61 protein-coding genes and 1 pseudogene (1 of these 62 cut by a window edge) are annotated in these 55,795 nt (G+C 55.5%); 16 read left to right on the top strand and 46 right to left on the bottom strand.

Features of this window, described 5'->3' with window-relative positions:
* Nucleotides 1-362, top strand: the end of a protein-coding gene (locus tag V7665_RS01385) for an FAS1-like dehydratase domain-containing protein (protein ID WP_335662738.1). Its footprint begins 466 nt before the window's first position; 362 of the gene's 828 nt are visible here — the last part of the coding sequence; its start codon lies beyond the left edge, outside the window; it ends in the stop codon at nt 360-362.
* A gap of 752 nt (nt 363-1,114) precedes the next feature.
* On the opposite strand, the gene katG is transcribed toward V7665_RS01385, so the two are convergent.
* Together katG and V7665_RS01375 are read right to left on the bottom strand one after the other, a co-directional pair.
* Nucleotides 1,115-3,286 carry a catalase/peroxidase HPI gene (gene katG / locus V7665_RS01380; protein WP_442955151.1) on the bottom strand — a complete coding sequence of 724 codons (2,172 nt, stop codon included), beginning with the start codon at nt 3,284-3,286 and terminating at the stop codon, nt 1,115-1,117.
* A gap of 146 nt (nt 3,287-3,432) precedes the next feature.
* A complete protein-coding gene (locus V7665_RS01375) occupies nt 3,433-3,717 on the bottom strand; it encodes a hypothetical protein (protein ID WP_335662736.1) in 285 nt (94 codons plus the stop codon).
* Between the two features lie 984 nt (nt 3,718-4,701).
* Between V7665_RS01375 and V7665_RS01370 the strand changes: the two genes are divergently transcribed.
* A complete protein-coding gene (locus V7665_RS01370; protein ID WP_335662735.1) occupies nt 4,702-4,872 on the top strand; it encodes a hypothetical protein in 171 nt (56 codons plus the stop codon).
* Nucleotides 4,873-5,038: 166 nt separating this feature from the next.
* Here V7665_RS01370 and V7665_RS01365 read toward each other — a convergent pair whose 3' ends face one another.
* From V7665_RS01365 to V7665_RS01350, 4 genes are all read right to left on the bottom strand, one after another.
* Entirely contained in the window at nt 5,039-5,569 is a 531-nt protein-coding gene (locus V7665_RS01365) for a hypothetical protein (RefSeq protein WP_335662734.1), read from the bottom strand.
* A 70-nt stretch (nt 5,570-5,639) separates the two neighbouring features.
* Nucleotides 5,640-6,431, bottom strand: a complete 792-nt coding sequence (locus tag V7665_RS01360; RefSeq protein ID WP_335662733.1) for an SDR family oxidoreductase — start codon at nt 6,429-6,431, stop codon at nt 5,640-5,642.
* 12 nt (nt 6,432-6,443) lie between these two features.
* Entirely contained in the window at nt 6,444-7,580 is a 1,137-nt protein-coding gene (locus V7665_RS01355) for an acyl-CoA dehydrogenase family protein (RefSeq protein WP_335662732.1), read from the bottom strand.
* Nucleotides 7,581-7,663: 83 nt separating this feature from the next.
* Nucleotides 7,664-8,857, bottom strand: a complete 1,194-nt coding sequence (locus V7665_RS01350; RefSeq protein WP_335662731.1) for an acyl-CoA dehydrogenase family protein — start codon at nt 8,855-8,857, stop codon at nt 7,664-7,666.
* Between the two features lie 231 nt (nt 8,858-9,088).
* Between V7665_RS01350 and V7665_RS01345 the strand changes: the two genes are divergently transcribed.
* The 6 genes from V7665_RS01345 to V7665_RS01320 all read left to right on the top strand — a co-directional run bounded on the left by V7665_RS01345 (nt 9,089) and on the right by V7665_RS01320 (nt 15,697).
* Nucleotides 9,089-9,925, top strand: coding sequence for an SDR family NAD(P)-dependent oxidoreductase (locus tag V7665_RS01345; protein WP_335662730.1), 837 nt, complete (start codon nt 9,089-9,091; stop codon nt 9,923-9,925).
* Between the two features lie 2 nt (nt 9,926-9,927).
* A complete protein-coding gene (locus tag V7665_RS01340) occupies nt 9,928-11,343 on the top strand; it encodes an MFS transporter (RefSeq protein ID WP_335662764.1) in 1,416 nt (471 codons plus the stop codon).
* Between the two features lie 86 nt (nt 11,344-11,429).
* The gene (locus tag V7665_RS01335) at nt 11,430-12,731 is read left to right on the top strand and encodes an acyl-CoA dehydrogenase family protein (protein WP_335662729.1); all 1,302 of its coding nucleotides are present in this window, start codon (nt 11,430-11,432) and stop codon (nt 12,729-12,731) included.
* Between the two features lie 6 nt (nt 12,732-12,737).
* Nucleotides 12,738-13,826, top strand: a complete 1,089-nt coding sequence (locus tag V7665_RS01330; RefSeq protein ID WP_335662763.1) for a Zn-dependent alcohol dehydrogenase — start codon at nt 12,738-12,740, stop codon at nt 13,824-13,826.
* A 16-nt stretch (nt 13,827-13,842) separates the two neighbouring features.
* Nucleotides 13,843-14,904, top strand: coding sequence for a phosphotransferase family protein (locus V7665_RS01325; protein WP_335662728.1), 1,062 nt, complete (start codon nt 13,843-13,845; stop codon nt 14,902-14,904).
* A 1-nt stretch (nt 14,905) separates the two neighbouring features.
* Nucleotides 14,906-15,697, top strand: a complete 792-nt coding sequence (locus V7665_RS01320) for an SDR family NAD(P)-dependent oxidoreductase (RefSeq protein ID WP_335662727.1) — start codon at nt 14,906-14,908, stop codon at nt 15,695-15,697.
* Here V7665_RS01320 and V7665_RS01315 read toward each other — a convergent pair.
* The 7 genes from V7665_RS01315 to rpsM all read right to left on the bottom strand — a co-directional run bounded on the left by V7665_RS01315 (nt 15,694) and on the right by rpsM (nt 21,997).
* Nucleotides 15,694-16,314 carry a hypothetical protein gene (locus tag V7665_RS01315; RefSeq protein ID WP_335662726.1) on the bottom strand — a complete coding sequence of 207 codons (621 nt, stop codon included), beginning with the start codon at nt 16,312-16,314 and terminating at the stop codon, nt 15,694-15,696. The genes V7665_RS01320 and V7665_RS01315 overlap by 4 nt on opposite strands.
* Nucleotides 16,315-16,444: 130 nt before the next feature.
* Complete coding sequence (locus V7665_RS01310; RefSeq protein ID WP_335662725.1) at nt 16,445-17,002, bottom strand: hypothetical protein; 558 nt, start codon at nt 17,000-17,002, stop codon at nt 16,445-16,447.
* 250 nt (nt 17,003-17,252) lie between these two features.
* Complete coding sequence (locus tag V7665_RS01305) at nt 17,253-19,397, bottom strand: prolyl oligopeptidase family serine peptidase (RefSeq protein WP_335662724.1); 2,145 nt, start codon at nt 19,395-19,397, stop codon at nt 17,253-17,255.
* 86 nt (nt 19,398-19,483) lie between these two features.
* Nucleotides 19,484-19,906 carry a 50S ribosomal protein L17 gene (gene rplQ, locus V7665_RS01300; protein WP_335662723.1) on the bottom strand — a complete coding sequence of 141 codons (423 nt, stop codon included), beginning with the start codon at nt 19,904-19,906 and terminating at the stop codon, nt 19,484-19,486.
* A 118-nt stretch (nt 19,907-20,024) separates the two neighbouring features.
* Nucleotides 20,025-21,083, bottom strand: coding sequence for a DNA-directed RNA polymerase subunit alpha (locus V7665_RS01295; protein WP_335662722.1), 1,059 nt, complete (start codon nt 21,081-21,083; stop codon nt 20,025-20,027).
* A 105-nt stretch (nt 21,084-21,188) separates the two neighbouring features.
* Nucleotides 21,189-21,578 (bottom strand): 30S ribosomal protein S11, encoded by a 390-nt coding sequence (gene rpsK, locus V7665_RS01290; protein WP_335662721.1) that lies wholly within the window; start codon nt 21,576-21,578, stop codon nt 21,189-21,191.
* A gap of 50 nt (nt 21,579-21,628) precedes the next feature.
* Nucleotides 21,629-21,997 (bottom strand): 30S ribosomal protein S13, encoded by a 369-nt coding sequence (gene rpsM / locus V7665_RS01285; RefSeq protein ID WP_335662720.1) that lies wholly within the window; start codon nt 21,995-21,997, stop codon nt 21,629-21,631.
* A gap of 545 nt (nt 21,998-22,542) precedes the next feature.
* Between rpsM and V7665_RS01280 the strand changes: the two genes are divergently transcribed.
* Nucleotides 22,543-23,595, top strand: coding sequence for a succinylglutamate desuccinylase/aspartoacylase family protein (locus V7665_RS01280; RefSeq protein WP_335662719.1), 1,053 nt, complete (start codon nt 22,543-22,545; stop codon nt 23,593-23,595).
* Between the two features lie 85 nt (nt 23,596-23,680).
* Here V7665_RS01280 and rimK read toward each other — a convergent pair whose 3' ends face one another.
* The 31 genes and pseudogenes from rimK to rpsL all read right to left on the bottom strand — a co-directional run bounded on the left by rimK (nt 23,681) and on the right by rpsL (nt 44,241).
* Nucleotides 23,681-24,586: a 30S ribosomal protein S6--L-glutamate ligase gene (gene rimK / locus V7665_RS01275; RefSeq protein WP_335662718.1), complete on the bottom strand. Its 906-nt coding sequence runs from the start codon at nt 24,584-24,586 to the stop codon at nt 23,681-23,683.
* A 3-nt stretch (nt 24,587-24,589) separates the two neighbouring features.
* Complete coding sequence (locus tag V7665_RS01270; protein WP_335662717.1) at nt 24,590-25,069, bottom strand: ATP-dependent zinc protease family protein; 480 nt, start codon at nt 25,067-25,069, stop codon at nt 24,590-24,592.
* Nucleotides 25,070-25,118: 49 nt separating this feature from the next.
* Nucleotides 25,119-26,474, bottom strand: a complete 1,356-nt coding sequence (gene gdhA / locus V7665_RS01265) for an NADP-specific glutamate dehydrogenase (RefSeq protein ID WP_335662716.1) — start codon at nt 26,472-26,474, stop codon at nt 25,119-25,121.
* A gap of 132 nt (nt 26,475-26,606) precedes the next feature.
* Nucleotides 26,607-27,251 carry an SRPBCC family protein gene (locus V7665_RS01260; RefSeq protein WP_335662715.1) on the bottom strand — a complete coding sequence of 215 codons (645 nt, stop codon included), beginning with the start codon at nt 27,249-27,251 and terminating at the stop codon, nt 26,607-26,609.
* Nucleotides 27,252-27,275: 24 nt separating this feature from the next.
* On the bottom strand, nt 27,276-27,923 hold the full coding sequence (locus tag V7665_RS01255) for an adenylate kinase (protein ID WP_335662714.1): 648 nt from the start codon (nt 27,921-27,923) through the stop codon (nt 27,276-27,278).
* A 56-nt stretch (nt 27,924-27,979) separates the two neighbouring features.
* Entirely contained in the window at nt 27,980-29,353 is a 1,374-nt protein-coding gene (gene secY / locus V7665_RS01250) for a preprotein translocase subunit SecY (protein ID WP_335662713.1), read from the bottom strand.
* A 199-nt stretch (nt 29,354-29,552) separates the two neighbouring features.
* Nucleotides 29,553-30,107: a 50S ribosomal protein L15 gene (rplO, locus tag V7665_RS01245; protein WP_335662712.1), complete on the bottom strand. Its 555-nt coding sequence runs from the start codon at nt 30,105-30,107 to the stop codon at nt 29,553-29,555.
* 45 nt (nt 30,108-30,152) lie between these two features.
* Nucleotides 30,153-30,332, bottom strand: a complete 180-nt coding sequence (rpmD, locus tag V7665_RS01240; protein WP_335662711.1) for a 50S ribosomal protein L30 — start codon at nt 30,330-30,332, stop codon at nt 30,153-30,155.
* A 6-nt stretch (nt 30,333-30,338) separates the two neighbouring features.
* Nucleotides 30,339-31,109, bottom strand: a complete 771-nt coding sequence (rpsE, locus tag V7665_RS01235; protein ID WP_335662710.1) for a 30S ribosomal protein S5 — start codon at nt 31,107-31,109, stop codon at nt 30,339-30,341.
* A gap of 1 nt (nt 31,110) precedes the next feature.
* Entirely contained in the window at nt 31,111-31,464 is a 354-nt protein-coding gene (rplR, locus tag V7665_RS01230; protein WP_067198349.1) for a 50S ribosomal protein L18, read from the bottom strand.
* A gap of 3 nt (nt 31,465-31,467) precedes the next feature.
* On the bottom strand, nt 31,468-32,001 hold the full coding sequence (gene rplF, locus V7665_RS01225; RefSeq protein WP_335662709.1) for a 50S ribosomal protein L6: 534 nt from the start codon (nt 31,999-32,001) through the stop codon (nt 31,468-31,470).
* Nucleotides 32,002-32,003: 2 nt separating this feature from the next.
* Nucleotides 32,004-32,399 (bottom strand): 30S ribosomal protein S8, encoded by a 396-nt coding sequence (gene rpsH, locus V7665_RS01220; RefSeq protein WP_067198345.1) that lies wholly within the window; start codon nt 32,397-32,399, stop codon nt 32,004-32,006.
* Nucleotides 32,400-32,411: 12 nt separating this feature from the next.
* A complete protein-coding gene (gene rpsN / locus V7665_RS01215) occupies nt 32,412-32,717 on the bottom strand; it encodes a 30S ribosomal protein S14 (protein WP_176280104.1) in 306 nt (101 codons plus the stop codon).
* Nucleotides 32,718-32,754: 37 nt separating this feature from the next.
* On the bottom strand, nt 32,755-33,342 hold the full coding sequence (rplE, locus tag V7665_RS01210; protein WP_335662708.1) for a 50S ribosomal protein L5: 588 nt from the start codon (nt 33,340-33,342) through the stop codon (nt 32,755-32,757).
* The gene (gene rplX / locus V7665_RS01205) at nt 33,335-33,658 is read right to left on the bottom strand and encodes a 50S ribosomal protein L24 (RefSeq protein ID WP_335662707.1); all 324 of its coding nucleotides are present in this window, start codon (nt 33,656-33,658) and stop codon (nt 33,335-33,337) included. The genes rplE and rplX overlap by 8 nt, the downstream gene beginning before the upstream one ends.
* A gap of 2 nt (nt 33,659-33,660) precedes the next feature.
* Entirely contained in the window at nt 33,661-34,029 is a 369-nt protein-coding gene (gene rplN, locus V7665_RS01200) for a 50S ribosomal protein L14 (protein WP_067198338.1), read from the bottom strand.
* Between the two features lie 201 nt (nt 34,030-34,230).
* Nucleotides 34,231-34,473, bottom strand: a pseudogene (gene rpsQ / locus V7665_RS01195) (30S ribosomal protein S17); the annotation flags it as partial.
* 9 nt (nt 34,474-34,482) lie between these two features.
* Entirely contained in the window at nt 34,483-34,701 is a 219-nt protein-coding gene (gene rpmC / locus V7665_RS01190) for a 50S ribosomal protein L29 (protein WP_335662706.1), read from the bottom strand.
* A gap of 5 nt (nt 34,702-34,706) precedes the next feature.
* Nucleotides 34,707-35,138, bottom strand: a complete 432-nt coding sequence (rplP, locus tag V7665_RS01185; protein WP_067198333.1) for a 50S ribosomal protein L16 — start codon at nt 35,136-35,138, stop codon at nt 34,707-34,709.
* A gap of 24 nt (nt 35,139-35,162) precedes the next feature.
* The gene (rpsC, locus tag V7665_RS01180) at nt 35,163-35,864 is read right to left on the bottom strand and encodes a 30S ribosomal protein S3 (RefSeq protein ID WP_335662705.1); all 702 of its coding nucleotides are present in this window, start codon (nt 35,862-35,864) and stop codon (nt 35,163-35,165) included.
* 2 nt (nt 35,865-35,866) lie between these two features.
* The gene (gene rplV, locus V7665_RS01175) at nt 35,867-36,250 is read right to left on the bottom strand and encodes a 50S ribosomal protein L22 (RefSeq protein WP_100092384.1); all 384 of its coding nucleotides are present in this window, start codon (nt 36,248-36,250) and stop codon (nt 35,867-35,869) included.
* Entirely contained in the window at nt 36,250-36,525 is a 276-nt protein-coding gene (gene rpsS, locus V7665_RS01170; RefSeq protein WP_335662704.1) for a 30S ribosomal protein S19, read from the bottom strand. The genes rplV and rpsS overlap by 1 nt, the downstream gene beginning before the upstream one ends.
* Nucleotides 36,526-36,527: 2 nt before the next feature.
* On the bottom strand, nt 36,528-37,364 hold the full coding sequence (gene rplB, locus V7665_RS01165; protein ID WP_335662703.1) for a 50S ribosomal protein L2: 837 nt from the start codon (nt 37,362-37,364) through the stop codon (nt 36,528-36,530).
* A gap of 6 nt (nt 37,365-37,370) precedes the next feature.
* Nucleotides 37,371-37,679: a 50S ribosomal protein L23 gene (locus V7665_RS01160; RefSeq protein WP_067198324.1), complete on the bottom strand. Its 309-nt coding sequence runs from the start codon at nt 37,677-37,679 to the stop codon at nt 37,371-37,373.
* Nucleotides 37,672-38,298 (bottom strand): 50S ribosomal protein L4, encoded by a 627-nt coding sequence (rplD, locus tag V7665_RS01155; RefSeq protein WP_335662702.1) that lies wholly within the window; start codon nt 38,296-38,298, stop codon nt 37,672-37,674. The genes V7665_RS01160 and rplD overlap by 8 nt, the downstream gene beginning before the upstream one ends.
* Before the next feature lie 3 nt (nt 38,299-38,301).
* Nucleotides 38,302-39,150, bottom strand: coding sequence for a 50S ribosomal protein L3 (rplC, locus tag V7665_RS01150; RefSeq protein ID WP_335662762.1), 849 nt, complete (start codon nt 39,148-39,150; stop codon nt 38,302-38,304).
* Nucleotides 39,151-39,346: 196 nt separating this feature from the next.
* Entirely contained in the window at nt 39,347-39,658 is a 312-nt protein-coding gene (gene rpsJ / locus V7665_RS01145; RefSeq protein WP_066744965.1) for a 30S ribosomal protein S10, read from the bottom strand.
* Between the two features lie 121 nt (nt 39,659-39,779).
* The gene (gene tuf / locus V7665_RS01140) at nt 39,780-40,970 is read right to left on the bottom strand and encodes an elongation factor Tu (RefSeq protein ID WP_335662701.1); all 1,191 of its coding nucleotides are present in this window, start codon (nt 40,968-40,970) and stop codon (nt 39,780-39,782) included.
* A gap of 152 nt (nt 40,971-41,122) precedes the next feature.
* Nucleotides 41,123-43,216, bottom strand: coding sequence for an elongation factor G (fusA, locus tag V7665_RS01135; RefSeq protein ID WP_335662700.1), 2,094 nt, complete (start codon nt 43,214-43,216; stop codon nt 41,123-41,125).
* 159 nt (nt 43,217-43,375) lie between these two features.
* Nucleotides 43,376-43,846: a 30S ribosomal protein S7 gene (gene rpsG, locus V7665_RS01130; protein WP_335662699.1), complete on the bottom strand. Its 471-nt coding sequence runs from the start codon at nt 43,844-43,846 to the stop codon at nt 43,376-43,378.
* A gap of 23 nt (nt 43,847-43,869) precedes the next feature.
* Entirely contained in the window at nt 43,870-44,241 is a 372-nt protein-coding gene (gene rpsL / locus V7665_RS01125) for a 30S ribosomal protein S12 (protein WP_067198316.1), read from the bottom strand.
* A gap of 175 nt (nt 44,242-44,416) precedes the next feature.
* Here rpsL and V7665_RS01120 point away from each other — a divergent pair, with 175 nt between their 5' ends.
* Nucleotides 44,417-44,689, top strand: coding sequence for a hypothetical protein (locus V7665_RS01120; protein ID WP_335662698.1), 273 nt, complete (start codon nt 44,417-44,419; stop codon nt 44,687-44,689).
* Nucleotides 44,690-44,705: 16 nt separating this feature from the next.
* On the opposite strand, the gene V7665_RS01115 is transcribed toward V7665_RS01120, so the two are convergent.
* On the bottom strand, nt 44,706-45,068 hold the full coding sequence (locus V7665_RS01115) for a hypothetical protein (RefSeq protein WP_335662697.1): 363 nt from the start codon (nt 45,066-45,068) through the stop codon (nt 44,706-44,708).
* 292 nt (nt 45,069-45,360) lie between these two features.
* Between V7665_RS01115 and V7665_RS01110 the strand changes: the two genes are divergently transcribed.
* A complete protein-coding gene (locus V7665_RS01110) occupies nt 45,361-45,819 on the top strand; it encodes a hypothetical protein (RefSeq protein ID WP_335662696.1) in 459 nt (152 codons plus the stop codon).
* Between the two features lie 42 nt (nt 45,820-45,861).
* On the opposite strand, the gene V7665_RS01105 is transcribed toward V7665_RS01110, so the two are convergent.
* Nucleotides 45,862-46,389, bottom strand: a complete 528-nt coding sequence (locus V7665_RS01105) for a hypothetical protein (RefSeq protein ID WP_335662695.1) — start codon at nt 46,387-46,389, stop codon at nt 45,862-45,864.
* A gap of 526 nt (nt 46,390-46,915) precedes the next feature.
* On the opposite strand from V7665_RS01105, the gene V7665_RS01100 reads away from it, so the two are divergent.
* From V7665_RS01100 to V7665_RS01080, 5 genes are all read left to right on the top strand, one after another.
* Nucleotides 46,916-50,275 carry a CHAT domain-containing tetratricopeptide repeat protein gene (locus V7665_RS01100; RefSeq protein ID WP_335662694.1) on the top strand — a complete coding sequence of 1,120 codons (3,360 nt, stop codon included), beginning with the start codon at nt 46,916-46,918 and terminating at the stop codon, nt 50,273-50,275.
* A gap of 378 nt (nt 50,276-50,653) precedes the next feature.
* Entirely contained in the window at nt 50,654-52,981 is a 2,328-nt protein-coding gene (locus V7665_RS01095; protein ID WP_442955148.1) for a TonB-dependent receptor, read from the top strand.
* Nucleotides 52,982-53,235: 254 nt separating this feature from the next.
* Complete coding sequence (locus V7665_RS01090) at nt 53,236-53,880, top strand: SOUL family heme-binding protein (RefSeq protein WP_335662693.1); 645 nt, start codon at nt 53,236-53,238, stop codon at nt 53,878-53,880.
* Nucleotides 53,881-53,911: 31 nt separating this feature from the next.
* Nucleotides 53,912-54,610, top strand: coding sequence for a hypothetical protein (locus V7665_RS01085; RefSeq protein WP_335662692.1), 699 nt, complete (start codon nt 53,912-53,914; stop codon nt 54,608-54,610).
* A gap of 580 nt (nt 54,611-55,190) precedes the next feature.
* Nucleotides 55,191-55,795: amidohydrolase family protein (locus tag V7665_RS01080; protein WP_335662691.1), on the top strand; the 605-nt coding region annotated here is incomplete at its 3' end.

Genomic DNA, 55,795 nt, shown 5'->3' with positions numbered 1-55,795 from the left:
CTGCTGACATGAGCGGGTGGGACTGGCAGCAGCAGATCATTCCGTCCGAGCCGCTGCTGTTCCGCTACTCGGCGCTGACCTTCAACAGTCACCGCATCCATTATGACAAGCCCTATGCGGTGCAGGACGAAGGCTATCCCGGCCTGGTCGTGCAAGGCCCGCTGATGGCGACATTATTGCTCAATCTGGCGGCAAGCGAGCTGGGCGCAAACAAACTTTCCCGCTTTTCCTTCCGGGGACAATCTCCTGCCTTTGCCAATGCCGCGATATATCTGGTCGGGAAACAGGACGCCGAGAAAATCACGCTCGCCGTGCTGGGCAATGACGGCAAGGAAATTATGACCGCGCAGGCAGCGATCTAGGCACTGCCCGTGAGAACTTTACAGCAGCGCGTCTTTTTATTTTCTGTGACCTTTGGCCCAAAGCTCTGAATTTTCGCCGTTTTCTCGTCACCCGCCCGGTGGCGAGTGTGACCTTTCGACCGGCTGAAAAATCTGGTCCGGTTGTTGGAAGCTGAGCGATGCCGTTTCGATCATATCCAGAATGTCAAAGAGCCTGTCCCGAATCTGGCGCAGGACCGGTCACGAGGATAAGCGATCGGGCGGAGTGTAGGAAAGCGCTTTTGCAGCGCGGCTTTGGGGGGGGGCTGCGACGGGGTCATTCAGTGCATTGTCTCCGGAATTCATTTAAAATTCTCCGTTCGTGCTGAGCTTGTCGAAGCATGTTGGCGCGCACCCGTCCTTCGACAGGCTCAGGACGAACGGGGGAGCCGGACTGGCCGTTATTGTTTGGGGATATATCCGCCAAGCACCTTTTCCGTGAGAGCGCCGAGCGGTTGAAGATTCTCGCACGAAGACACAAAGGCACTAAGCGTGACGCGCATCTTTGTGTCTTCGTGCGCGTTTTTGGATTGGATTATCTTCGGCAGCCTAGTGGCTGAATTTCCAGTGCGGCAATCAGCAGCGTCAGTTGCCTGACGCCCGAGGTCCTGAGCCGTCAGGCCACCGGAGGTAAACGAGTTCAGGATGACGAGGACTTGCCAAGTACGCGCAAAAGAAAAGCCCGGCAGCTGCGGTTCACGCGGCCACCGGGCTTTTCATTTTTCAGACCTGACCTAGAAACGGTCGGCGTTCATCACCTTGGTCCAGGCTGCCGCGAAGTCGTCGACAAATTTCTGGCCCGCATCATCGGAGGCATAGACCTCGGCAACGGCGCGCAATTCCGAATTTGATCCAAAAATCAGATCAACCGGGGTCGCGGTCCACACCTTATTGCCCGTGTCGCGGTCGCGGCCTTCGTATAGCCCGACGTTCGTTGCTGACTTCGCCCACTCGGTCTTCATATCAAGCAGATTGACGAAAAAGTCATTGCTGAGCTGTCCGGGATTAGCGGTAAACACGCCATTTGACGACCCGCCCGCATTCGCGTTGAGAGCACGGAACCCGCCTACCAGCACGGTCATTTCCGGTACGGTCAGATTGAGCGCGTCGGCCTTGTCGACCAATGCTGCCGCTGGAGCCAGATCGGCACCGGAGGCATAATAGTTGCGGAAGCCGTCAGCCTTGGGTTCAAGATAGGCGAAGGATGCCGCATCGGTCTGCTCCTGGGTGGCATCGACACGTCCGGGCGTGAAAGGCAGACTGACCTTGTGGCCAGCCTTGTCTGCCGCCTGCTCGACCGCTGCATTGCCGCCAAGCACGATCAGGTCGGCGAGCGAGACTTTCTTGCCGCCGGTGGCGCTCTTGTTGAAATCCTTCTGGATTGCTTCCAGCTTGCCAAGCACCTTGGTCAGTTCAGCCTTGTCGTTGACCGACCAGTCGCGTTGCGGCGCCAGCCGCAGCCGCGCACCATTGGCACCGCCGCGCATATCAGTGCCACGGAAGGTCGAAGCCGAGGCCCATGCGGTCCGCACCAGTTCGGGCGTCGCCAGACCGGAAGCCAGGATTTTTGACTTGAGTTGCGCCACATCCGCATCGCCGATCATGGCATAATTGGCTGTCGGCAGAGGGTCCTGCCAGACAAAAGTCTGGCTCGGCGCGTCCGCTCCGACATAGCGGGCCGACGGGCCGAGGTCACGATGCGTCAGCTTGAACCAAGCGCGAGCGAAGGAGGCCGCGAATTCATCGGGGTTTTTATGCCAGCGTTCGGCAATCTTGCGAAATCCGGGATCTTCCTTGACCGCAATATCGGTGGTGAACATGATCGGCGCATGGGTCTTGCCAGGGATATGGGCGTCAGGGACCATATTGGCAGCGGCTGGATCGCTTGGAATCCATTGGGTAGCACCGGCTGGGCTCTTGGTCTTGACCCATTCGAAGCCGAACAAATTGTCGAGATACTGGTTTGTGAAAGCGATCGGATTGGCGGACCATGCTCCTTCGAGACCACTGGAAATCGTATCCTCGGCATTGCCCTTGCCGCATTTATTCTCCCAGCCCAGGCCCTGTTTTTCGATGCCGGCAGCGGACGGTTCCGGAGCCAGGCATTCTTCGGGCTTGTGCGCGCCATGCGCCTTGCCGAACGTGTGACCACCAGCGATCAGCGCCAGCGTTTCCTCGTCGTTCATCGCCATATTGCCAAAGGCACGACGGATATCGGCAGCAGCAGCCAGTGGATCATGATTGCCATTCGGGCCTTCCGGATTTACATAAATCAGGCCCATTTGGGTTGCCGCCAGCGGTCCCGTAAGGTTGCCCTTGCCGTCGCGGCGATTGTCAGCCAGCATTTTTGCTTCGGGACCCCAGAATACCAGATCAGGCTGAAAGGCATCGACCCGGCCGCCGGCGAAACCGATCGTCTTGAAACCCATGTCCTCGAGCGAAACATTGCCGGCGAGCACCATCAGGTCACCCCAGGACAATTTGCGACCATATTTTTGCTTGATCGGCCAGACCAGACGGCGCGCCTTGTCCAGGCTGACATTGTCGGGCCATGAATTGAGCGGTTCGAAACGCTGTTCCCCGCCATCGGAGCCGCCGCGGCCGTCGCCGACGCGATAGGTACCGGCGCTATGCCAGGCCATGCGGATGAAGAACGGACCATAATGACCATAATCGGCTGGCCACCAATCCTGCGACGTGGTCAAAACCTTGCGGATGTCCTCCTTGACCGCTGCGAGGTCGAGCGACGCGAATTCAGCGGCATAATCATAGTCAGGTCCATAGGGATTGGACTGCGCCTCATGCTGGCGAAGTGCCGCCAGATCAAGGCTTTGCGGCCACCAGTCCTTGTTGGACATCACGGATTCTTGTGCTTGGGCGGGGCTTGCCATGACCAACGGCGTCATCGATGCCGCGAGTAAAGCGAAAAGCGAAACTTGTGATTTGAACATCATTCTCTCCTACTGAATTTCGAAATTGTTAAGTCGATATTACCGCCATTTGAATAGATGACGAAACCAGTAAAATTCCTGAGTGTAATCGAACCGGTCGATCAACCTGGCCCCGGGAGATATTCGCAACCGGTTTTGCCGACTTCGACATTGCAATAGAGGAACAGCAAGTAGTTTTTAAGGCAGCGACGGGAATATTTTCGTCCCGACCAAAAGCGCCAGCCATGCAGATGGAACCGCTTATCCAAAAGGGCGCAGACTGGGGTGCCGAAGCCCGGTTTTGGCGACTCCATCGGACGCAACGAGAGAAGTCCGACGGTCGGGTCGCAATGGCCGTCGAACTTCTCCTGAATACCCAAAAGGGCTTGGTGCGGCACCGGGATCATATCGAGTGGAATGCTTCATCTGACCGATACCGCAGCCCTTGGTTAGCCGAGTCTTTTTGAGCGCACTGTGATGGCGATCACTGGTCATCGAAAAAGCGGAGGATGAATCATAAAATCCGGAGACCGGTTCATCGCAGCGGCCAAGCAGGACAAAAAAACGGGAGCTTACCCGAAGATAAGCTCCCGCTGCGCCTCTGTTGGGGCCACTATCCTCTTGCGATTCCAGTAGCCGCTTGTTCGGCGTCCGGTTTCCGGTCCAAATCCGTTAATGGTCAGTGGTTTTCCACGTGTCCGCTTGCGCTTCCTCGCTTCGGTTTCCAACCCGCACTTGGTCCAGTCACCTGATGATCTTAGTCCGTCTGATCCGATCGGGCTTGCGCCTTCCCTTTTCGGACTTTCTCCGATCATCGATCCAGAGATCAATTTCCTTTTCTTGCGAAAAACAAACCGGTCGTCTCAATCATCTTCCGGGTTCCGGGCTGTCCTGCGGGTCATTGCTGACTGGTCGCTGGTTCGTCCGTTTCCCTTCCGATGACTTATATATGACTCTGTATTCCGAGTCGCTCCTAGTTGAAAAACGAAAGTTATCCACAGGCAGGCCACTTAGCGGTGGAAAACTGCTGCTGATATGGTGGATAATTTCCAAATTTTGGATTTGATCGCGAATTATGGAATTTTGTCCGCTGGTCCGGCCCTGCTCTTGGGAGGGGATGGAGGAGGGACCGGACCTTTGGACCAATCCCGGCGCCGCAATCGGGAGGAGGATGCGGCAGCCGGGATTGTAACTTTTTGCCTTAGACCTGAACCGTCGTGAGCAGAATGATGCTGCTAACGGACAGGGCGGCGACTATATTGAAAAGCGTTCTCATGGATTTTCTCCTTATTTCAACGCCGATCAAACATCTCTTTTCCTGCGTAACTTACAAACTCCAGATGGTCGCACGAGAATTAGGTTTCAATTGAAAATGGAGAATAATATGTTGCATGTTTTGCAACTGGGAAGCCGGTATCGCCGCAAAGATGCTGGGCGATTATCCCCAGGTGAGCACCGCTAGCTATAACGGGCGGATCACCCTCTCTCGTGAGGGAGAAGGGAAAATCAAACCGTTGTTGGACAAGCTGTTCGACAAGCTCAGTACCGACGGATCGGGATAAGTGCATTAGTGAACCATCCAACTCTCGTCATCCTGAACTTGTTTCAGGACCTCGTGAGATTGTGCAGTGCCGATGGAGGTCCTGAAACAAGTTCAGGATGACCAAGGTGGTGTGATGACTGAGGACGAACGGCAGCTAACCAAATAGCCGCGCTGGATCACCGCGTCTATTTGCTTTCGGAAAACTCCAGCACACCTTTTGATTGCTTGGCTGATATTTCCGTCAACGCCAGCGAGAAGGGATCGCCTTCATCGGTTTTTCCGGACAGGTTGGTGCCGTCCCGTGCGACTTCGAAATCCTTGCCGGACAATTGCCCCGCATACCAGTCCGCCAGCTTGTCAGCACTTGCCGGTGCCTTGAAACTGATTTGAACCTTGCCACCCTCGCCTTTCGCATCTTCAATATCAAAGCTGGTTATCTGACTGCCCGGATAAAGATCGACATTGTTCATATCGAAATCATCGCTGTCGAGCGTGATCGACGGCAAATCGACTTCCATCGAGAAACCATCAGCCTTGATCGAGAATTTGCTGTCCTCCTCGCCGCCGCCAATTTTGATTTTTTCGGCGTCGGGCTTGCTGTCATCGCTAAAGTCGATCGACAGCCCCGAACCATCGGCGGAGTCATCTTTCACCTTGCTGCAAGCGGACAGGGCAAGCGGCAGCGCCGCCAGTAAAATCAGATATTTTGGGGCCATGCGAAAATCTCCAGACTGTATTGCTATATTAATACAGTCTGGAGATTACTCCGTCAAGCTGTAAGGCCAATCAGATCGCTGGGGTCGTTCCGGGATTGCCCGCATTGACGATGCCGCCATCGACAGGAATCGTCGAACCAACGACATAGTCACCAGCCGAGCTTGCAAGAAATACCGCCGCTGAGGCCATGTCTTCGGGCCGTCCAATGCGTTTCGCCGGGATGCCCTTTTCGACGGCACCTTCATGATCGCGCGCGGCTTTGTTCATCGTCGAGGCAAAGGCACCGGGGGCGATTCCGGTCATGATGATATCTTCCTGGACCAGTTTGGAAGCCATTTTGCGGGTCAGATGAATGACCGCCGCCTTGGAAGCCTGATAGCTGTAGGTTTCCCATGGATTGATCTGCAATCCGTCGACCGAGGCAATGTTGATGACCTTGGCCGGCCGCTCAAAGCTGGCAGCCGCTTTCAATTGCGGATGCAGGGCCTGGGTCAGGAAGAACAGGCCTTTGACATTGGTATCCATCACCTTGTCCCAGCCGGCTTCCGGGAACGAGAGATATTCCTCCCCCCATGCCACGCCGGCGTTGTTGACAAGAATGTCGAGCTTCTCTTCGCGGGAAGCGATTTCTGCGGCCAATGCCTGGCAGCCTTCATAGGTCGAAATATCGCCCTGAATATAGGTGCAATTCTCACCAAATTCGGCGGCGGCGGCTTCGCCCTGATCCGCCTTGCGGCCAGAGATATAGACTTTCGCACCCTGGGCCAAAAATCCTTCGGTGATCATCGCACCGATCCCGCGTTGACCGCCGGTTACCAAAGCGACACGGCCCTCGAGCGAGAAAAGCTTGTTAAAATCCATCAGTGTGTTCCTTTAATAGCCGTGCATTTCGGCAACGAGATTGGTGTGATAATTCACATCGCCCATGAATTCCTGCAACGCGCGGTCGCGCTTCATATAGAGGCCGATATCATATTCGTCGGTCATGCCAACGCCGCCGTGCATCTGGACGCCTTCCTTGACCGACAGCGCGGTTGCCTTGCCCGATTTGGCCTTGGCGACCGACACCATCAGCTCGGCCTTGGACGAGCCTTCATCCAGCATTTGCTGCGCTTTCAAAACGGTTGCCCGCGCGATTTCCATCTCGCTGTAGAGATGGGAAATGCGATGCTGCAGCGCCTGGAACGAACCGATCAAAGTGCCGAACTGGCTGCGGCCCTTGATATAGTCGACGGTGATATCCATCGCACCAGCGCCCACGCCCAGCGTTTCGGCAGCAGCGCCAGAACGGCCCGCGTTCAACATGCGCCGAAGCACCGTGTCGCCATCGTCGACCTCGCCGATCACCGCGTCGGCATCGACGATCACGCCATCAAACTGGAGATGCGCTGCCATCGCGCTGTCGACCAGCCGGGCACTGTTGCTGGAAAGGCCGTTGGCCTTGGCATCAACCGCAAACAGAGTCAGGCCCTTGGCATCGCCTGCTGCGCCACTTGTGCGCGCGGCAACGATCAGCATGTCAGCCGAGCCGCCCTGCACGACAAATTGCTTCTTGCCATCAAGCTTGAAGCCATTGCCTTCGCGGGTAGCGGCCATATTGATCTGATCCGGACGGTGTTTCGCGCCCTCGTCAACCGCCAGCGCCAGCACCGTGCCGCCTGCGATAATGCCGGGGAAATATTTGTCGCGCAAAGCCTTGCCGCCCGCATTGAGCGCTTCCACGCCAGCGACCGCCGTGGTCAGAAAGGGCGAAGGCGTCAGGTTGCGGCCGATTTCTTCGAGTACCACGCCGGCTTCGACATAGCCCAGGCCGAGGCCGCCTTCTTCTTCGCCAATCAATATCCCGGTAAAGCCCATTTCCGCGAACTGCTTCCACAGCGCGTGGGAGAAACCGTCCTTGCATTGCTTGTCGCGAAATTCGCGAAGATGCGAAACCGGGGCCTCGCCTTTCATAAACTCAGCGGCACTATCGTGAAGCATCTGCTGATCGTCGTTCAAATAAAGCGGCATGTTCTAGTCCTTATCTCATATTGTGCGCTGCGAGCGCGCTCACCAAGCCATTCTGTCGGAACAGCTGTTCGGAAGTGGCTCCGCTAGGCGCCGGGCAATCGCAAAATCTGTTTGGACACGACGTTCAGCATGACTTCGCTGGTGCCGCCTTCAATACTATTCGCCTTCGTGCGCAGCCAGCTGCGTGCGGTGAGCCCGCCGTTGGTCGCATCGCTTTCCCACTCCAGCACTTCGCTGCCACCGGCCGCCATGATCAGCTCGTGGCGACGCTTGTTAATCTCGGTGCCGGCATATTTCATCATATTGGGCTGGGCCGGATGGCAAAGACCAGCCTTGAACGTGTCGCCAAAACGCTCAGCCATGGCGCGGAATGCCAGCACATCAATGTCCATTTCGGCCATTTGCGCGCGCAGCATCGGATCGTCGAGACGGCCCATTGCATCGCGGCCATATTGATCGGCAAATTTGGCGCCAAGCGACGTCGCACCTTCCGAACCACCGCCGGAAATCATGCTGCGTTCGTGGCCCAGCAGATATTTGGCAACATCCCAGCCCTTGTTCACTTCATAGATGACCGAGGAAACGCCCTCACCATATTCCTTGGGCACTTTGACATCATCGAAAAATGTCTCGCAAAATGCCGACTGACCGGAAATCAGCACGATCGGCTTGGTCGTCACGCCTTCGCTGGCCATGTCGAACAGCATGAACGAAATGCCCTTGTGCTTTTCATTCTTGTCGGTCCGCGTCAGGCAGAAAATCCAGTCGGCCTTGTCAGCGTAGCTGGTCCAGATTTTCTGGCCGTTGACCAGGAAATGATCGCCTTGATCGACGGCACTGGTTTGCAGCGAGGCCAGATCGGATCCCGAACCGGGCTCGGAATAGCCCTGACACCAGCGAATTTCGCCGCGTGCGATCGGCGGCAGGAAATGCTTCTTCTGCGCTTCGGTACCGAAATGCAGCAGCGCGGGGCCAAGCATCCAGATGCCAAAGCTCGACAAGGGTGACCGGCATCTGAGCCGCGCCATTTCCTGGCCGAGAATTTTTGCTTCGGCCCGGGACAATCCGCCACCGCCATATTCTTTCGGCCAGTCGGGGACCGTCCAGCCTTTCGCCGCCATGATGTCCAGCCACTCTTTTTGTCCGGGCTTATATGTCGGATTGCGCCCGCCCCAAACGGCATCGCTTTCGTCAACCATCGGTTCGCGCATCTCTGGTGGACAATTGGCTTCGAGCCAGGCCGCCGTTTCCGCGCGGAAGGTTTCAAGATCGGACATCACGAATTTCCTTTTAATTGATCAATTAAAGTTGGACTATCATATTTGCGTGGATTGATTCAACGATTCCCTTGGCCAGAAGTCAAAAATAATCGGAGAATCTGACGCTGAATTTTACAACGACCAGCAAGTCTTTTGAATTCCGTAACGGAAACGAGACTGGCCAGCACAAGTGATTGACGCTGAAAAGCATCACCGCTTTAATGACAAAAAAAATGGGAGCGCAAGAGGATGCGATTTAAAGACAAAACCGCCGTGATAACCGGCGGCTCATCGGGCATTGGACGCGCTAGCGTTGACCTTTTCCTGCGCGAAGGCGCCACTGTTGTCATGGGCGATATCGATGAAGCGGAAGGCACCGCGATGATGTCGGCCTTGGGCGATAGCTTTCTGTTCAAAAAATGTGATGTCACCCAGGAAGCCGAGGTCAAGGCGCTGATGGACTATGCGGCCGAGCAGACCGGCGGCATCGATATCGTATTTAACAATGCCGGTGCGGGCGGCCCGCGGGCCCCGATCGACGAGATCAGCGGCGATGACTGGGACTTTGCCATGGCCTTGCTGCTCAAATCCGTGGCCATGGGTATCCGCCACGCCGCGCCGCATCTGAAAAAACGCGGCGGCGGGGCGATCGTCAATACCGCGTCCATCTGTTCTTTTCAGGCCGGCTATGGCCCGATTGCCTATTCGACCGCCAAGGCTGGCGTATTGCATCTGACCAAGGTCGCTGCAGCCGAGCTCGCCCGGTACAAGATCCGCGTGAATGCGATATGCCCCGGATTCATCCAGACCAATATTTTCGCGGCAACGGTCGGCGCCAACAAGGAAGAGGCCCGGGAGATCAATGCGGTTCTCGGCCAGGCCGCGGCCAGTGCGCAGCCCATTGGCCGTCCCGGTGTGCCCAATGATATTGCCGAAGCGGCAGCCTATCTCGCCTCCGATGCAGCCGGCTTTGTCACCGGCACGCATCTGCTGGTTGATGGTGGCATGCTCGTCGGTACCGAAGGCAGCTGGAATCCCGAAATACCCGGCATGCTCGATGCGATCTTGCCGGAGCATCTGCGTTGACGGTGACTTCGGACAAGCTGCCGCTCAAATCCAAGCTATTCTATGGTTCCGGGTCCATCGGTTACGGGATCAAGGATAACGGCTTCGCCACATTCCTGCTCTTCTACTATGAGCAGGTCATTGGGCTTGGTGCCGGATTGGTCGGGCTCGCCATTGCGCTGGCCTTGATCGCCGACGCTTTTATAGATCCGGCAGTGGGCCAATTCAGCGATCGTACCCGAACACCGATCGGCAGACGGCATCCCTGGCTATATGGTGCCGCGATCCCGATCATCATCGCTTGGTTGCTGCTTTGGCAACCGCCGGAATTGGGACAAACAGGTCTGTTCTTCTATCTTTTTGGCACCGCGTTACTCGTGAGAATGGCATTTTCTGCATATGAAGTGCCAGCGCTCGCCCTGCTGCCGGAACTGAGCACCGATTATCATGATCGGACCGCGATCATGCGCTACCGATTCCTGTTCGGCTGGGCCGGCGGCCTGTTTGTCATGTTTCTCGCCTATGCGATCTTCTTTGTCCCATCAGAAGAATATCCGATCGGATTGCTGAACCGCGACGGCTATGAAGGTTATGCAATTTTCGGGGGCTGCATAATGTTTGCAGCCGTTTTGATTTCCGCTTTGGGCACGCATAAACGCGTTGTCGCCACCTATCGAGAAGCCAAATCTTTTCCAAAAGCCGCAGAATCGCTTTCGCAGATTATCGCAACATTTAGATATCGGCCTTTCATGCTGTTGATGTTGGCAGGCGTTTTTGCATTCACCAATCAATGGCTTGTTTTCGCGCTTTCGCCTTATCTTTTCACGCATGTCTGGGAGTTCAGGCAGCCCGATTTTGCGGCTTATTCCATCATGTTATTTGGGGCAGCGACACTGGCATTCGTGATGGTGACACCTGTCTCGATCAAGCTTGGCAAGGCGCGGGCCGCATCAATTCTTACGCTTGTGGCACTTGCAGTGGGCACTGCGCCCTATTGGCTCCGCATCGCCAATATTTTCCCGGCACCGGGTGAGGACTTGATGATCCCAGTTCTTTTTGCATTGCTGCTGGTGGCGACAGCAAGCAGCATCGCGGCAATGATCCTGACGATGTCGATGATTGCCGATGTTACCGATCAATATGAACATGATACCGGCAAGCGCTCCGAAGGCCTTTTTTCATCCGGCATGTTCTTCATGCAAAAAGTTGTGAACGGGTTGGGTATTTTGCTGGCCAGTCAGATCATCGCGTTTGTCGGCATGCCTAGAGGAGCCGAGCCGGGTGCTGTCGATGGCAGTATCGTTGATAGCCTCGCCTTCATTTATTTGATCATAGCAACGATTTTGGCGCTGATTGGGGCCTGGGCCTATACAAAATTTCCTTTGGGAGAGGATGATCACCGAAAACGGATGATGGCGCGCGCAAGTGCTGCAGAATAATATGACCTGACTAGCGGTTTCAGGGTAGAAAGCCTAAGCCGCCTCTGATAAGTTAATCGCATAGTTAAAAAGAAAAGGATTTGGGAATGGATTTCGATCTCACCGAAAAGCAGGAATATTGGCGCAACCGGGTACGCGATCATATCGAGACTCACCTCCGGCCCCGCATGGCTGATTTTCACGAAGAAGAATCAACCGGCGAACGCTGGAAGGTCCTGCAAGTGGTTGAGCAAGAGAAGAAGAAAGCCAAGGAAGCCGGCATCTGGAACCTGTTCATGCCGCCAGCCAATCCCAATCTTACCCATATTGACGATGTCTTTGAATTTGAAGGCCCTGGCCTGACCAATCTGGAATATGCTTTGTGCGCAGAAGAAATGGGCCGCGTCGGCTTTTCTTCCGAAGTGTTCAACTGCTCCGCTCCCGATACCGGCAATATGGAAGTGTTCCATCGCTACGGCACGCTGGAACAGAAAGAACAATATCTGCGTCCCTTGATGAACGGTGAAATTCGTTCCGCCTTCCTGATGACCGAGCCAGCCGTTGCATCTTCCGATGCGACCAATATCGAAACCGCGATTGTCCGCGATGGCAATGAATATGTCATCAATGGCCGCAAATGGTGGTCATCCGGCCTCGGCGACCCGCGCTGCAAAATCGCAATTGTGATGGGCAAAACAACATTCGAGGGCAGCCGCTATACACAGCAGTCCCAGATTCTCATGCCAACCGACGCACCGGGCGTGAACATCATCCGTCACCTGCCCGTCTTCGGCTATGACGATGCACCGCACGGCCATATGGAAGTCGAAATGAAGGACGTTCGCGTTCCTGCGGCCAATATCATCCTCGGCGAAGGGCGCGGTTTTGAAATCGCTCAGGGTCGCCTCGGACCCGGTCGTATCCATCACTGCATGCGGACCATCGGTGTCGCCGAAGAAGCGCTCGAAAAAATGGTCAAACGCCTGCAATCGCGAGTCGCGTTCGGCAAACGCCTTTCCGAGCATAGCGTCTGGGATGAGCGCGTCGCTCGCGCCCGGATCGATATCGACATGAGCCGCCTGCTCTGCCTGAAAGCCGCAGACATGATGGACAAGGTCGGCAATAAATATGCCAAGGCCGAAATCGCGATGATCAAGGTGCAGGCTCCGAATATGGCGCTGAAAATCATTGATGATGCGATTCAGGCCCATGGCGGCGGCGGCGTTTCCAACGATTATGGCCTCGCCAGCGCTTATGCGCATCAACGGACCCTGCGGCTTGCCGATGGTCCGGACGAAGTCCACAATCGCACGGTCGCCAAGATGGAATATGGCAAATATGCCGAAACCGCCGATGGCAGCAAGATGAAGGAAGAATTTTCGTCAGGTGATCTGGCGGTCACACGCTAGGAGCAGATCATGAAGGCAGCAGTACTGGTCGAAGCGGGCAAACCGCTCGTAATAGAAGACGTCGTCATCTCCAAACCGGGACCGCATGAAGTGCTGATCCGAACGGCCGCCTGCGGGCTGTGCCATTCGGACCTGCATTTCATCGATGGCAGCTATCCGCATGCTCTGCCCGCGATTCCGGGCCACGAGGCAGCGGGCATTGTCGAGGCGATTGGTAGCGAAGTTCGCACCGTCGCGGTCGGCGATGCCGTCGTCTCCTGCCTGTCAGCTTATTGCGGGCATTGCGAGTTTTGTGTATCTGGCCGGATGTCCTTGTGCCTGGGCGCAGACACGCGGCGGCGCGCTGACGAAGCGCCGCGGATCACCCGGCCCGATGGTTCGACCGTGGCACAGATGCTCAATCTGTCGGCCTTTGCCGAGCAGATGCTGATCCACGAACATGCCTGTGTACGGATCGATCCGGAGATGCCGCTCGATCGGGCAGCGGTTATTGGCTGTGCCGTGACCACCGGCGCGGGCACGATCTTCAATGCCTGCAAGCTCACGCCTGGTGAAACCGTCGCCGTCGTCGGTTGCGGCGGCGTCGGGCTGGCGACGATCAATGCCGCCAAAATCGCCGGTGCCGGCCGGATTATTGCGGCGGATCCGATCAAGGAAAAACGCGATCTTGCCATCAAGCTTGGCGCGACAGATGTGATTGATGCGTCTGCGGATGACGCGGCCGCGCAGATACTGGAACTCACCAAAGGCGGCGTTGATCATGCGATCGAAGCCGTGGGCCGAGCTGCATCCGGCGATCTTGCGGTCGGTTCGCTCAAGCGCGGCGGCACTGCAACCATCCTTGGCATGATGCCGCTGGATCACAAAGTCGGCCTGAGCGCGATGGATTTGCTCTCCGGCAAGAAATTGCAGGGCGTGCTGATGGGGTCAAACCACTTCCCGATTGATATCCCGCGTCTGGTAGATTTTTATCTGCGTGGACTGCTTGATTTGGATAGCATTGTGGCAGAAACGATTCCGCTAGAGCAGATCAACGACGGTTTTGATAAAATGAAAAAAGGTGATTCGGCACGTTCCGTGATTGTCTTTAGTTAAAGGAAGAGGGACTTCCATGAATCCACAGGAAGATATGACCGGCACGATGGACGTGCCGGAGAAGGACAAGCTCGACGAAGCAGCCCTGCAGAAATGGATGGAAGCCAATGTCGAGGGTTTTGCCGGCCCGCTCACTTTGAGCAAGTTCAAGGGCGGCCAGTCCAATCCAACCTACAAGATCGATACGCCGACGACTTCCTATGTATTGCGCAAGAAACCGGTCGGAAAATTATTGCCTTCAGCCCATGCAGTCGACCGCGAGTTCCGGGTGATTGCCGGCCTCTATCCTGCCGGGTTCCCCGTCGCCAAGCCTTATGGCTTGTGCGAAGACGACAGCGTGATCGGTACGATGTTCTACATCATGGGCATGGCCGACGGCCGGACATTCTGGGACGGCACATTGCCCGACAGCAATCCCGAGGAACGCCGCGCCATCTATCATGAGATGATCGACACGCTGGCCTCGCTGCACAGCTTTGATCCGGACGCATTGGGACTGGAAAAACACGGCAAGCCCGGCAATTATTGCGAGCGCCAGATTTCCCGCTGGACGCAGCAATATCGACTGTCCGAACTTCAGGAAATTCCCGAAATGGACAAGCTGATAGAGTGGCTCACCAAAACCATTCCGGAACAGAAAAGCTTTGGCATCGTCCATGGCGATTACCGGCTGGATAACATGATTTTTGCCCATGATGAACCCAAGGTCATCGCGGTTCTCGACTGGGAACTCTCGACCCTCGGCGACCCGATTGCCGATTTCGCTTATTGGCTGATGGCCTATGAAATGGAACCCGAAGGCCGCAGCGGTTTGAAGGGCGTCGATCTCGCGGCACTGGGCATCCCCACCCGCGAGGAAGCCATTGCCCGCTATTGCGAGAAATCGGGCATGGCCGAACTGCCGCCGATGGACTGGTATCTGGCCTATAATCTGTTCCGGATTGCTGCTATTCTGCAGGGCATCCAGAAGCGGGTGGTCGATGGCACGGCGAACAGTGCAGCGGCAGCGGAAATGTCGGATCGCGTAACGCCACTGGCACAGGCAGGATGGCAAGTCGCACAAAGAGCAGGAGCCTAAAATGGACCTCAAGGACAAAGTCGCGATCATCACCGGCGCCGGTAGCGGGATCGGCCGCGCTGCGGCCTTGTTGTTCGCTCAACACGGCGCGAAGGTCATCGCCAGCGACATCACCGACGCGGTCGAGGACACTGCGAAAGGCTCCGAAGGCAATATCATCGCGATCAAGGCCGATGCCGGATCGGAAGGCGATGTCGAAATGCTTGTCGAGGCAGCGGAACAGCGTTTTGGCGATCTTCATGTGTTCTTTGCCAACGCCGGCATCGGCGGCGGCTTTGAAGGCATTTTCGACAGCAGCGTCGCGGAATGGCAGGAAGTGTTGCGAGTCAATTTGATCGGACCGTTTCTGGCCTGCAAATATGCCGGCAAGGTAATTGCCGAAAGCAAGCATGGCGGCTCGATCATCTGCACCGCCAGTGTCGCCGGCATCAGATCCGGCGCAGGCGGCCCAGCCTATTCGGCTTCCAAGGCGGGCGTTATCAATCTGGTCAAGGTTGCATCCCAGCAATTTGCGACGTCGAATGTGCGCTGCAACGCCATTTGTCCGGGCATTACCGAAACCGGCATGACCCAGTTCATTTATGATAAAGCCCGCGAAAAGGGCAAGGAAGACCGGCTCGGCTATCTCAATCCGCTGCGCCGTGGCGCGGCTCCGATGGAGATGGCGGAAGTGGCACTTTTTCTGGCTTCTGACCGCTCATCCTATGTCAACGGTCAAGCAATTGCCGTTGACGGGGGCCTGAGCGCATCGCACCCGGTCACTCGTCAGGAATTTGGCCGGACAGCGGTTTAATTCGCAAAGGCGAGATCGCCGTCGCCGAGTTGCACGAAATCTACCCGGCCTTCGCTGGCTCCGCAGAGAAATGAGCTTTGCTCACTGTTCGATAATATGCCTTCGACCCGCCAGGCTTCGCCATCACGGACCACTGATTGGACGGCAGAAACGCGCGCATCGCGGCCAGCTTGCCGTTCAGCCGCATCGGAACAGGCATTTATCGCCGATTCCATATCACCGGTCCCCCGGTCATATCTGCTTTCATCGCGCGGGTCGGCGCGCCGATCGTCATAGCGAGGGTTTTCGCTGCGATAGTCGCGATCTTCATAGCGCCTGTCACGATTGTTTTTTGATGCCGCGCTGGCGATCGCCGCAATGCCGCCGATGACCAATATACCCGCCAATAGATCACCGCCGCTGATCCCATCGCGATGGCGCCGATGTCCACGGTAACCCCGGTCACGACGATAATCGCCCCAGCCTTTTGCATTTTCACTGTCGGCGGTCCAGCCCAGCGCCGCCACATCAATCGGGGTAGCGATAGCGACTCCGCTGTGCACTGGCGCAGCCATGGCCGGCGAAAAGCCGGTAAAAACCAGCGCGGTGGATGCTGCAAAAGCAGAAAATCTGGTCATTTTGGTCATCTGAGACACCCCTATCAAGCGCAGACTTTTTATTCAAAAACCTGCCGTCGAATCGAACATAGTTGGTCCAGCCTGTCACCAGGCTGAACCATCATTGCTTGTTTAACTTCGCTCATCGCTCTTAGCGACGGCTGTAGTTCAGGCCGCTGAACTGAACGTCGCTAACCCTATTGCCTTCGATATAGCAGGTGAATTTGCCTTCGTCGGCGTAACCGGCTCTCTGATGGCGACCCCGCCCCTGTTCGACCAGAATTCTGCCCTTGACCCGATAGCCATAGCGAGTCCTGTCAATGTCGCGGATGTCCGTTACCGACGCTCGACCGCGATTGGTCGCTCCGTTTTCGGCGGCCCGCACGCAGCGGTTGACGGCCTGGCGCTGGCCGATCTGACGATAGCCATTGCCGAAGCGAGATTCGGTGTAACGCTCGTTGTCATAACGGTCACCGCGATAATTGGTATTTCGCTGATTGCCATTCCGATAATTGGTATCGCGATAATTCCGGTCGTTGTTGCCGGAACTCGCAATCGCGGCAATCGCGCCGATGATCGCAACACCGGCGATAACTTCTCCGGCACTCGGTCCACCATGCCGGCCATCCTTGGCCATCGCGGGGGTAGCAGAAACAGCCATTGCAGCAGCAGCAGCGGTTCCAACAAGAGCTTTGTTCAACTTGTTCATGTCCACTTTCCTTTCACACTGCCCGAAACCATTTCCCGAGCTTGCAAAGCCCTTCTAGGTGATTCGGCTTGAGTGGCGACTGAACTGACCTGACAGGGACCGTTCATGTTAAAGGCTATTTATATGAACAAAATATGCTTCTGCAATTTACAACAAGGCGCCAGCTCACCGGAGTCAATCCGCCAACCATTAGCGTCATCCGGACTGGTTTGATCGGTTCGCGACTACCCTGTGCCACTACGAATATATTTTATTTGGTCAGCGTGAGTCCGGTCGCCTTCCCCAGGAAGGCGTAAATATCCGAATATTCCTCAATAAGCTTGTCGGTCGGCTTGCCGCTGCCATGACCGGCCCGGGTCTCGATCCGGATTAGATGAGGCTCACTACCCGTATCCAGCGCCTGCAAGCGCGCGGTATATTTGAAACTATGACCGGGAACCACCCGGTCATCGGTATCGGCGGTCGAAACGAGCAAAGCCGGGTAATCAATGCCGTTCCGGATATTGTGATAAGGCGAATAGCCGAGCAGGGTTTTGAAATCCTGCTCCTTGTTCGGATAGCCATAATCATCGACCCAATAGCGGCCGGCGGTGAACCGGTCGAAACGGAGCATGTCCATCACGCCGACTGCGGCATGACCGGCGGTGAACAGATCGGGCCGCTGATTCATGACGGCGCCGATCAGCAATCCACCATTGGAACGCCCTTCAATGGCCAGGCCGTCTTCCGGCGTAATGCCTTCACTGATCAGATATTCTCCGGCTGCGATAAAATCGTCGAACACATTCTGCTTGTTCTGCAGCCGGCCGGCATCGTGCCACTCCTTGCCATATTCACCGCCGCCGCGCAGATTGGCCGATGCGAACACACCGCCCGCCTCGATCCACACCATCCAGGCCGGCTTATATTGGGGCAGCACGGAAATATTGAACCCGCCATAACCATAGAGCAGTGTCGGCGCGCCTTGCGAGAGATCCTGCCCTTTCATGTGCACAAGAAACATCGGAATCCTGGTGCCGTCCTTGCTTTTGTAGAATCGCTGCGTGACTTCGACCGCTTCCGGATCAAAAGGCAGCGACGGCTTTGCCCAGATCGTCGGCGCTGATTTCCCATCGTAGCGAAAAACCGTCGTTGGCCGGTTGAAGCTCTGGAAGGTAAAAAAGCCTTCATCGCTCTTCATCGAACTGCTGAGGCTACCCACCTGCCCCGGCCCGGGCAGATCGAGCGTGCCGAGCGCCTTGCCGTCGAGATCGAAAGTCGAAAGCTCGCTTTTGGCATCGACAAGATAGCTGATCACCAGCCTGTCGCCGACGATCATGGCGCCTCCAATGACCGCCTCGCTTTGCGGAACCAGTTCGGTAAATTGCGGTTCCGCTGCGCTCAGATCGGTTTTGACCACGCGCAGCCGCGGCGCATCCTTGTTGGTCACGAAATAGAGTGTGTCACCCACGCCATCGATCAGCCGCCAGTCATTTTCAAAACCTTTGACCAGCTTGCGCGTTTCCAGCGTGGGCGCATCCACCTTGATCAGCGTGATTTCATAGCGATCGTCGGTGCCGGAGGAGGAGGTGATCACCACCCATTCCTTGTCCGACGTCAATTCCGCGAAGTGATTGAGCTCCGGCTGGTCGGGCGTTGCATAGACTTTTGTATCCTTGGCCTGATCGTGGCCGATAAGGTGCAGATAGACGGCATGATCCGCATTCAGCGACTGAAAGGCCGCACCTTCTTCCGGTTCCGGAAAGCGGGAATAGAGAAATCCAAAATTTTTGGGCATCCATGCCAGATTTGTGAACTTGGCCCATTCGATGCTGTCGGATTTCACTTCACCACTTTGCACATCAAGGACCTTCAGCGTCCGCCAGTCGGAACCACCATCCTGAATCGCATAAGCGAGCAGGCTGCCGTCACCGGACGGTTTCCAACCGGCCAGCGCGGTAGCCCCGTCATCCGACCATGTAGCGGGGTCGATCAGCGCCCGTTCCTTGCCATCTGCGCCATCGCGAACATAGAGCACAGCCTGATTCTGGCCGCCGCTCTTGCGCTCGTAGAAATATTTTCCGCCGGATTCTTCCGGAATGCCCAGATCATCAAAATCAAACAATTCTGTCATCGATTTCGCAAGGACTTCGCGTCCATCAAGCTTTGCGAGATAGGCGTTGGTGACCGCATTCTGGGCCTTCACCCATGCGGCAACCTCCGGGTCTTCGCGGACGTCATTTTCGAGCCAGCGATAGGGATCAGAAATATATTCGCCAAACTGCTCGTCGACGATATCGACAGTCTTGGTTTCTGGGTAAGTCAGCGAGTTTTCCTTATTTTCATGAGGTGCAGCCTGCACGGGTGAGGTCACGGCCAATCCCATGGCCAATGTCAAAAGGGTCAGACTGCGCATGTTCACTCCGGGCAAAAGAAAAGAGGCCGCAAGCTTATCGCTCACGGCCTCCCATATCAATTGAAACTGTATCCTGGATGAAGGACTTATGCTTCTTCGTATTCATCCTGTACGCTCTGGTCCGGACCGCTGTCCTGACCCTTCGCGTCCACATCCCGGTCAACCAGCTCGATGATCGCCATCGGGGCAGCATCGGAACCACGGAAACCGGCGCGAATGATACGGGTGTAACCACCGCTGCGTTCGGCATAACGGTCAGCAAGAACTTCGAAAAGTTTCTTTTCCTGGGTCTCGTCCATCAAACGCGCATGCGCCAGACGACGGTTGGACAGGCCACCTCTTTTGCCGAGCGTGATCAGTTTTTCAACAACCGGCCGCAATTCTTTCGCCTTGGGAACAGTCGTAAGAATCTGTTCATGCTTGATCAGTGCAGCCGCGAGGTTCTTTAGCAGAGCCTGACGGTGAGCACCGGTCCGCTGCATACGGCGGCCCTTCATTCTATGACGCATAGTTATTTCCTTCGTTCGTTAAGGGGCCGTATGAGGTACCCCGCAGCAGGTGATTTTATAGAGGCATCACCAGTCACCCCCTTGTGTCATTCCGGCCTGCGCCGGGATAACGGAAAAGTTAACCCAACAGCTCTTGTTCAAGCTTCTTGGCCATTTCTTCGATATTTTCAGGCGGCCATCCGGGGATGTCCATGCCGAGACGCAGACCCATGCTGGACAGCACTTCCTTGATTTCGTTCAAGGACTTGCGGCCAAAGTTTGGTGTGCGCAGCATTTCGGCTTCGGTCTTCTGCACGAGATCGCCAATATAGATGATATTGTCGTTCTTGAGGCAGTTGGCAGAGCGAACGCTGAGTTCCAGTTCGTCGACCTTCTTGAGAAGATAGCGGTTGAGCTGGTTGGCATCGCTTTCTGCCTGGCTTTGCTGAGCGGCCATGCCGATCGGCGAGGAAACCTGTTCAAGAGCTTCTTCGAAATGCACGAAAAGCTGCAGCTGGTCCTGCAAGATGCGGGCTGCATAAGCAATCGCATCTTCAGGTGTAACCGTGCCATCGGTTTCGATGGTGAGGTTCAGCTTGTCAAAGTCCAGTTCCTGACCAACGCGGGCATTGTCGACCTTGTACGATACCTGACGGACTGGCGAATAGAGCGAGTCGATCGGGATCAGACCGATGGGTGCATCGGCAGGACGGTTGGCAACTGCAGGAACATAGCCCTTACCGACATTGACGGTCAGTTCCATGTTCAGCGAAGCGCCTTCGTCGAGATGGCAGATTACCATTTCCGGGTTCATGATTTCAATATCACCGGAGACAGCGATATCGCCAGCCTTGACTTCCCCAGGACCGGTTGCGGAGAGCTGCAGACGCTTTGCGTCTTCGCTTTCCATTTTCAATGCAATCTGCTTGATGTTCAGGACAATGTCGGTCACATCTTCACGAACGCCGGCCAGCGACGAAAATTCGTGCAGGGCGTTTTCGATCTTGATCGAGGTAACTGCCGCACCCTGAAGCGAGGACAGAAGCACGCGGCGCAGCGCGTTGCCCATGGTCAGGCCAAAACCGCGTTCCAGAGGCTCAGCGATGAAAGTCGCCTTGCGCTTCGGATCTCCGCCGGGCTTGATGTCGAGGACGTTGGGCTTCTTCAGTTCTTGCCAGTTCTTCATATTGACAGTCATGGACTTCCCCTAGTAGTTCAAAGAGCGGATGTGGACGTCAATACCGCTCTGAATTTTAAAAATGTGGGACCGGCCAACCGGCCTGTCCCAGAAACTCGAGCGGTTTTAGACGCGGCGCCGTTTTGATGGGCGAACACCATTATGCGGAATGGGAGTCACATCACGGATCGAGGTGATCGTGAAGCCAACGGCCTGAAGCGCACGAAGAGCGGATTCACGACCGGAACCGGGGCCTTTTACTTCGACTTCAAGTGTCCGTACGCCATGGTCAGCCGCTTTCTTGCCAGCGTCTTCCGCTGCAACCTGAGCGGCATATGGTGTCGACTTGCGAGAGCCCTTAAAGCCCATCATCCCTGCGGAGGACCAGCTTAGTGTATTGCCCTGAGCATCAGTGATGGTGACCATCGTGTTGTTAAAAGTGGCGTTGACGTGCGCTACGCCTGCCGAAATGTTTTTGCGCGCGCTTTTCTTTATGCGCTGCGGTTCGCGTGCCATTTGATCAATTCCTACCTAATATCTTGAAAATACTTATCCGAAGACAAGCCTTATTTCTTCTTGCCAGCAATCGCCTTGGGCTTGCCTTTACGGGTGCGCGCATTGGTATGCGTACGCTGTCCGCGAACTGGCAGGCCTTTACGGTGACGCAGGCCGCGATAGCAGGCCAGATCCATCAAACGCTTGATGTTCATTGCAACTTCACGCCGCAAATCGCCTTCAACCGTATGATCGGCATCAATCGTTTCACGAATGTGCAAAACTTCCTGATCGGTAAGGTCCTGAACCCGGCGGGCTGGATCGATCTTCAATTTTTCAACAATGTCAGCCGCAGCGGTGCGTCCGATACCGTGAATGTAGGTAAGCGCAATGATTACGCGCTTGTTAGTGGGGATATTTACCCCAGCAATACGTGCCAATATTTTTCTCCATGCTCCACAGGACCCGATTCGCAGGGCCCTATCTCATCGCCAAGTCGTTAAAAACACACCCGAAACGCACAAAACCAGCGGACGCACGAAGGGCGCTGCCGGTTGTGTTGGATTTCGAATAATTGTGGCGTAGGGCGAGTCTGCGTCGGTGTCAACCGTGGAATGCCTAGAAAACCGGCTATTCCCTGCCTACTCAGCACCTAGCCCACTAGCCTGAAAGACAATAGTTTAAAAACCACCGATGTTAGCTCTCCGACATGATCGCGCGATAAATTTTGGCCTGCTGGAATCGGAACCGCCTTGGCCTTGTGGCTGGCCAGAGTCTTCCTCGCCAGACTCGAAGGAAAACGAGCCAATGTGGGATGCTTTCTAGGGAGTGGCTCTCCCCGAGGCTCAACGGTCTTAGCCTGCAAGCGCAGCATCGTGAGCCAGGTAATGGAGCGGCTCGCAAGTGGAGAACCACCCCTGCCGTTCATGCTTCGCTTTGCCAAAAAAATACAGTAACGTTTCCCGAAGTTCATCGGGGGAAATCAATGGCCAATAGAAACAAGCATGATCTGTTCGAAATAGGCGGGCAGACGATTGCTCCAGGTAAGATCGGCGATATTGCCATTCCGGTCAGCGATCTCTCGGCCGGCATGCAGGCCAATATGGTCGTACGCGTATTTCACGGGAAGCGCACCGGACCGACGATATTCATCAGCGCAGCGATCCATGGCGATGAAATCATCGGCACCGAGATCATCCGCCGGGTAATGAAGAAACTCCATCCGTCGCGCATGGCCGGGACCGTAATCTTCGTGCCGGTGGTCAATATGTTCGGCTTCATCACCCACAGCCGCTATTTGCCCGATCGCCGCGATCTCAACCGGTCTTTTCCGGGAACCGAAAAAGGCTCGCTGGCGTCGCAGCTGGCCAATATTTTCTCTACCGAGATTATCGATCATTGCTCGCTCGGCATTGATATCCACAGCGCCGCGCAGCACCGGTATAATCTGCCGCAGATCCGTATCGCTTCGGGCAATCCCGAACTCACGGAACTGGCGCTCGAATTTGGGCCACCGGTTGTCATCGAGGCGGATTTGCGCCCCGGTTCCCTGCGGGCACTGGCACGGGAAGCCGGCGTCGACATGCTGCTGATGGAAGCCGGAGAAGCCCTGCGCTTCGACGAATTTTCCGTATTGACCGGGGTCAACGGCATTTTGCGAGTGCTCAAGAAACTGGAGATGATCGACACCAAACGGCTCGGAAAGCGCGGGGCTCCGCCAGCCCAGGCGACCCGCACGGTCTGGCTGCGCTCAACCAGAGGCGGCATTTGCCGACTGGTTTCGCCATCCGGGACCAAGGTCCACAAAGGCACCCCCGTGGCCTATATCAGCGATATTTTTGGCGATGGCGAAGAAGCGATCCTCTCACCGGTTGACGGGATTGTTATCGGCCACAGCAACCTGCCCGTCGTCAATCAGGGCGACGCGCTACTCCACATTGCCGAAGTAAGAATATTCCATACGGTAGGAGAACGGCTCGAGCAGATCGAGGGTGCGATCACCAGCAATCAGCTGCTCGACGAGGATGAAGTGATATAAACGGCAGCCGGGACGGAATCGGCAGATTGCCCATTCCGTCCCGGCACCAGCCTCTGCCCGGCGACTTCCGCCAGACGCAGGGCTGTTAGCCCTGCCCCTTGGTCTTGGTATTGCCGGACTTGGCCTTGGCTTCGATAAATTCGATTATCTGACCGGCCACATCCTTGCCGGTCGCGGCCTCGATACCTTCGAGACCCGGCGAACTATTCACCTCCATGATCACCGGACCATGATTGGCGCGCAATATGTCAACGCCTGCGACGTTCAGCCCCATCACCTTTGCCGCCCGGATCGCGGTGGACCGCTCTTCCGGCGTGATCTTGACCATTTTTGCGGTACCGCCCCGGTGGAGGTTGGAGCGGAAATCGCCCGCCGCGCCCGTCCGCATCATCGCCGCGACAACCTTGCCGCCGACCACAAAGATCCGGATGTCACTCGATCCCGCTTCCTTGATAAATTCCTGCACCAGAATATTGACGTTAAGCCCGCGAAATGCCTCGATAACCGACTTGGCGCTATTGTTGGTTTCGCCAAGCACCACACCAATGCCCTGGGTGCCTTCGAGCAGCTTGATGACCGCCGGCGCGCCACCAACAATCTTGAGCACTTCGTCGGTCTGCTTCGGATCATGAGCAAAAGCGGTCACCGGCAAGCCCAGGCCATGTTTGGCGAAAATCTGCATCGAGCGCAGCTTGTCGCGCGAGCGGCCGACGGCAACGCTTTCGTTCAGCGGCCATACGCCCATCATCTCGAACTGGCGCAGCACGGCCAGACCATAATGGGTGATCGATGCGCCGATACGCGGAATCACAGCATCAAAGCCGGTTAGCGTTTCGCCATTATACAATATGCTTGGCCGATGAGATGTAATGTTCATCGTACAGCGCAACGTGTTGAGAATTCTCATCTCATGACCGCGTTCTTCCGCCGCCTCGACCAGGCGTTTGTGGGAATAGAGTCTCGGATTTCGGGCAAGCATAGCGATTTTCATAAATTATCTTTCTTCGTGCCGGCCCAGCATCCAGCGCTTGGCGCTATTGACGAGGAAGCCCCGTTTCAGCGCCCGACGACCTATAAGGACCGGAAATATCATTGATTGCCTATTGGCAAGCGTCATATGCCCGACCCACTCTAGCGGTCCGAGCTTCATGACTGTCTCTACCACATAACGGGTCTGCATGACACCATTACTGCTCTTGATTCTACGCTGACCGTAGACCCGAGCTTCGCAATGATGGTCTGCAACGCCGGATCCCATAGGGATCGTGAATTGCACAAATTGCTGTCCGTCTTTTTCAAATGGCTTGATGCGGGTGGCGTGGAGCGAGGAAGTGGCTGCCCCGGTATCAACCTTGGCATGAAGGTTTATCACGCCGAATTCGGGCAAATCGATCAGCTCGCACCAACCGATTTCGCAGGGCTCCTTCAGCTTTTTAAGGAGCCGCTTAACCTTGGGGATATTTGCCTGTGCCATCGGCCAATGATTTGGCCGATGGCACATTCTTGCGCAAGATAATTATAATCTAGACGACACCATAAGCCAGCATGGCATCCGCCACTTTTTTGAAGCCAGCAATATTGGCGCCCTTCACATAGTCGACATAGCCATCGCCCTGATCTCCATATTCGACACATTTGCCGTGAATGCCTTCCATCAGATCGGTCAACATCTCGCCGAGCCGCGCATGGTTCCAGCTGATCCGTTCCGCATTCTGGCTCATTTCGAGACCGGAGACGGCGACACCGCCAGCATTGGCCGCTTTACCCGGACCATACATGATCCTGGCATCATGGAAGACGTGGACGCCTTCCAGCGTGGTCGGCATGTTCGCGCCTTCCGACACGGCAATCACGCCGTTGCTAACCAGCTCTTTGGCTTCTTCTTCATTGAGTTCATTCTGTGTCGCGCAAGGCAGTGCCAGGTCACAGGGCACATTCCACGGGCGCTTGCCTTCATGATAGGATGCGCTGGTGAAATGATCCGCATATTCACTGATCCGGCCACGCTTGTTATTCTTGAGATCCTTGATCCAGTCGATCTTGTCCTGATCAATGCCGTCGGGATCATGGATGAAGCCGCCGCTATCCGAGAGCGTCAAGACCTTGCCGCCTTGCTTGGTAATCTGCTCGGCCGCATGGGTGGCAACATTGCCGGAACCGGAAATGACGGCAGTCTTGCCAGCGATCGCGTCATTTCTATGCTTGAGCATATTTTCCATGAAATAGACCGCGCCGTAACCGGTCGCTTCCGGGCGCATCTGAGAGCCGCCATATTCCATGCCCTTGCCGGTCAGCACGCCTTCCCAGCGATTGGTGATACGCTTATACTGGCCAAACATATAACCAATTTCACGTCCGCCCACGCCGATATCTCCGGCGGGAACATCCGTGTCCGGGCCAATGTGACGATATAATTCAGTCATGAACGATTGGCAGAAGCGCATGACTTCAGCGTCGGACTTGCCCTTGGGGTTGAAGTTTGCACCGCCCTTGCCGCCGCCCATCGGCAGTCCGGTCAATGAGTTTTTGAAGGTCTGCTCGAACGCGAGGAATTTCAGCACGCTTTCGGTGACGCTCGGGTGAAAACGGATACCGCCCTTATAGGGGCCGATGGCGTTGTTATTCTGGACGCGATAGCCGCGTTGGACGCGGACGCAGTGATTGTCATCTTCCCAGCAAACCCGGAATGATATCACCCGGTCAGGCTCGGCAATACGCCGCAGAATCTGTGCTGTGTGATAGGCTTCTTTGTCTTCGATGAAATCAAAAATATCCATCGCGACTTCCTGCACGGCCTGAACAAATTCAGGCTGGCCCGGATTGCGTTTCTTGACGCCTTCCATGAATGTCGGAAAATCTACATGATCGGAAACGGCCATCGTCTAACCCCTCAAATATTGAATGTCTGCACGACCCGTTTATCGCTGTCGACCTCCTCAAGTCGACAACGAGTATGGACTCCTCATAGAACTATTAAACAGGCTAGGTAAAGTCTTGAAATGGGGTCTGAATCAGCTCAGGTCGTCATCCTTGTCGACGTCGCTCGCTTCGTCGTCACTTTGCCCGACTGCTTCATCCTTAGAATCGCCAGCAGCCGCTTCCGGATCGCCGAACAAGGCCGACAGACGCGCCAGTTGCTCTCCGATCACGCCATCCACCGCCGGCGCGATCTGATCTACCGGAAATTCCATATAGCCGCCCACCTTATAGGTGAACCGGGCCACGGTGCTATCACCTTGCGGCTGCAATAGCATGGTCAACGTGCCGATGACCGCCTCACCCTGGAGCGGGCCGAGCGCGCCGGACATGCGGAGCATCTTGTTGTTGTGCGCGTAGATTACCCGCATGTGCTGAACGCTGCCGTCTGACGATTTGATATTGTCGTCCGACGTCGTCCGGATAAGCTCGCAAAAACAGCCACCGGCCTGCGGCACGAGATAGAAATTTTCAGCATCACCGGTCCAGCTGTGATCGCTATTCCAATAGCGCGACGGCGCGATCATCGCCTTCCAGACCGCTTCATTATCAGCGGAAATCACTCTCTGGTGCTGCACGGTAAAGCCATTGTCGGCGGTGTTGGTCACTTCTCCATTCGCGGCGGACATGCTGCAAAGCGTTGCGATTGCCAATATTGCGCGGAATGCCAGCTTAGCCATGACCTTGTCTCCCGTGAAATCTGTTCAGAGCGCCAGCACAGCCTCAATCGCTTCATTGACTTCCGCCATGCTGCCCATGCCATTCACCTTGCGCACGATCCCGCGCGCTTCGTAGATCGGCAGGATGGGCGCCGTCTTCGCCCGATATTCTTTCATGCGCGTGCGCACGGTTTCTTCATTGTCATCCGGGCGGCGCTTGAATTCGCTTTTGCCGCACACATCGCAAACGCCATCGACGGCGGGCTGTTTGAATGTGTCGTGATAGCCTGCACCGCAATTGCCGCAGGTGAACCGGCCAGTGATCCGCTCAACCAGCGCGTCTTCATCAACGGCAAGCTCGATCACATGCGCAAGGACGCGATTTCTGGCTGACAATATCTCGTCCAGCGACGCTGCTTGTGCGGCTGTCCGCGGATAGCCGTCAAAGATAACGCCTTTTTCTGGGCCTAGCTCATCCAGCTTGTCACCGATAATGCCAGACACAACGTCATCGGGAACCAGCTCCCCTGCGTCCATCAAAGCCTTGGCTTTCAAGCCGACTTCGGTGCCAGCTTTTACCGCTGCCCGGAGCATATCGCCCGTCGACAATTGGACCATGCCATGCTCATCTTCCAGACGGCCCGCTTGGGTCCCCTTCCCGGCACCTGGTGGCCCCAACAAGATGATGTCCATACGATTACCCCCGTGATGATGGAATGATTCTAGTGTCAAATTAGCGTGTTCGGATCTTAGCGTTTGCGTCGTCCGCCCTTGAGTTTGGCCTTCTTTAGCAAATCGCCATATTGCAGCGCCAACAAATGGCTCTGGATCTGCGTCACGGTATCAACCGTCACGTTGACGACGATCAGCAGGCTGGTACCGCCAAGGAAGAAGATCGGCAGACTTGTCTGGGCCATCACATATTCCGGCAACACACAGACGAAGGCCAGATAGGCAGCGCCAACCACGGTAATCCGGGTCAGCACATAATCCAGATAATCAGCCGTGTTCTTGCCCGGACGGATGCCTGGTACGAAACCACCATTTTTCTTCAGATTCTCTGCTGTTTCCTCCGGATTGAACACGACCGCCGTGTAGAAGAAACAGAAGAAGACAATGCCCGACGCGTACAGCGCCATATATAGCGGCTGACCATGAGCGAGATACTGGTTCAGCATGATGACGAAATCACCGAACATAGTTTCTCCGGATGTTGCATTGCCGGCAAATTGGCTCACCGTCAGGGGCATCAACAGCAGCGAAGAAGCGAAAATCGGCGGGATTACACCTGCCGTATTGACCTTCAGCGGCAGATGACTGCGATCTGCCTGCATCACGCCATTCTGGGTGGCACGCTTCGGATATTGGATCAGCACCCTTCGTTGGGCGCGCTCCATGAAGCTGATGAACAATACCAGTCCGGCCACCATCACAATCAGACCAACGATCGTCAGCGCGCTGATCGAACCGGTGCGGCTGCCTTCCATCAAATTACCAACAAAGGTCGGCATCTGGGCGACAATGCCGGCCATGATGATCAGCGAGATACCATTGCCGATGCCGCGGCTGGTGATCTGTTCACCCAGCCACATCAGGAACAGAGTTCCACCAACCAGACTGATCACCGCGCCAACACGGAACATATAACCGGGCTCAACAACCGCCTGCAAACCGGACTGGGAAGCGAAGCTTTCCAGTCCCACTGCAATGAAATAGCCCTGGACGGCGGTCAGGCCGACCGTGCCATAGCGGGTATATTGATTGAGTTTCTTGCGGCCCGATTCGCCTTCTTTTTTGACCGCGGCCAAGGTCGGCGACAGCGCCGCAGCCAGCTGAACCACGATCGACGCGGTAATATAGGGCATGACGCCCAAGGCAATCAGGCTCATCCGTTCGAGCGAGCCGCCTGAAAATGTATTAAAAATATCGAGAACGCCGCCACGGGTCTGATCATAGAGATCAGCCAGAACGACCGGATCAACGCCCGGCAGCGGAACGAAACTGAGGAGACGAAAAATGATAAGCGCGCCGAGTGTAAACCAGATGCGATTGCGCAATTCGGTAGCTTCGCCAAATTTCGCCAGGCTTAGATTGGCTGCGACCTGATCGGCTCTTGATGCCATGCTTGACTTCCCTGCCCACTATTAGTTTGCAACGCGCCCCTGCGGAGGCAGAGGCCCATCTCCAACTATTGCGTATCGTTGCAATCTCCGGAGATGAATATCTGCATTTGCAGAAATGCAACCCGCCCCATATCGGATGTTAGTGCATCAAAAACAAGGGGCCAGAAAAAGAGGCGCTAAAACTAGCGCCTCTTGAAGATCAATCGTTCTTTTTCGCCTTGTTCAAGGCTTTTTTCTCGCGCGCAGGCTTGGAAGCCACAGCTTTTTTCTCGCCCTTTGGTCGGCGTTCGCCACCCGCTGGAAGAATTTCAACTGTTCCGCCCGCCTTTTCGACCGCTGCAACAGCAGCTTTTGAAGCACCGGCAACGGTGATCGTGATTTTCGTGGTCAACTCGCCCTTGGCAAGCAGACGGACGCCATCCTTGCCACCACGAGCCAGACCAGCAGCTTTCAAAGTCGCGTGATCGATCGTGCCTTTGCCATCGAGACTTTTGCTGTCGATGAACTTCTGGATCATGCCCAAATTCACTTCTGCATAGTCAGTGCCGAATGGGTTGTTAAAGCCACGTTTCGGGAGACGCATGTGAAGCGGCATCTGGCCGCCTTCAAAGCCTTTGATAGCTACACCGGAACGGGATTTCTGACCCTTTTGGCCACGCCCGGCGGTTTTGCCCTTGCCCGAGCCAATGCCCCGGCCAACACGCATGCGCGATTTGCGCGCGCCTTCATTGTCTCTAAGTTCGTTTAATTTCATGTCTTGTACTCGCTTTCGCTTTTATTCGCACGGAAGTCTCGGGTTTTACCCTTCAAGAACTTCCACCAGATGATGTACTTTACGGATCATGCCGCGCACTTCTGCTGTATCTTCCAGTTCGGAAATACGGTGCATCTTGTTCAGACCGAGACCGATCAGCGTTTTGCGCTGAACTTCCGGACGGCGGATCGGGGATCCAATCTGCTTGATTTTAACTTTGGCCATCAAAAATTACTCCGTAACTGCCGCGGCATCTGCTGCCACTTCAGCAGACGAACCGCCAGCACGTGCAAGCAGGTCAGTGATTTTCTTGCCGCGCCGCTGGGACACGGATTTCGGGCTCGACTGATCTGCCAGTGCGGCAAAAGTTGCGCGGATCATATTGTAGGGATTGGCTGTACCATTCGACTTGGTCACAACGTCAGAAACGCCAAGACTTTCGAATACGGCACGCATTGGACCACCGGCAATAATACCAGTACCCGCAGGTGCCGAACGAACGGTCACGTTGCCAGCGCCAAATTGGCCAGTGCCATCATGGTGCAGGGTCCGACCGTCACGCAGTGGTACGCGAACCATCGATTTTTTTGCAGCAGCCGTTGCTTTGGTAATGGCTTCAGGCACTTCGCGCGCCTTGCCCTTACCGAAACCAGCGCGGCCCTTGCCGTCGCCAACAACTACCAATGCAGCGAAACCAAAGCGCTTGCCGCCCTTAACAGTCTTGGAAACGCGGTTGATGTGGACCAATTTCTCGATCAGCTCTTCGCCGCCATCATTGTTACCGCGGCCACCGCGATTATTACGCCCGCCGCCACGGTTGTCACGACCGCCGCCACCGCGGTTATCACGACCGCCGCCGCCGCCGCCGCGATTTCCACCGCGTCCTGGACGTTCTGGTGCACCGGTTTTGGCTTCGGGTGCGATAGCTGCTACCGGCTGATTGCCTTCGCCAGTGGTGCCCGGCTGTGCCGCGCCTTCTGGTGTTGTTTTTTCATCAGCCATATTAAAACTCCAATCCGCCTTCACGTGCTGCGTCGGCCAGAGCCTTCACACGTCCGTGAAACAGGAACCCGCCACGGTCAAAAATTACTTCTTTAACGCCTGCCTTCTTGGCAGCTTCGGCAACGCGCTTGCCAACATCGGCAGCGGCATTGCTATCCGCACCGGTCTTGACTGTAGACGCCTTGTCGATGGTCGAAGCGGAAGCCAGCGTTTTGCCCTCGGCATCGTCGATAACCTGCGCATAAATATGCCGGCTCGTGCGATGCACGGACAAACGAGGCTTTGAGAGCCCGCGCTTCCGCAATTTGCTGCGTACGCGTTGCTGGCGCCGTTTGAACTGAGAAATGTTCGCCATGGCTTATTTCTTCTTCCCTTCTTTGCGGAAAATATATTCGCCGCGATATTTAATACCCTTGCCTTTATACGGCTCGGGCTTGCGCCAGCGGCGTATTTCGGCAGCGACCTGGCCAACTTGCTGTTTGTCCATGCCGGTGATTTCGATCGTAGTCTGATCGGGAGTCTTGATCTCGATACCGTCTGGGATCGCGAAGTTCACATCATGGCTGTAACCAAGCTGCAGATTGAGGTTTTTCCCCTGAGCTGCGGCACGATAACCAACACCATTGATCTCCAGCACCTTGGTGAAGCCGCTGGTGACACCGTCAACCAGATTCTGCACCAATGTACGCTGCATTCCCCAGAATGCACGAGCGGTTCTGGAACTGTTTGCTGGCCTGACCTGCAAACCACCGTCGCCCAGTTCATAAGTCAGATCATCAACCATCGGGGTCGAAAGCTCGCCCTTTGGTCCTTTAACCTTGACCAGACCATCTTCCATTACGGCAGTGACGCCGTCAGGAATAGCCACTGATTTTTTGCCAATACGGGACATGATTAAAATACCTCAGCCAGTACTTCGCCGCCGACCTTCGCCTGACGCGCTTCTGCGTCAGAGAGAACACCTTGTGGCGTCGATACGATTGTTATGCCCAAGCCGTTGCGAACCCGTGGCAGATCTTCCGACCCGCTATAGACGCGACGACCAGGCTTTGAAACACGGGCCACGTGGCGAATTGCCGGTTGGCCTTCAAAATATTTCAGTTCAATCCGCAAACCGGGGTGCTTGTTGACCTCTTCTTCGCTGTAGCCGCGAATATAACCTTCGCGCTGCAACACTTCGAGGACGGCACCACGCAATTTGGACGCAGGTGTTACGACGCTGTCTTTGCGTGCCTGTTGTCCGTTACGGATACGGGTGAGCATGTCACCCAAGGGATCGGTAAAAGCCATATTATCTCTCCCTTACCAGCTTGATTTCGTTACGCCAGGGATCAGACCTTTATTGGCCATGTCCCGTAGCTCGATGCGGCACAGGCGGAACTTGCGGTAATAACCGCGCGGCCGTCCTGTGGTTTCACAGCGGTTGCGCACGCGAGTTGGATTCGCATTGCGCGGTATTTCCGCCATTTTGAGGCGCGCCATCAGACGTTCGGTCTCGTCAAGAGACTGATCTGCTGCCATCGCCTTCAGTTTCGCATAACGGCCGGCGTATTTCTTCACCATCCGTTTGCGTTTTTCGTTTCTGTTAATGGAACTCAGTTTCGCCATGACTTAAGTTCTCGTCCTTCCGTATAATGAAGCGCGCTCACGCGGCTTCTTTTTCTTCCGATTGTTCCTCTTTAGGGAACGGGAAACCAAATAACGCCAGAAGCGCACGCGCCTCATCGTCTGTCTTTGCAGTAGTCGTCACAATCACGTCCATGCCACGAACAACGTCGATATTGTCATAGGCGATTTCGGGGAAAATGATCTGCTCTTTCAGGCCCATGGCGAAATTGCCGCGACCGTCAAAGCTTTTCGGATTCAGACCCCTGAAATCCCGGATACGTGGCATTGCTACTGTCACGAGCCGATCGATAAATTCGTACATCCGTTCCCGGCGCAGATTGACTTTACAGCCGATCGGCATGCCTTCCCGCAGTTTGAACGTCGCGATCGAGTTTTTCGCCTTTGTAATCACTGGCTTCTGGCCGGCAATCAATTCCATTTCTGAAGCAGCAGTCGCGACTTTTTTCTTGTCCTGACTGCCTTCACCCACGCCCATGTTAATGGTGATCATGCTGATCCGCGGGACTTCCATATGATTGGAATAGTTGAACTTTTCCTGCATCGCTTTGACGATTTCGTCGTCATATTTTGTGCGCATGCGCGGAATATATTTTTTTTCAGCCATCGACTTTCTCCCCGGACTTTACAGCGAAACGCTGCATCTTTCCGTCTTCTGCCTTTTCAAATCGGACCCGTGTCGGCTTGCCGTCTTTCGGGTCAGCCAGAGCCACTTTGCTGATATGCATCGCCGCTTCGCGCCGCTCGAGGCCACCCTGCGGGTTTGCCTGGGTCGGTTTGCGGTGGCGGATAGCAATATTCACACCGGAAACGATGCACTTGCCATCTTTCGGCATCACTTTGGTGACTTCACCCGACTTGCCCTTGTCCTTGCCGGACAGGATCACGACGGTATCGCCTTTTTTGATCTTTGCATTGGCCATGATTAGATTACCTCCGGCGCAAGGCTGATGATTTTCATATGCTTTTTCGCACGCAGTTCACGAACCACGGGGCCAAAAATACGGGTGCCAATAGGCTCCTGGTTGTTGTTGACCAGAACCGCAGCATTGCTGTCGAACCGAATGACCGATCCGTCCTTGCGGCGAATGTCTTTCTTGGTACGCACGATCACCGCCCGGTGAACGTCGCCCTTCTTGACCTTGCCGCGCGGTGCTGCTTCCTTGATCGACACGACAATGATGTCGCCGACGCCGGCAAAGCGACGCTTCGAGCCGCCCAGCACCTTGATGCACTGCACACGTTTGGCGCCGCTATTGTCAGCGACCTCCAGGTTCGATTGCATCTGGATCATGGATCCAATTCCTTCTTCATAAACCCGGTAAACCGGGCGTTTCCTACTTCGTCACCCCGGCAGATCCGGGATATTCTAAACTTATTCGCCAGTTGGCGTAGCTTCGACCACTGGCTCAACGATTGGCTTCACGGGCGCCTTGATCTTTTCGTCCTTCGGATCACTTGCCGTAATCTCGCCTACCGTCGGTGTTGCCAAACCGGCTGCTGCACCGACCCGCTCCAATACTTTCCAGGTCTTCAACTTGGAAATCGGACGCGTTTCTTCGATGCGCACGATTTCACCCGTGCTAATTTCATTGTTCTCATCATGCGCATGATATTTCTTCGAGCGCCGGATGATTTTTCCGTAAAGCGGATGCTTCACCTTGCGTTCGACATTGACGACAACAGTCTTGTCGCCCTTGTCTGACACAACCGTGCCGGTGAGAATACGTTTTGGCATATCGGTTCCTTACGCCTTAGCTTCTGCGGGAGCCGCGTTCGAACGCTCGGCCTGCAATGTTTTGATCCGGGCGATCGTGCGACGCACTTCCCGCGTCCGGCTTGGTTTTTCGAGCTGATTGGTCGCAGCCTGAAAACGCAGGTTAAATGCCTCGCGCTTCAGTTCGCCCAGTTCGGTCTCGAGCTGATCGTCGGTTTTGGTCCGCAAATCTTCTGTTTTCATGCTCATCTAGCTTAACCTTCCAGATGTGACGTATCGCCGAGGCGGGCCACAACCTTTGTCTTGATCGGGAGCTTCATCGCTGCCCGCTCGAAAGCGATCGCTGCAATCGGTCCGGGAACGCCGTCCAGTTCGAACAGTATCCGGCCTGGTTTTACCCGAGCAGCCCAATATTCTACGGAGCCCTTACCCTTACCCTGACGAACTTCGGCAGGTTTTTTGGATACTGGCACATCCGGGAAAATCCGGATCCACAACCGGCCCTGACGCTTGATGTGACGCGTGATCGCACGGCGAGCCGCTTCGATCTGACGCGCAGTAATCCGGTCAGGCTCCATGGCTTTCAGGCCATAGCTGCCGAAATTCAGGCTAGAGCCGCCTGGCGCTTTTCCTTTAATCCGGCCTTTGAAAGCCTTACGGAACTTATGTTTCTTGGGTTGCAGCATGATGCTCTACCTATTCCTCAAAAATCAACGTTGGTGCTGCGGGCGGACGCCGGAAGTTTGCGCTTCCACATTCAGCCGATCCTGAGCCATTGGATCGTGACCCAATATCTCGCCTTTGAAAATCCAGACCTTGATACCGATAATGCCATAAGCAGTAAGCGCTTCAAACTCGGCATAGTCAATATTGGCGCGCAGCGTATGAAGCGGCACGCGGCCTTCACGATACCATTCAACCCGCGCGATTTCCGCGCCGCCCAAACGGCCACCACAAACAATTTTAATACCTTCAGCGCCCAAACGGAGAGCGGACTGAACCGCGCGCTTCATGGCGCGACGGAAAGCCACACGGCGGATCAGCTGATCACCGATGCCCTGCGCTACCAGCTTCGCGTCGACTTCCGGCTTGCGGATTTCGACGATGTTCAAGGAGACGTCACCGGACGACATGTCGCTCAGCTTGCGACGCAGCTTTTCGATATCCGCGCCTTTCTTGCCGATGATGACGCCTGGACGTGCAGCATAGATCGAAATGCGGCAAGTCTTGGCCGGACGTTCGATCACGACCTTTGAAATCGCAGCCTGCGGCAGGCTAGCAAAGATATATTTGCGCATCTTGATGTCTTCCATCAAGAGATCGCCATAATTGGAACCTTCCGCATACCAGCGAGAGTCCCAGGTCCGGTTGATCTGCAGGCGAAGCCCGATAGGATTACTCTTTTGACCCATGGTTACGCCTCTTCCTCTTCATGCTCGCGCACGACAATGCGAACGCGGCTAAATGGCTTGATAATCTTGGCTGAACGACCACGAGCACGCGCTTTCCAGCGCTTCATCGTGATTGACTTGCCGACGCTCGCTTCATGAACGATCAAAGCGTCAACATCCAGATTATGATTATTCTCGGCATTGGCGATTGCTGAAGCGAGAACCTTGCTGACATCCTTTGCCATCGACTTTTTCGAGAAGGACAGGATGTTCAAAGCGTCTTCCGCTTTCTTGCCACGGATCAGTTGTGCAACCAAGTTGAGCTTCTGGGCAGATCCACGGATGGAATTGCCGACAGCCAAAGCTTCATTGTCGCCAACACGGCGGGGTGATGATGCCTTACCCATTATTTCTTGCCTTTTTTGTCAGCGCCATGGCCGTAAAAGCTGCGCGTCGGCGCGAACTCACCAAGCTTGTGACCGACCATGTCTTCATTCACCGAAACCGGGATAAATTTCATGCCATTATAAACACTGAAGGTCAGGCCGACGAAGTCAGGCAATACGGTGGAACGACGCGACCAGGTCTTGATCGGCGTACGCACACTGTTTTCCTGCGCAGTCTGCGCTTTTTTCAGCAGGTGGAGGTCAACAAATGGACCTTTTTTGATGGAACGAGCCATGCTTACCTCTTCTTCTTCGCGTGACGCGACCGGATGATCATCTTGTCAGTCGATTTATTACTACGGGTACGAGCACCCTTGGTTGGCTTGCCCCATGGCGTCACTGGATGACGGCCACCGGAAGTACGACCTTCACCACCACCATGCGGGTGATCGACTGGGTTTTTCGCAACACCGCGAGTAAGAGGACGACGTCCTTTCCAACGGGTGCGGCCTGCCTTGCCGAAATTCTGGTTCGAATTGTCCGGATTGGAAACCGCACCAACGGTTGCCATGCAATCGGCGCGCAGATAACGTTGCTCGCCGCTTTTCAGGCGAACAATAATCATACCGCGGTCACGACCAACAATCTGAACATAAGCACCAGCAGAGCGAGCGATCTGACCGCCCTTGCCTGGCTTCATTTCGACATTGTGAACGATCGTACCAACCGGCATCTGCGACAGGAGCATCGCGTTGCCAGGCTTCACGTCGGTCTTTTGACCCGCGATCACGCTGTCGCCAACGTCGAGACGCTGCGGTGCAATGATATAGGCCAGTTCTCCGTCTTCATATTTGATAAGTGCGATAAAGGCGGTGCGGTTCGGATCATATTCGAGCCGTTCAACCGTCGCAGCCATATCCCACTTGCGCCGCTTGAAATCGACGAGACGATATTTTTGCTTGTGACCACCGGCGATGCCGCGCGATGTCACATGGCCCTTGTTGTTCCGGCCGCCAGTCTTGTTCTTGCCTTCGACAAGCTTTTTGACAGGCTTGCCTTTCCAAAGGCCGCTCTTGTCGACCAGGATAAGACCACGCCGGGCGGGGCTTGTCGGTTTATAGGATTTTAATGCCATGTGCCCTTAAACTCCCGTGGTGATGTCAATGGTCTGGCCTTCGGCCAAAGTGACAACAGCCTTCTTGATGTCGTTGCGTGTGTAAGGGCGACCCTTCCACTTTTTGGTCTTGCCCTTTTGCACCAGCGTGTTGACGTTCTTGACTTTAACATCAAACAACGCCTCGATGGCGGCTTTGATCTGCGGCTTTGTTGCGGTGTTCGCAACTTTGAACACCACAGCATTATGCTCGCTGAGCAAAGTCGATTTTTCGGTGATATGCGGGCCGACAATTACGTCATAGTGACGAATATCGACTGCTTCTTTTTTAGCCATTGAAGCGCGCCTCCAGCTTTTCTACCGCTGCGCGCGTCAGCACCAGGGTTTCATGGTTCAAAATGTCATAAACATTGGCACCAGCAGCTGGCATCACGTTGACGAGAGGAATGTTGTTCGAAGCTTTCGAGAAAGCCTCGTTTATCACATCGCCGTCCATGATCAGCGCCGTCCGGCCAAAACCGAGCTTTGCAATCTGGGCCAGAAGCGCTTGTGTCTTGGCTTCCTTCAGATCAATATTTTCAAGCACGATCAACTTTTCATTTTTGACCTTGTCGCTCAGCGCCATTTTCAGACCCAGAGCGCGAACTTTCTTGTTCAGCGAAGGGTTGAAATCACGCTTGCGGGCACCGTGGGCTTTACCACCACCAATGAAGATCGGAGCACGGCGATCGCCATGACGAGCTGTACCGCCGCCTTTTTGATTGCCGTATTTCTTGCCGGTACGAGCAACGTCCGAACGCTCGCGGGTCGGACGAGCCGTTCCACGTGCTTTTTCGCGCTGCCAGTTGACGACACGGTGAAGAATATCTGCACGCGCTTCGATACCGAACACGTCATCGTTCAATTCGATGTCGCCCTTGGCTTTCGCGTCGAGGGTTATCACTTTCAATTTCATGGCTTAGCCCTCCTTCCCTGCGTCATCTGCTGCATCAGACTTTTCGTCCAATTTGCCAGCTGGCTTTGCAGCCGCTTCGGCTACTTCTGCATGGGTTGGACCAACCGGCGTTTCGATCTCTGCATCCGCTTCGATCATGCCTGCCGGTGCTTCTTCCGTTGCCGTTTCATCCGCATTGCGGCGCAGGGCACCCGGGAATGGAACGCCCTCGGGCAGAGCGGTTTTCACTGCATCTTTAACGAGAAGCCAGCCACCTTTTGAACCGGGAACGCTGCCACGCACAAAGATCAAACCGCGATCGGCGTCTGTGCGGACGATTTCCAGATTTTGCTGGGTGCGGTTTTTCGAACCCATATGGCCGGCCATCTTCTTGCCCTTGAAAACCTTGCCTGGATCCTGGTTTTGACCAGTGGAACCATGGGCACGGTGAGAGATGGAAACACCGTGAGTTGCGCGCATACCGCCGAAACCCCAACGCTTCATCGCACCAGCAAAGCCCTTACCCTGGGTAACACCCTGGATATCGACCATCTGGCCGGCAATGAAATGGTCAGCAGTTACGGTAGCGCCGATGGGGAGCAAAGCATCTTCGCTATCAACCCGGAATTCGGCAACACGCGCTTTTGGTTCAACTTCTGCCTTGGCAAAAGCTCCACGCTGCGGCTTGTTAACATTTTTCGCTTTGCGGGGGCCTGCACCAAGCTGGACAGCAAAATAGCCATCACGTTCTTGATTACGAGCGCCAACAACCTGACATTCTTCCAGGGAAAGAACGGTAACCGGCACATGCCGACCATCTTCCTGGAACAAGCGGGTCATCCCCATTTTTTTCGCGATCACGCCTGTACGCACGATCAATCTCCTTCACAGAGGCCGAACGAACCATTTCGTCCGGCTTGCCAGCCCAAATTGTCATGCGTCACCCCGTCCGGGCTGTAATAGTTCCGAAAATTTCGGAACAAGACGGAGGACGCTGCCCGGTGAAAACCGGCGGTATCCTGTCGTTCGTCTGGATCCCCGCCTGGGCGGGCATCGCTAATCAATTGGCTCAGGCCAGCTTGATTTCGACATTCACACCAGCAGCAAGGTCAAGCTTCATCAAAGCATCGACCGTCTGCGGCGTAGGCTGCACGATATCGAGCAACCTTTTATAGGTCCGTACCTCGAACTGCTCACGAGACTTTTTATCAACGTGAGGCCCGCGGTTTACGGTGAATTTTTCGATGTGCGTTGGCAATGGTATCGGTCCACGGATGAGCGCGCCAGTGCGGCGTGCAGTGTCAGCGATATCACCAGTTGCCTGATCAAGAACCCGATGGTCGAATGCCTTCAAGCGGATGCGGATATTCTGCGTTTCCATGTACCTGTTACCAATGTCAAAGAGCCAAAAATAAACCGCCCCGATTTTCTGACGAAAAGGCCGGAGCGGCGAAAAAACTGGCTGCCCGAATCACCGATCCGGGCAGCGAGGCGTTTCTATATTACTTTGTTACGCTGCTGACAACCCCTGATCCAACGGTCCGTCCACCTTCGCGAATAGCGAAGCGGAGACCTGGATCCATGGCGATTGGAGCAATCAGTTTCACACCAATGGTGACGTTGTCACCAGGCATAACCATTTCAGTGCCTTCAGGAAGGATCACTTCGCCGGTTACGTCGGTCGTACGGAAGTAGAACTGCGGACGATAGTTGGCAAAGAAAGGCGTATGACGGCCTCCTTCGTCTTTTGACAGCACGTACACTTCAGCCGAAAATTCGGTGTGCGGCGTGATCGAGCCTGGCTTGCAGAGAACCTGGCCGCGCTCAACCGCTTCACGGTCAACGCCGCGGATCAGTGCGCCGATGTTGTCGCCAGCGCGACCGGAGTCGAGCAGCTTGCGGAACATTTCCACGCCGGTAACGGTGGTCTTCGTGGTATCCTTGATACCAACGATTTCGCATTCATCACCAACATTGACGATGCCGCTTTCAACACGACCGGTAACAACCGTACCGCGACCCGAAATCGAGAACACGTCTTCGATTGGCATCAGGAATGGAAGATCAACTGGACGTTCTGGCTGAGGAATGGCTTCGTCGACCGCTTTCATCAGTTCAAGAATCTTGTTCTTGCCGATTTCGTCGTCGCGGCCTTCGAGCGCAGCCAAGGCAGAACCGGATATGACGGGAATGGCGTCGCCATCAAAGTCATAATAGGACAGCAGTTCGCGGATTTCCATTTCAACCAGTTCGAGCAGCTCGTCATCATCGACCTGATCAACCTTGTTCATGAACACGACCAGAGCCGGCACACCAACCTGACGAGCGAGCAGGATGTGCTCGCGGGTCTGTGGCATTGGGCCGTCTGCAGCGTTAACCACAAGAATGGCACCATCCATCTGAGCAGCACCAGTGATCATGTTTTTCACATAATCGGCATGGCCTGGGCAATCGACGTGCGCATAATGGCGAGCTTCGGTTTCATATTCAACGTGGGCCGTTGAAATGGTGATGCCGCGCTCACGCTCTTCAGGCGCCTTGTCGATATTTGCAAAGTCCACAGCTTTACCGCCAGTGGTTTCAGCAAGCACTTTGGTGATCGCCGCAGTCAACGTCGTTTTGCCATGGTCAACATGACCGATGGTTCCGATGTTGCAATGCGGCTTATTGCGCTCAAACTTCTCTTTAGCCATTTTATTTTACCTCTGATTTTCTATCGTCTTGATAGTCTGCGCCGCGCTTTGGCGAGACTCTCTAATTCTGTCAACACCCTTTTGCCGGTCTGGCGGATTTCCCGTCAGACCCGCGCAAAAGGAAAGCGCGTTACCTCGAAAAGGAGTGGCTGTTAGGCCATTTTCTCCTTGATCTCTTCAGCCACATTGCTCGGCACTTCCTCATAATGAGAGAATTGCATCGAATATTGCGCACGTCCCTGACTGAAGGAACGCAGCTCGTTCACATAACCGAACATATTGGCCAGCGGCACCATGGCGTTCACAGCCTGGGCATTACCGCGCGTATCAGTACCTTGGATCTGGCCACGGCGGGAGTTGAGATCGCCGATCACATCACCAAGATAGTCTTCCGGTGTCACCACTTCAACTTTCATGATTGGTTCAAGCAGCTTGATGCCGGATTTCTGTGCCGCTTCGCGCATCGCTGCGCGACCGGCGATTTCAAATGCCAGAGCCGAACTATCTACATCATGATAGGCGCCGTCATAGACGCGAATGTCAAAATCGATAATCGGGAAGCCGATCAACGAACCGGTTTCAGCCGTCTCGCGCATGCCTTTTTCAATAGAAGGGATATATTCTTTCGGAATATTACCGCCCTTGATTTCATCGCTGAAAGTAATGCCAGCGCCACGTTCGCCCGGAGTGACTTCGAATTTGATACGCGCAAACTGACCGGAACCGCCGGACTGCTTTTTATGCGTGTAATCAACTTCGACAGCCTTGCCGAGTGATTCGCGATACGCCACCTGCGGCGCGCCAACATTGGCTTCGACCTTGAATTCGCGCTTCATCCGGTCGACCAGAATGTCGAGGTGAAGCTCGCCCATGCCCTTGATGATCGTCTGACCCGATTCGTGATCAGTCGACACCCGGAAGGAAGGATCTTCAGCCGCCAGACGATGCAAGGCAACGCCCATTTTTTCTTGGTCAGCCTTGGTCTTTGGTTCAACGCTCAGCTCGATAACCGGCTCAGGGAATTCCATCCGCTCGAGGATGATCGGATTTTCCAGATCACAAAGCGTATCACCGGTGGTGGTGGTTTTCATACCCGCCAGAGCAACGATGTCGCCTGCAAATGCCTCGTCAATGTCCTTGCGATCATTGGAGTGCATCTCGAGGATACGTCCGACTTTTTCTTTCTTGTCCTTAACCGAATTCAGCAACGTGCCTTTTTCCAGCTTGCCGGAATAGATGCGGCAGAAGGTCAGCGTACCCACGAACGGATCGTTCATGACCTTGAAGGCCAGCGCGGAGAATGGCGCTTCATCGGATGATGGGCGGCTATCTTCGGTTTCGCCGTCGAGCTTCACGCCCTTGATGGCGGGAACGTCGAGCGGGCTTGGCATATAATCGACAACCGCGTCGAGCAAAGGCTGAACGCCCTTGTTCTTGAACGCAGAGCCGCAAAGCACTGGTACGAAACTCTGATTCAGCGTGCCCTTGCGGATCAACGATTTCAAAGTCGCAGCATCAGGCTCGTTGCCTTCGAGATATTGCTCCATGACGTCATCGTCCTGCTCGACAGCAAGCTCGATAAGCTTGGTGCGATATTCAGCCGCTTCGTCAGCCATATCCGCAGGAATTTCACCATAAGTATATTCAGCACCCAGATCTTCGTTCTTCCAGGTGATCGAACGCTGATTCACAAGGTCGACCAGACCGGTCAGGCTCGCTTCGATGCCGATTGGCAAATAGAGCACGGCAGGCGTTGCGCCCAGACGCTCAATGATCGAATCGACGCAGAATTTAAAGTTGGCGCCGGTGCGGTCGAGCTTGTTAATGAAACACATCCGCGGCACTTTATATTTGTCTGCCTGACGCCATACGGTTTCAGACTGTGGCTCAACGCCGGCAACGCCATCAAAACAGGCTACCGCACCATCGAGCACACGCAGCGAGCGTTCAACTTCAATGGTGAAGTCAACGTGGCCAGGCGTATCAATGATATTGATCCGGTGCTCGGGACCATTGCGGTCATCGGCATTCCAGAAACAGGTGGTCGCAGCAGAGGTAATCGTAATACCCCGCTCTTGCTCCTGCTCCATCCAGTCCATTGTCGCCGCGCCATCATGCACTTCGCCAATTTTATAGGACTTGCCGGTATAATATAGGATACGTTCCGTGGTCGTCGTTTTACCGGCATCAATATGGGCCATAATGCCGATATTGCGATAATATTTGAGCGGATGGCTGCGTGCCATAGTCTGTACTCCGATATGTGGGGAACCAAATTCTGGCTGCCCTATAGTGAAATGGGCTGAACAATGCCAGCCCTGTGATGGTTGAATCTATCGGTCTTATACCATGTCGGCGACCCGGCGGTTACCCGCAAGGTCGCCGCAATGGCGAATATAGTGTTTCTACCAGCGGTAGTGGGCGAATGCGCGGTTGGCTTCCGCCATCTTGTGCGCATCTTCCCGCTTCTTCACCGCATTGCCGCGGTTGTTCGACGCATCGAGAATTTCTCCCGACAGGCGAGCGGCCATTGTGGTTTCGCTGCGACCGCGAGCGGCAGAAATCATCCAGCGAATTGCCAGAGCCTGCGCGCGTTCGGGACGCACCTCGACGGGAACCTGATAGGTCGCACCACCAACACGGCGGCTGCGAACTTCAATGCCCGGCTTGATATTGTTGAGAGCATCATGAAACAGCTGCAAAGGATCTTTCTTCGCTTTGGCTTCAACGCTGTCAAAGGCACCATATACGATGCGCTCTGCGGTGGATTTCTTACCATCCATCATCAGGTTGTTCATGAATTTCGAAAGGATCAGATCCTTGAATTTTGGATCGGGTAAAATGACCCGCTTTTCGGGACGACGACGACGTGACATATCTTATAACTCCGAAACTGAAACTATTTAGGACGCTTGGCGCCATATTTCGAGCGGCTCTGCTTGCGGTCTTTTACGCCCTGCGTATCGAGAACGCCGCGCAGTACGTGATAACGCACACCGGGAAGATCGCGAACACGGCCGCCGCGGATCAGCACAACACTATGTTCCTGAAGGTTATGACCTTCACCGGGGATATAGCTGATGACCTCGCGCTGGTTGGTCAGGCGAACCTTGGCAACTTTACGCAGAGCGGAGTTTGGTTTCTTTGGAGTCGTTGTGTAGACACGGGTACAAACGCCGCGTTTCTGCGGGTTGGCTTCCATGGCTGGCACCTTGGACTTCGTCTTCTGGGGCACTCGCCCTTTACGGACGAGCTGGTTGATCGTTGGCATAAAGTCTTCACCTTATAGTAGATTATCCTGCAAAATGCAGGGGTTACTCTCACCGCCCAAAATAGCGGCAAGTGTTTTGCCTATGTAAGTTTTCTGCAGCGTCGAGCAGAGCCCGATGTAGCGGAAGCGCGGCCCTTAGCGGGGATTCGCTATCAGGTCAATAGATGGAGCGGGGATGGCCCGCGCGGCATCGTTCAGCGCGGTGCGGATCAGCGCGGCGTCATTTTCTGCGAATGCGGCCGTACGACGGGATAACTCTGCTCATCCCTTTCGTCATGCTGAACTTGGTTGCCTAGCGGTGGCCTTCGGCTCAGCATCCATTGCGCCTCAATCACAGGCTGCGAGAGAGGAGAAGTGGATCCTGAATCAAGTTCAGGATGACGAAGACAGTATATTGCGGCTTCGCGGCTTCGCGGCTTCGCGTGATCTGATCGAGGTCCTGAGCTGAAGACCAGCCCGACCCTTTACTTCGCCAACGAAGTTCCAAATTCGCCCAATGTCTCCGCTTCGGCTTCAAAGTCAGTTGCGCATTGCTGGGATTTCTCCAGATAAAATTCCGGTTCGGCAACAAACCGGTCCATGCGCGAAGTCAAATAGGCCTCATTCGCCCGCCATTCTCCGCCCAGGCGTCCAAAATAATACATGGTTATCGTAAAGATGGGATCCTGTTCGCCCCCGGCCTCTTCGACTTGTGCCATGAGCAACATCAGCGAGATCGTGCAGTCGGCGTCCCGTTCCGGATCACTCTGCAATTCCGCTTTGGCGGGTGTTGCAGCTGCAAATGCGAGAGATGCGGCAATCAGGCCGCCGTACAAGAAATTTTTCATGAATGATCCTCAAAAACAATGGCCTGTAAAAAGCAGCACCTAACATAGTTCGGCGCAAAGGCTATCCCCTTCCCTTTTCATTGTGGTGGCGGGAGAGCCCCGGCCCAAAGCCGTGCGTGCGCCCATGGCGCCGCATTGATCGCATAGGATGAAATACCAAACAAAGGCGAACGACGGCGACCCCGACAATATTGGTAGCCCAGTCCTCCCCATGGCGGCGTTGCTAATAGTGGGGCGATGGCATAGGCCAAGGGCCGGCAACCGGTCTGCCGAGTGTTTGAAGGAAAATATTTTGTTTAAAGCTGCCAGGATGATCCTATTCGCCGCGTCTCTAAACGTCGGGACCGCCTGCCTCGCCGAGGAAATGACCGCAATCCCGGTTGAAGAATGCCATGATATGGTTGGAATTTCCTCCTTGATGGTCACGGCTGAAGGCGACGGCATTCGCAGTTTTTACGACAATCGGGTGCAAGTCATGCTGGTCGATCTCATAGAGCCAGCCGCTAGCGCCACGGGCCTTGTCGTTCTGCTCCCCGATCCGGTGAGTCATCTTGGCGAGCGGCTGTGCAAGCTGGTGGCGCGTTTCTACAATCTTGATGTTGATGCAACCGAATCATCCTATGATCCCAAGACAGGTCTCCAATTATCCGTTCCGGTCATAGACTTGGACATTGATGGCAATGGCGTCCCGGGAAGGCCGCTCCTGCTGACGGTAAACGTCGCAACGGGGACAGTCGCTGCGAAGCGTTAACCTCTGGCGAGAACCGACTTGGACCCCGGCCTGATCCCGGGCCTAATAAGCGCAGACTTCAAAATCTGATCCGGTCCAGCAGGCCTTGTCGGTCGTCGACCTTTGTGCGGCGCCCCATCGCGAATTGATCCCATCCTTGGTCAGGCCCCTGACTTCGGCTGCGCCTTTTTCGATAATTGTTACACTGATGCTATCTATCTGGTCTCTCAATCCAGGGATGGCATCGGTCTCGACATAGAAAGAGCCACCTTCTCCTGACTCAAACAGGCACGGCCCCTTCAGCACTTCGCCGCCGGACGTTATTTTGCATTTTGCTTTCTTGCCGCTCGGCGCTTTTTCCTTGGCTGCGACGATGGGAGCTGGCTTGGCCGTTGGCGCAACTTCATCAACGGCAACGGCTGCGACATCATCGGCGACAGTGGATTGCGGAGAAGCCTCTACCGCTGCCGCCTCATCACCGGTTGCTGGTGTCACGATCGCCGGGCTTTCCGATTGATCTGCATCTGCCGAGCCGCATGCGCTGAGTGCGAGTAGCGAAACGACAAGGCACAGTGAATTTTTGACGGACATGATGATGGCTCCCCTTGCGCGGTTAGAATGATGTTCTGATACCGCTGTGGACAAGGGCAAGAAAATCTGTGCGCGGCGGCGGGATGACATATTCGAAACTTTTGCACCAGCTATTAATTGTCGCAGCATCTGGCAAAATATATGCGCATAATTCTAAATATTAAATCCACATTATAAATATAATATATCCGAATTATTCTATATTTATTTAGATTTTTAAATCGATAAATAACTTCGTCGGACAAAAACAAACACATTATTCGAATGTCGACGCGGTCAATTCATGGTCAGCGCCCATCAAAATCGTCAGGCGGCGATGTTCGGTGGTGCCAAGATCATAGTCCCGGCGGTCGGCTTTGGCCCCATTGCAAAGTCGGCCTTGCGCTTCTTGTCTGCAAAAGCGGACTGCACCAGCCCGACTGTGGCGAGAGATTTTCCCCGCCTGCATCACCACAGTCCGGGCCAAGGAGCTTGACTATGTTGCTCAACCTGCGAAGCCTGCCGGCATATAAACAAGGCGAAATTATTGTCCAAATTCATTGCGACTACTTTCCACCAGAACGGCAAACCGCGTCTGAAAATCGTCCGCCGGGTTAAAAAAAACTACAGATTATTGCTCATATTTGCCGCTGTTGGGCTGTTTCCGGCAGCGGCAATGGCGCAGAATATTTCTGCCGAGGCGGAGGCAACGCGTTCACTGGCGGACACCGAGAAGCTGCAACGCGCGGATCAGCTGTGGCAGGACGGAAATGATCTGGTCGACGCGGGTAAATTGCGGGAGGCAGAATCACTTTTTGCCATTGAATTGAATTTGACGCGGGAAATTCTTGGCGAAAAACATCCTGACACGCTCGACAGTCTGATCAACTATGCCAGTATCCTGAAGGCTTTGGGGCGCTTCAGCGATGCCGAACCGCTTTTGGCCGAAGCGCTGCAGCTGCGGCGGGAGCTGCTGGGCCCGGTGCATCCCCTTACCCTGATCAGCCTGAACAACTATGCTTTGGTGCTGGAAAATCTGGGCCGCTCTGCGGAGGCCGAACCGCTTTATGCGGAGGCTCTGCGGCTCAATCGGGAAACAGTGGGTGAAAAACATCCGTCCACGATCACCAGCCTGAACAACTATGCTGGCGTGCTGGAAAATCTGGGCCGCGCCGGCGAGGCGGAACCACTCTATGCCAAAGCCGTGCGGCTCAATCGCGAGGTGCTTGGTGACAGACATCCCGATACGCTGTCCAGCCTGGGCAACCATGCATTTGTGCTGGATGAAATGGGCCGGGCCAGCGAAGCGGAAGCTTTGCAAGCCGAAGCGTTGCGGCTGAAACGCGAAATACTGGGCGAAAACCACCCCAGTACGCTGACCAGTCTGAATAATTATGCGTTGCTGCTGGAAAATCTGGGCCGCGCCAATGAGGCCGAGCCGCTTTTTGCCGAAGCCCTGCGGCTCAACCGGGAAGTGCTCGGTGCAAAACATCCCGATACGTTGAAGAGCTTGAACAATTATGCTTCTGTGCTGGACAATCTGGGCCGCGCCCGTGAGGCCGAACCGCCGCATGCCGAAGCATTGCGGCTGCGGCGAGAGGTACAAGGCCCGAACCATCCCGACACGCTGATCAGTCTGAACAACTATGCGTTGGTGCTGGAAAAATTGGACCGCGCCAAGGAGGCCGAGCCGCGTTATGCGGAAGCCCTGCGGCTCAACCGGGAGATATTGGGTACGCGTCATCCTTCGACAATCACCAGCCAGAGCAACTATGCCGGTGTGCTGAAGGAATTGGGCCGTGCTGGCGAAGCCGAACCGCTCTACGCGGAGGTCCTTCGCCTGAGGCAGGAGGTGCTGGGCAGGCACCATCCAGACACATTGATCAGCATGAATAATTATGCCTATATTCTGACTATATTGGGCCGGTCCAGTGAAGCGGAACCGCTTTATGCCGAGACACTGGAGCTAAGGCGCAAGCTGCTGGGTGAAAACCACCCTGAAACAACAATTGCCAAAGCCAATCTCGCTCATGTCCGTCTTGCACTGCCCTCCCGGTCGCATTTGGCGGTGGCCCCGGCGCGTTCCCTTTTAACGGATATTCGCGCTGTCCGCGCAGTCGCCGGATTCACCCCCAGCGAAGAAGCCCAGCTGGGACGCGCAGAAAAAAGTCAATCGGATCAGTTCCGGCTCTTTGCCAATGCGGCATGGGCGCGAGGGCCGGGGTTGGCTGCAGAGGCCCGAGCAGCCGGCGCAAAACCACTTGCTTCTGCTCAGGATGCCGCATTGCGCGAAGAAGTCCTGCTCGCACTGCAGGACGCATTGGCGGGCGCGGCGGGCAAGGCAATTGCAGCAAATGTGGCCCGCAAGGCCGCGGGGCCCCTGGAACCGCTGGCGGTTGAACGGGAGAATTTGTCGCAACAATGGCTGGCGACCGACAAGGCCCTGATCAAGACCCTGGGCGAGAGCGGCGCAGTCATTGATGACAGGCGCAACAATTTGCGAATAGAACTGGCAGGGCTGAAACGGCGGATGAAGGCGATTGATGATCGGCTTCAGAAAGAGGCGCCAGAATATTTTTCCTTGATCCGTCCCGAAGCGCTGGCGCTCTCTGCGGCGCAAGAGGTTCTGGCATCAGACGAGGCCGCATTGATGGTAGTGCCAACGCGATCGGGTACGCATATCATGCTGGTATCAGATGAAGGTTTGCGCTGGGTCCGCTCCGACTGGGCCAGCGACAAAATTGATGCCGCAGTCAAGCGGCTGTTTTGGGATGTTGGGGCACATGTGGATGTCAGTGCTGCGGAATCAGCGGAGTGGACCGATGAGGGCCAGGGTGCCTATCCGTTCGCCTTTGACACGTCCTATGCGCTTTACCGGGAACTGATTGCGCCGATTGCCGAAGGACTGAAGGGCAAGAAACATCTGTTTATTTCGGCCAGTGGATCACTCTCCAGCATGCCCTTTGGAATGCTGGCAAGCGGAGTGCCCGCGGGTGACAACGGCGACCCGGATGTGCTCCGCTCTGCCAGATGGTTTGCCGATGCCCATGCGCTGATTCTGATCCCGACGCTCCAGTCACTGGAATTTCTGCGCAAATATCGAACGGCAGCGGGACAAGGCGACGATCTATCCTTTATGGGCATTGGCGATCCGGTTTTGAGCGGCCGGTCTCACACCCGCGGCAGTCGTTCAAAGGATAGTATCCCGGGCAGCAGCGGCACTTTCAAGAGCCTGTTTGACACTGTTCCGGCAGCTGGCGAGGCAAATATTGCCAATATATCCCAGCTCATGCGAATGGCGCGGCTCCCGGGAACAGCAACTGAGTTGACCGCGATGTGGGAAGAATTTGGCAAGCCAGCCGACGCGCTCTATCTGGCCGAGAAAGCGACCGAACATTTCATTCGCACCGCAAATCTTGATGCCAATATCATCGTATTTGCCACCCACGGCCTGCTTGCAGGCGACATTGGCGGGATAGCAGAACCGGGGATTGTATTGACCCCGCCGTCCCAGGCCAGCGAGAGCGATGATGGCTATCTGAGCGCTTCGGAAATATCGGCGCTCAAGTTAAATGCCGACTGGGTCATATTGTCGGCCTGCAATACAGCGGCGGGCGATGGCAGTGAAGGCGCTCCGGGCTTGTCAGGCCTGGCGCGTTCATTCTTCTATGCCGGAGCGAAGAACCTGCTGGCGTCGCATTGGCCAGTGCGGGATGACGTCGCGGCCAAGCTTACCGTTCGCATCATTTCGATCGCAAAGGACAATCCACAGCAATCAAGGGCCCAGTCATTTCAGCAAGCCATGCGCGAGATCCGCAACGACAAGAGCGCGGACAGTGATACCGACACATGGGCGCATCCCAACGCCTGGGCTCCATTCTCCCTGATCGGTGATGGGGCACATTGATCCATATTTGATCATCAGCAAATGCTCGATGCTCAAATTGCGAAAATTGCGGTGACAGGTGCAACCTTCCCTGGGACAATCACACCATGAACGGCCTAGATAAAGATAGTTGATATTTTCTCGCAGGCTGGCTGGATGGCCGGCCTTCCCGTCATCCTGAACTTGGTTCAGGACCCGGTGATACTGGACGCTGAGACTTGAAGCTCACGATGACGATTATGGGCCTCAAGCCCCCTCTCCCACACCCCATCGCTCCACCGTCACAAGAGTGTCGCGCAACATTATTCATAATGTCATCCAATATCCGTCAGCCTGTCACAGCTTTGCTGCACTGCACCATCCATTCCAGTGTCGCACATAAAAAGGTTGATTCCCTCCATGACAAAATATTCTCCCAGCGCCCTCTCCCGCACCTCTCTGGTCGCCCTCACCGCCGCTCTGTTCATGGCCGGATCGGCCCCGGCGATCGCCCAGACCAGCACCGACGACATCGCCGAAGAAAGTGACGGCGATGTCATCATCGTCACCGCGCAGAAATTCGAGCAGAAGTCGACCGATGTGCCGATCACCATTTCCGCCAACAGCGGCAAACGGCTCAAGCAGCTGGGCGTTTCCGATCTCGACGAACTGTCCAACTATGTCCCCGGCCTGAATATTCAGGAGCAGAGCGCCAACAATCCCGGCATCGTCATCCGCGGCATCACATCCGACAGCGGCTCGGCGCAACAGGCGGCGCGGGTCACGCTCTATTATAATGGCGTCGACATCTCGCGTTCGCGCGGTTCCTATCAGGACATCTATGATGTCGACCGGATCGAAGTGATCAAGGGCCCACAGGCAACGCTGTTCGGCACCGCCTCTGCGGTCGGCGCGATCAGCATTATTTCCAACAAGCCGGAGCCCGGCCTGTCTGGCGAAATCTCGGGCAGCTATGGCAATTTTAATGCCTATACGCTGGGCGGTCATCTCAACGCCGGCAATGACACCATCGCGGTCCGTCTCGCCGGTGCCTATAAGAAGCGCGACGGCTATGTGACCAATCTGGCCCCAAACCAGGATGATCTCTATGCGAAGGATCAGCTCGGCGGACGCGCTTCTTTGCGGTTCACGCCGAGCAGCAATTTCACCGCCGACCTGATCCTGACCTATGATCGCCAGCGCAACTCGGGCACGCCGTTTATTTCCGGCACCCTGCCGACCAGCGCCGGTCCCGCCAATCCCTTTGGCGCCGCCGATCTGCGCGGCTCGCCTGTCTCGGCTGCGGTATTGGGCAACGCCAAACTGGGGCTGACCCGCGATGTCTATGATGCCAATCTGACCATGGCCTGGGACATTGCCGATGACTGGACCATCACCATGGTCAACGGCTTCCGCAAGTTCAACAGCAACGAAGTCTTCGATGCCGATGGCTCCGCCGCCTATTTCCTCGAATTTGCCGAGGACGCCAATGGCGAACAGGGCAGCCATGAAACGCGCTTTGCTTATAGCAGCGACACGTTTCGCGGCAGCTTCGGCTGGAACCTGTTCCGCGAGGACAGCAATCAGCGCGTGCCCTTCTCCACCGATGAAGTGACCTATTTTCAGTGTCTGGCCGGTGTCGTCGTACCCGGCGTCCCCTGCGTCGACACCAATGGCGTCCCCGCTGGCGATGCGATCAAGGCACTGACCGGCGGCGCGGTCGGGGCCATTCCCTATCAGGCGGTGTTCGAAAATCTCGGCAAGAATGACAGCTATTCGGTGTTCGCCGACGGCACCTGGATCCCGACCCCCAGCCTCGAGCTGACCGCGGGCGTCCGCGTACTGATCGAAAAGCGCCGCTCGGGCTATCGCGCGACCGCACCGGGTTCCTTCTTCACCGGCTCCCCGCCCTTCCCGCTCACCGACACCGCAGGCCAGACCTTCCGCACCGAGGACAGTTTTTCGGCCGTTTTGCCGCGCTTCAACATACTCTACCGCTTCTCCGATGATATCAACGGCTTTGCCACGGTCTCCAAGGGGCGCCGTTCTGCGACGGTGAATGCCGGTGCAACGGCGACACCCACCGGGCCAATCGGGAATTTCACCGACATCGCGCCGGAAATTGTCTGGAATTATGAAGTCGGCCTGAAAGGCGCGTCGGGGCCAATATCCGGTTCGCTCGGCGTCTATTACCAGACCTACAAGAATTTCCAGGTTAGCGTGAACGATCCGGCCAGACCGGGCACCTCGATCACGCGCAGCGCCGGCAGCGCCACCAATTTCGGGGTCGAGGCGGAAGTCAACGTCCGCGCGGCTGACTGGCTGAGCCTGTTCGCCAATATCGGCTATATTGACGGCGGCATTGATAATGATCCGGCCAACGGCAATCTGGCTGGCGCGCGCTTCCGTCTCCAGCCGGAAGTGCAGGCAGCGGGCGGCTTCACGATCGACTATCCGATCAACGACAGCACCCGCCTGTTCGCTACACCGAGTGTCACCTTTCGCAGCCGGGTCTTCTTCGAAGCACCAAATTCGAACCTGATCAGTCAGCCCTCTGTGACTCTGGTCAATCTGCGCGCAGGTGTTTCCTTTGCCGACGAAAAGTTCGAAATCGCCGGTTTCGTCCGCAACCTGACCAACAAAAATTATTTGCTCGATGCGGGCAATACCGGTGGTGCCTTTGGCATTCCGACCTTCATCCCGGCCGAGCCGCGCTTCTACGGCATTGAGGCCAGCGCGAAATTCTAGCGGATATCATCTAGCCGCTGCGGATCACCACAATCATATTGCCGGCGAAGCTTGCTGCCTTCGCCGGCAATATGGCCGATCGAGTGCCCACGCCTTCAGGAGAGCTCGGCTGACTGGGGAATGTTGGGACGGGCATGGCAATTCCGGATTTTGAAAGCGGTCTTCAAATCATGAATCGAATCTAATTGTACCCATTGGTACAAATTCAGTGCATCGCGCATTATGTCTGAAGTATATTTTCGATTGGGATCGCCATGATGACCAGCAAAATTCGCAATATCGTCGGTTCCGCTGTCGGACTGCTCGCTGCAACTGGGCCTGCCAGTGCCGAGGACAAGACGGAGCAGCCAAAATATGATGTCATCAAACATTCCGATGGTGTTGAACTTCGTCATTATGCGCCGCAGGTCGTCGCAGAAGTCACGATCGAGGCCGGTTCTATCGGCCAGGCATCGAGCAAAGGCTTTGGGCTGCTCGCAGGATATATTTTCGGCGGCAATCAGGGCGCAGCCCAAATTCGCATGACAGCGCCGGTCACAACCCAGTCAACATCTGACGGGACGAAAATAGCGATGACCGCACCGGTCACCACGTCCGAGAATGAAGATGGTGTGTATACAGTTCGCTTTTCCATGCCTGCAAAATGGACAATGGCGACGCTACCGAAGCCCAATGATGACAAAGTTGAGCTGATCCAGATAGAGGCCGAAAAACGCGTCGCCTACCGACTGGTCGGTGATCGTTCGCCAGCGCGTATCGAAAAAGCCGCTGCGAAAATCGATAGCTTCTTGAAGGCAGAGAAACTGGAAGCCACGTCCCCGATGATCATCGCTGGCTATGATGGACCGAGCGTGCCGACCGAAAGAAAGCGCTGGGAAGTCATGCGGGTGGTCAAATGACCGGCTCAGCGAACATTGGGAAACAACATTCATGAGAGCCATACTCGTCCTCATCGTCGCTATTGCCTTTGCCATTGCGCCGTTTCTTTCGCCGGAATTTGGCGGGTTTGATCCAGATAAATATCCGATACCCCAACGCAATCCGGCGGTTCAGCCGGCCGGCTGGGCCTTCGGTATCTGGGGGCCCATTTACCTGTGGTTGATCGCCCATGCGGTTCTTGGTGCCTTCAAATTCAGGCAGGATGCAGCATGGGACAAAGGTCGCATTGCGCTGGTATTATCACTGGCGGTCGGCGCAATCTGGCTCCCCGTCGCGCTTTTGTCGCCAATCTGGGCGACCATATTGATATGGATCATGCTCATCGCCGGTTTGATCGCATTATATCAATTGGACGGCGCCACACCCGCCTGGATTGCCCGCTGGCCGATTGCCCTTTATGCTGGCTGGCTCTCCGTTGCCTCCTTTGTTTCAATTGGCCTGCTGCTTGCCGGATATGGCGTCGTCGGGGAATTTGCAGCGGCGGTCATTGCGCTCATCTTAGCAACCGGCTTCGCAGGCTTCAACGCCTACCGCCTCAAATCATGGCCCTATGCCATTGCCGTGGCCTGGGGATTTTTCGGCATTGCAATGGCCAATATTGGTTCTGCGATACTGCTGGCGATTGCGGCGATGGTCGCGGCGACTATCGTCCTTGGCCTGACGGCGCTGCCGAAAAAATCTCTCGGCTAGAGGGGCTGGCGCGACCTTGATTGGCGGTTACCCTTCGTCTTCTTCATCCTGAACTCGTTTCAGGACCTCGGGCGTCGGCACCCGGACTCTAGCGATCCTGAAACCAGTTCAGGATGACGAACGCTTCAACCCCGTCGCATCCACCCCACTGGTAACCACAACAGCAGCAACCCGATCAGCGATAGCTTGCCCCCCATGGCAAACCGCTTTCCTACAGAACCGCATTTTGTCAGATATTGCGCCGGTTCTTTGACATTTTGAGAAGCAATTGCTGGTCAGGCAAAATCCAGCAACATTTCTCGTCCACGAGAGTTTTTCGATTCTTTGGACACTGTAAACTTTGTAAAGTTCACGCCGTCCGGGCGCGACTATTTTTGTCCCTGCATGATCCGTACGCAACAGTTAAGATAATATCTGAAGTCGCCGCAAAACCCCTCCTTGGCCCGAAGTTTGACAAACTTTGCGCCTGCTCCATTTCCTGCAAACATCAGCATCTCGACAATGGCATAGCAATTAAGCCAGTGGCCCTCCGGCGGCGCGCGCGCTTATCTCTTGCGCAGCCCTCATCAGGAGAAACCCCATGTTCGATACCATCATCAAAGGCGGCACGATTGTCGACGGGCTGGGCGGTGCGCCTTTTGTCGGAGATATTGCATTTCGGGACGGCCTGATTGCCGAAGTCGGCGGATCGATTGATGGGCCGGCCAGCGAGATATTGGATGCCAAGGGCGCTATCGTCACGCCGGGCTGGGTGGATGTCCATACCCATTATGACGGCCAGGTCAGCTGGGACACCGAACTGGCGCCGTCTTCGCACAATGGCGCGACCACTGTCGTCATGGGCAATTGCGGCGTCGGCTTTGCGCCGGTCAAGCCGGGGCAGGAAAAGACTCTGATCGAGCTGATGGAGGGCGTCGAGGATATTCCCGGCACGGCGCTCTACGAAGGCATTGAATGGGGCAAGTGGGAGAGCTTTCCCGAATATATGGATTATATCGGCGGCCGAGAATATGCGATTGATGTCGCGGCGCAAATTCCGCACGGCGCGGTCCGCTATTATGTGATGGGCGAGCGCGGCAGGCAGAACAAGGACGCCACTGCCGAGGATATCGAAGCGATGGCCGCGATCGTCGGCGAAGCCGTCGCGGCCGGCGCGGTCGGTTTCAGCACCTCACGCACCATTGG

Origin of the sequence: Parasphingorhabdus sp., assembly GCF_036964675.1 — a bacterium.
Lineage (GTDB): Bacteria > Pseudomonadota > Alphaproteobacteria > Sphingomonadales > Sphingomonadaceae > Parasphingorhabdus.
Note: the sequence above shows the minus strand (reverse complement) of the source record. Positions and strands in the feature narration are given on the sequence as shown.

Excerpts from the sequence above, each read along its gene's own strand:
- V7665_RS01320 (WP_335662727.1), top strand. The coding sequence starts at position 14,906 with ATGGACCTCAAGGACAAAGTCGCGATCATCACCGGCGCCGGTAGCGGG.
- secY (WP_335662713.1), bottom strand. The coding sequence starts at position 29,353 with ATGGCATCAAGAGCCGATCAGGTCGCAGCCAATCTAAGCCTGGCGAAA.
- rplN (WP_067198338.1), bottom strand. The coding sequence starts at position 34,029 with ATGATCCAGATGCAATCGAACCTGGAGGTCGCTGACAATAGCGGCGCC.
- V7665_RS01280 (WP_335662719.1), top strand. The coding sequence starts at position 22,543 with ATGGCCAATAGAAACAAGCATGATCTGTTCGAAATAGGCGGGCAGACG.
- rpmC (WP_335662706.1), bottom strand. The coding sequence starts at position 34,701 with ATGAGCATGAAAACAGAAGATTTGCGGACCAAAACCGACGATCAGCTC.
- rpsH (WP_067198345.1), bottom strand. The coding sequence starts at position 32,399 with ATGGCTTTTACCGATCCCTTGGGTGACATGCTCACCCGTATCCGTAAC.
- rplP (WP_067198333.1), bottom strand. The coding sequence starts at position 35,138 with ATGCTGCAACCCAAGAAACATAAGTTCCGTAAGGCTTTCAAAGGCCGG.
- rpsL (WP_067198316.1), bottom strand. The coding sequence starts at position 44,241 with ATGCCAACGATCAACCAGCTCGTCCGTAAAGGGCGAGTGCCCCAGAAG.
- rpsS (WP_335662704.1), bottom strand. The coding sequence starts at position 36,525 with ATGGCTCGTTCCATCAAAAAAGGTCCATTTGTTGACCTCCACCTGCTG.
- V7665_RS01105 (WP_335662695.1), bottom strand. The coding sequence starts at position 46,389 with ATGTCCGTCAAAAATTCACTGTGCCTTGTCGTTTCGCTACTCGCACTC.
- rplB (WP_335662703.1), bottom strand. The coding sequence starts at position 37,364 with ATGGCATTAAAATCCTATAAACCGACAAGCCCCGCCCGGCGTGGTCTT.
- V7665_RS01375 (WP_335662736.1), bottom strand. The coding sequence starts at position 3,717 with ATGATCCCGGTGCCGCACCAAGCCCTTTTGGGTATTCAGGAGAAGTTC.
- V7665_RS01350 (WP_335662731.1), bottom strand. The coding sequence starts at position 8,857 with ATGTCCGATCTTGAAACCTTCCGCGCGGAAACGGCGGCCTGGCTCGAA.
- V7665_RS01160 (WP_067198324.1), bottom strand. The coding sequence starts at position 37,679 with ATGGCTAAAAAAGAAGCAGTCGATATTCGTCACTATGACGTAATTGTC.
- rpsE (WP_335662710.1), bottom strand. The coding sequence starts at position 31,109 with ATGGCTGATGAAAAAACAACACCAGAAGGCGCGGCACAGCCGGGCACC.
- V7665_RS01090 (WP_335662693.1), top strand. The coding sequence starts at position 53,236 with ATGATGACCAGCAAAATTCGCAATATCGTCGGTTCCGCTGTCGGACTG.
- rpsN (WP_176280104.1), bottom strand. The coding sequence starts at position 32,717 with ATGGCGAAACTGAGTTCCATTAACAGAAACGAAAAACGCAAACGGATG.
- rpmD (WP_335662711.1), bottom strand. The coding sequence starts at position 30,332 with ATGGCCAAAGTTAAAATCAAGCAGATTGGATCCCCGATCCGCCGTCCG.
- V7665_RS01305 (WP_335662724.1), bottom strand. The coding sequence starts at position 19,397 with ATGCGCAGTCTGACCCTTTTGACATTGGCCATGGGATTGGCCGTGACC.
- tuf (WP_335662701.1), bottom strand. The coding sequence starts at position 40,970 with ATGGCTAAAGAGAAGTTTGAGCGCAATAAGCCGCATTGCAACATCGGA.
- rpsJ (WP_066744965.1), bottom strand. The coding sequence starts at position 39,658 with ATGGAAACGCAGAATATCCGCATCCGCTTGAAGGCATTCGACCATCGG.
- gdhA (WP_335662716.1), bottom strand. The coding sequence starts at position 26,474 with ATGGCCGTTTCCGATCATGTAGATTTTCCGACATTCATGGAAGGCGTC.
- rplX (WP_335662707.1), bottom strand. The coding sequence starts at position 33,658 with ATGGCCAATGCAAAGATCAAAAAAGGCGATACCGTCGTGATCCTGTCC.
- V7665_RS01365 (WP_335662734.1), bottom strand. The coding sequence starts at position 5,569 with ATGGCCCCAAAATATCTGATTTTACTGGCGGCGCTGCCGCTTGCCCTG.
- V7665_RS01355 (WP_335662732.1), bottom strand. The coding sequence starts at position 7,580 with ATGCCGCTTTATTTGAACGACGATCAGCAGATGCTTCACGATAGTGCC.
- rplQ (WP_335662723.1), bottom strand. The coding sequence starts at position 19,906 with ATGCGTCATAGAATGAAGGGCCGCCGTATGCAGCGGACCGGTGCTCAC.
- rplF (WP_335662709.1), bottom strand. The coding sequence starts at position 32,001 with ATGTCCCGTATTGGCAAAAAATCAGTGGCTATTCCTGACGGCGTCACT.
- V7665_RS01310 (WP_335662725.1), bottom strand. The coding sequence starts at position 17,002 with ATGAACAAGTTGAACAAAGCTCTTGTTGGAACCGCTGCTGCTGCTGCA.
- V7665_RS01255 (WP_335662714.1), bottom strand. The coding sequence starts at position 27,923 with ATGGACATCATCTTGTTGGGGCCACCAGGTGCCGGGAAGGGGACCCAA.
- rpsG (WP_335662699.1), bottom strand. The coding sequence starts at position 43,846 with ATGTCACGTCGTCGTCGTCCCGAAAAGCGGGTCATTTTACCCGATCCA.
- V7665_RS01295 (WP_335662722.1), bottom strand. The coding sequence starts at position 21,083 with ATGACTGTCAATATGAAGAACTGGCAAGAACTGAAGAAGCCCAACGTC.
- V7665_RS01095 (WP_442955148.1), top strand. The coding sequence starts at position 50,654 with ATGACAAAATATTCTCCCAGCGCCCTCTCCCGCACCTCTCTGGTCGCC.
- rplR (WP_067198349.1), bottom strand. The coding sequence starts at position 31,464 with ATGGCGAACATTTCTCAGTTCAAACGGCGCCAGCAACGCGTACGCAGC.
- V7665_RS01260 (WP_335662715.1), bottom strand. The coding sequence starts at position 27,251 with ATGGCTAAGCTGGCATTCCGCGCAATATTGGCAATCGCAACGCTTTGC.
- rplD (WP_335662702.1), bottom strand. The coding sequence starts at position 38,298 with ATGAAATTGAAAGTGATAACCCTCGACGCGAAAGCCAAGGGCGACATC.
- V7665_RS01115 (WP_335662697.1), bottom strand. The coding sequence starts at position 45,068 with ATGAAAAATTTCTTGTACGGCGGCCTGATTGCCGCATCTCTCGCATTT.
- V7665_RS01315 (WP_335662726.1), bottom strand. The coding sequence starts at position 16,314 with ATGACCAGATTTTCTGCTTTTGCAGCATCCACCGCGCTGGTTTTTACC.
- katG (WP_442955151.1), bottom strand. The coding sequence starts at position 3,286 with ATGACGCCGTTGGTCATGGCAAGCCCCGCCCAAGCACAAGAATCCGTG.
- rplE (WP_335662708.1), bottom strand. The coding sequence starts at position 33,342 with ATGGCTGAAAAAAAATATATTCCGCGCATGCGCACAAAATATGACGAC.
- V7665_RS01085 (WP_335662692.1), top strand. The coding sequence starts at position 53,912 with ATGAGAGCCATACTCGTCCTCATCGTCGCTATTGCCTTTGCCATTGCG.
- rimK (WP_335662718.1), bottom strand. The coding sequence starts at position 24,586 with ATGAAAATCGCTATGCTTGCCCGAAATCCGAGACTCTATTCCCACAAA.
- V7665_RS01370 (WP_335662735.1), top strand. The coding sequence starts at position 4,702 with ATGTTTTGCAACTGGGAAGCCGGTATCGCCGCAAAGATGCTGGGCGAT.
- V7665_RS01270 (WP_335662717.1), bottom strand. The coding sequence starts at position 25,069 with ATGGCACAGGCAAATATCCCCAAGGTTAAGCGGCTCCTTAAAAAGCTG.
- rplO (WP_335662712.1), bottom strand. The coding sequence starts at position 30,107 with ATGAAATTAAACGAACTTAGAGACAATGAAGGCGCGCGCAAATCGCGC.
- rpsC (WP_335662705.1), bottom strand. The coding sequence starts at position 35,864 with ATGGGTCAAAAGAGTAATCCTATCGGGCTTCGCCTGCAGATCAACCGG.
- V7665_RS01360 (WP_335662733.1), bottom strand. The coding sequence starts at position 6,431 with ATGGATTTTAACAAGCTTTTCTCGCTCGAGGGCCGTGTCGCTTTGGTA.
- V7665_RS01120 (WP_335662698.1), top strand. The coding sequence starts at position 44,417 with ATGGCCCGCGCGGCATCGTTCAGCGCGGTGCGGATCAGCGCGGCGTCA.
- rplV (WP_100092384.1), bottom strand. The coding sequence starts at position 36,250 with ATGGGTAAGGCATCATCACCCCGCCGTGTTGGCGACAATGAAGCTTTG.
- V7665_RS01345 (WP_335662730.1), top strand. The coding sequence starts at position 9,089 with ATGCGATTTAAAGACAAAACCGCCGTGATAACCGGCGGCTCATCGGGC.
- V7665_RS01325 (WP_335662728.1), top strand. The coding sequence starts at position 13,843 with ATGAATCCACAGGAAGATATGACCGGCACGATGGACGTGCCGGAGAAG.
- V7665_RS01335 (WP_335662729.1), top strand. The coding sequence starts at position 11,430 with ATGGATTTCGATCTCACCGAAAAGCAGGAATATTGGCGCAACCGGGTA.
- rpsK (WP_335662721.1), bottom strand. The coding sequence starts at position 21,578 with ATGGCACGCGAACCGCAGCGCATAAAGAAAAGCGCGCGCAAAAACATT.
- fusA (WP_335662700.1), bottom strand. The coding sequence starts at position 43,216 with ATGGCACGCAGCCATCCGCTCAAATATTATCGCAATATCGGCATTATG.